The 57,671-nt window shown below is 41.5% G+C and carries 47 protein-coding genes and 1 pseudogene (2 of these 48 only partly in view); 18 read left to right on the forward strand and 30 right to left on the reverse strand.

Going from position 1 to position 57,671, the window contains the following annotated elements; translation table 11 throughout:
- The 9 genes and pseudogenes from LEP1GSC185_RS20350 to LEP1GSC185_RS15690 form a co-directional block, all read right to left on the reverse strand.
- Positions 1–776, reverse strand: partial view of a hybrid sensor histidine kinase/response regulator gene (locus LEP1GSC185_RS20350; RefSeq protein WP_008597091.1) — the beginning only. 2,938 nt of this gene lie to the left of the window's left edge; 776 of the gene's 3,714 nt are visible here — the first part of the coding sequence; its start codon is at positions 774–776; its stop codon lies off the left edge, out of view.
- 143 nt (positions 777–919) lie between these two features.
- Positions 920–1,270 carry a HAMP domain-containing protein gene (locus tag LEP1GSC185_RS20370; protein ID WP_477218309.1) on the reverse strand — a complete coding sequence of 117 codons (351 nt, stop codon included), beginning with the start codon at positions 1,268–1,270 and terminating at the stop codon, positions 920–922.
- A pseudogene (locus LEP1GSC185_RS20360) lies at positions 1,256–2,825 on the reverse strand (HAMP domain-containing protein); the annotation flags it as partial. The gene LEP1GSC185_RS20370 and the pseudogene LEP1GSC185_RS20360, both read right to left, overlap by 15 nt.
- 195 nt (positions 2,826–3,020) lie before the next feature.
- Positions 3,021–3,653, reverse strand: a complete 633-nt coding sequence (locus LEP1GSC185_RS15665) for a response regulator (RefSeq protein WP_008591263.1) — start codon at positions 3,651–3,653, stop codon at positions 3,021–3,023.
- Complete coding sequence (locus tag LEP1GSC185_RS15670) at positions 3,650–5,008, reverse strand: GAF domain-containing sensor histidine kinase (protein WP_008590157.1); 1,359 nt, start codon at positions 5,006–5,008, stop codon at positions 3,650–3,652. Before LEP1GSC185_RS15670 ends, LEP1GSC185_RS15665 begins: the two co-directional genes overlap by 4 nt.
- A gap of 122 nt (positions 5,009–5,130) precedes the next feature.
- Positions 5,131–6,306 carry a hypothetical protein gene (locus tag LEP1GSC185_RS15675; RefSeq protein WP_008591567.1) on the reverse strand — a complete coding sequence of 392 codons (1,176 nt, stop codon included), beginning with the start codon at positions 6,304–6,306 and terminating at the stop codon, positions 5,131–5,133.
- Positions 6,307–6,358: 52 nt separating this feature from the next.
- Complete coding sequence (locus LEP1GSC185_RS15680; RefSeq protein WP_008590527.1) at positions 6,359–6,751, reverse strand: OsmC family protein; 393 nt, start codon at positions 6,749–6,751, stop codon at positions 6,359–6,361.
- 41 nt (positions 6,752–6,792) lie between these two features.
- Positions 6,793–8,043: an MFS transporter gene (locus LEP1GSC185_RS15685; protein WP_008589435.1), complete on the reverse strand. Its 1,251-nt coding sequence runs from the start codon at positions 8,041–8,043 to the stop codon at positions 6,793–6,795.
- A gap of 16 nt (positions 8,044–8,059) precedes the next feature.
- Positions 8,060–8,656, reverse strand: coding sequence for an NADPH-dependent FMN reductase (locus tag LEP1GSC185_RS15690; RefSeq protein WP_008590082.1), 597 nt, complete (start codon positions 8,654–8,656; stop codon positions 8,060–8,062).
- A gap of 185 nt (positions 8,657–8,841) precedes the next feature.
- Here LEP1GSC185_RS15690 and soxR point away from each other — a divergent pair, with 185 nt between their 5' ends.
- The 4 genes from soxR to LEP1GSC185_RS15710 all read left to right on the forward strand — a co-directional run bounded on the left by soxR (position 8,842) and on the right by LEP1GSC185_RS15710 (position 11,597).
- Complete coding sequence (soxR, locus tag LEP1GSC185_RS15695; RefSeq protein WP_008590307.1) at positions 8,842–9,300, forward strand: redox-sensitive transcriptional activator SoxR; 459 nt, start codon at positions 8,842–8,844, stop codon at positions 9,298–9,300.
- A gap of 112 nt (positions 9,301–9,412) precedes the next feature.
- A complete protein-coding gene (locus LEP1GSC185_RS15700; protein WP_008591747.1) occupies positions 9,413–9,715 on the forward strand; it encodes an ArsR/SmtB family transcription factor in 303 nt (100 codons plus the stop codon).
- A 133-nt stretch (positions 9,716–9,848) separates the two neighbouring features.
- Positions 9,849–10,598: an SDR family NAD(P)-dependent oxidoreductase gene (locus tag LEP1GSC185_RS15705; RefSeq protein ID WP_008589427.1), complete on the forward strand. Its 750-nt coding sequence runs from the start codon at positions 9,849–9,851 to the stop codon at positions 10,596–10,598.
- Between the two features lie 216 nt (positions 10,599–10,814).
- Positions 10,815–11,597: an enoyl-CoA hydratase/isomerase family protein gene (locus LEP1GSC185_RS15710; RefSeq protein WP_024863985.1), complete on the forward strand. Its 783-nt coding sequence runs from the start codon at positions 10,815–10,817 to the stop codon at positions 11,595–11,597.
- Between the two features lie 13 nt (positions 11,598–11,610).
- On the opposite strand, the gene LEP1GSC185_RS15715 is transcribed toward LEP1GSC185_RS15710, so the two are convergent.
- Complete coding sequence (locus LEP1GSC185_RS15715; RefSeq protein WP_008589980.1) at positions 11,611–13,431, reverse strand: FG-GAP-like repeat-containing protein; 1,821 nt, start codon at positions 13,429–13,431, stop codon at positions 11,611–11,613.
- Positions 13,432–13,830: 399 nt separating this feature from the next.
- Here LEP1GSC185_RS15715 and LEP1GSC185_RS15720 point away from each other — a divergent pair, with 399 nt between their 5' ends.
- The 5 genes from LEP1GSC185_RS15720 (at position 13,831) to LEP1GSC185_RS15740 (ending at position 19,621) form a co-directional block, all read left to right on the forward strand.
- Positions 13,831–15,498, forward strand: coding sequence for a hypothetical protein (locus tag LEP1GSC185_RS15720; RefSeq protein ID WP_008590104.1), 1,668 nt, complete (start codon positions 13,831–13,833; stop codon positions 15,496–15,498).
- Between the two features lie 27 nt (positions 15,499–15,525).
- Complete coding sequence (locus LEP1GSC185_RS15725; protein WP_008591757.1) at positions 15,526–17,943, forward strand: hypothetical protein; 2,418 nt, start codon at positions 15,526–15,528, stop codon at positions 17,941–17,943.
- An 86-nt stretch (positions 17,944–18,029) separates the two neighbouring features.
- Complete coding sequence (locus LEP1GSC185_RS15730) at positions 18,030–18,548, forward strand: DUF1993 domain-containing protein (RefSeq protein WP_008590682.1); 519 nt, start codon at positions 18,030–18,032, stop codon at positions 18,546–18,548.
- A 250-nt stretch (positions 18,549–18,798) separates the two neighbouring features.
- Entirely contained in the window at positions 18,799–19,146 is a 348-nt protein-coding gene (locus tag LEP1GSC185_RS15735; RefSeq protein ID WP_008597094.1) for an ArsR/SmtB family transcription factor, read from the forward strand.
- A complete protein-coding gene (locus LEP1GSC185_RS15740) occupies positions 19,133–19,621 on the forward strand; it encodes an SRPBCC family protein (protein WP_008589840.1) in 489 nt (162 codons plus the stop codon). Before LEP1GSC185_RS15735 ends, LEP1GSC185_RS15740 begins: the two co-directional genes overlap by 14 nt.
- Positions 19,622–19,695: 74 nt before the next feature.
- On the opposite strand, the gene LEP1GSC185_RS15745 is transcribed toward LEP1GSC185_RS15740, so the two are convergent.
- The 7 genes from LEP1GSC185_RS15745 to LEP1GSC185_RS15775 all read right to left on the reverse strand — a co-directional run bounded on the left by LEP1GSC185_RS15745 (position 19,696) and on the right by LEP1GSC185_RS15775 (position 26,594).
- Positions 19,696–20,373, reverse strand: coding sequence for a cupin domain-containing protein (locus tag LEP1GSC185_RS15745; RefSeq protein WP_008591754.1), 678 nt, complete (start codon positions 20,371–20,373; stop codon positions 19,696–19,698).
- 81 nt (positions 20,374–20,454) lie between these two features.
- Complete coding sequence (locus tag LEP1GSC185_RS15750) at positions 20,455–21,249, reverse strand: helix-turn-helix domain-containing protein (protein WP_008590099.1); 795 nt, start codon at positions 21,247–21,249, stop codon at positions 20,455–20,457.
- A 145-nt stretch (positions 21,250–21,394) separates the two neighbouring features.
- A complete protein-coding gene (locus LEP1GSC185_RS15755; RefSeq protein ID WP_008590529.1) occupies positions 21,395–21,862 on the reverse strand; it encodes a hypothetical protein in 468 nt (155 codons plus the stop codon).
- 58 nt (positions 21,863–21,920) lie between these two features.
- Positions 21,921–23,699, reverse strand: coding sequence for a nitric oxide reductase activation protein NorD (locus LEP1GSC185_RS15760; protein WP_008591695.1), 1,779 nt, complete (start codon positions 23,697–23,699; stop codon positions 21,921–21,923).
- A gap of 1 nt (position 23,700) precedes the next feature.
- Entirely contained in the window at positions 23,701–24,522 is an 822-nt protein-coding gene (locus LEP1GSC185_RS15765) for a CbbQ/NirQ/NorQ/GpvN family protein (RefSeq protein ID WP_008590715.1), read from the reverse strand.
- Positions 24,506–25,876: a cbb3-type cytochrome c oxidase subunit I gene (locus LEP1GSC185_RS15770; protein WP_008597116.1), complete on the reverse strand. Its 1,371-nt coding sequence runs from the start codon at positions 25,874–25,876 to the stop codon at positions 24,506–24,508. The genes LEP1GSC185_RS15765 and LEP1GSC185_RS15770 overlap by 17 nt, the downstream gene beginning before the upstream one ends.
- Positions 25,877–25,907: 31 nt before the next feature.
- The gene (locus LEP1GSC185_RS15775) at positions 25,908–26,594 is read right to left on the reverse strand and encodes a c-type cytochrome (RefSeq protein WP_008589629.1); all 687 of its coding nucleotides are present in this window, start codon (positions 26,592–26,594) and stop codon (positions 25,908–25,910) included.
- Positions 26,595–26,776: 182 nt separating this feature from the next.
- Here LEP1GSC185_RS15775 and LEP1GSC185_RS15780 point away from each other — a divergent pair, with 182 nt between their 5' ends.
- From LEP1GSC185_RS15780 to LEP1GSC185_RS15790, 3 genes are all read left to right on the forward strand, one after another.
- Positions 26,777–27,454, forward strand: coding sequence for a Crp/Fnr family transcriptional regulator (locus tag LEP1GSC185_RS15780; protein WP_008590122.1), 678 nt, complete (start codon positions 26,777–26,779; stop codon positions 27,452–27,454).
- A gap of 71 nt (positions 27,455–27,525) precedes the next feature.
- Positions 27,526–27,996: a MarR family winged helix-turn-helix transcriptional regulator gene (locus LEP1GSC185_RS15785; protein ID WP_008589417.1), complete on the forward strand. Its 471-nt coding sequence runs from the start codon at positions 27,526–27,528 to the stop codon at positions 27,994–27,996.
- A 66-nt stretch (positions 27,997–28,062) separates the two neighbouring features.
- Positions 28,063–29,244: a thiolase family protein gene (locus tag LEP1GSC185_RS15790; protein WP_008590833.1), complete on the forward strand. Its 1,182-nt coding sequence runs from the start codon at positions 28,063–28,065 to the stop codon at positions 29,242–29,244.
- 27 nt (positions 29,245–29,271) lie between these two features.
- Here LEP1GSC185_RS15790 and LEP1GSC185_RS15795 read toward each other — a convergent pair whose 3' ends face one another.
- The 10 genes from LEP1GSC185_RS15795 to LEP1GSC185_RS15840 all read right to left on the reverse strand — a co-directional run bounded on the left by LEP1GSC185_RS15795 (position 29,272) and on the right by LEP1GSC185_RS15840 (position 44,405).
- Positions 29,272–30,894: a glycerol-3-phosphate dehydrogenase/oxidase gene (locus tag LEP1GSC185_RS15795; protein ID WP_008591603.1), complete on the reverse strand. Its 1,623-nt coding sequence runs from the start codon at positions 30,892–30,894 to the stop codon at positions 29,272–29,274.
- The gene (locus LEP1GSC185_RS15800) at positions 30,891–31,739 is read right to left on the reverse strand and encodes a phosphotransferase family protein (protein WP_008590502.1); all 849 of its coding nucleotides are present in this window, start codon (positions 31,737–31,739) and stop codon (positions 30,891–30,893) included. The genes LEP1GSC185_RS15795 and LEP1GSC185_RS15800 overlap by 4 nt, the downstream gene beginning before the upstream one ends.
- Before the next feature lie 105 nt (positions 31,740–31,844).
- Complete coding sequence (locus LEP1GSC185_RS15805) at positions 31,845–32,195, reverse strand: DUF3147 family protein (protein ID WP_008591403.1); 351 nt, start codon at positions 32,193–32,195, stop codon at positions 31,845–31,847.
- Between the two features lie 69 nt (positions 32,196–32,264).
- Positions 32,265–34,400, reverse strand: a complete 2,136-nt coding sequence (amt, locus tag LEP1GSC185_RS15810) for an ammonium transporter (protein WP_008590381.1) — start codon at positions 34,398–34,400, stop codon at positions 32,265–32,267.
- Between the two features lie 124 nt (positions 34,401–34,524).
- Positions 34,525–34,908, reverse strand: a complete 384-nt coding sequence (locus LEP1GSC185_RS15815; RefSeq protein ID WP_024863982.1) for a DUF302 domain-containing protein — start codon at positions 34,906–34,908, stop codon at positions 34,525–34,527.
- Positions 34,909–35,028: 120 nt separating this feature from the next.
- On the reverse strand, positions 35,029–37,515 hold the full coding sequence (locus LEP1GSC185_RS15820; RefSeq protein ID WP_008591608.1) for a glycogen/starch/alpha-glucan phosphorylase: 2,487 nt from the start codon (positions 37,513–37,515) through the stop codon (positions 35,029–35,031).
- A gap of 4 nt (positions 37,516–37,519) precedes the next feature.
- Entirely contained in the window at positions 37,520–39,622 is a 2,103-nt protein-coding gene (gene malQ, locus LEP1GSC185_RS15825) for a 4-alpha-glucanotransferase (RefSeq protein WP_232298404.1), read from the reverse strand.
- A 9-nt stretch (positions 39,623–39,631) separates the two neighbouring features.
- Positions 39,632–41,779 (reverse strand): glycogen debranching protein GlgX, encoded by a 2,148-nt coding sequence (gene glgX / locus LEP1GSC185_RS15830; RefSeq protein WP_008590414.1) that lies wholly within the window; start codon positions 41,777–41,779, stop codon positions 39,632–39,634.
- 62 nt (positions 41,780–41,841) lie between these two features.
- Positions 41,842–43,083 carry a glycoside hydrolase family 57 protein gene (locus LEP1GSC185_RS15835; protein ID WP_008591485.1) on the reverse strand — a complete coding sequence of 414 codons (1,242 nt, stop codon included), beginning with the start codon at positions 43,081–43,083 and terminating at the stop codon, positions 41,842–41,844.
- Complete coding sequence (locus LEP1GSC185_RS15840) at positions 43,080–44,405, reverse strand: glycosyltransferase family 4 protein (protein ID WP_010514163.1); 1,326 nt, start codon at positions 44,403–44,405, stop codon at positions 43,080–43,082. Before LEP1GSC185_RS15840 ends, LEP1GSC185_RS15835 begins: the two co-directional genes overlap by 4 nt.
- Before the next feature lie 472 nt (positions 44,406–44,877).
- On the opposite strand from LEP1GSC185_RS15840, the gene LEP1GSC185_RS15845 reads away from it, so the two are divergent.
- Both LEP1GSC185_RS15845 and LEP1GSC185_RS15850 read left to right on the forward strand, forming a co-directional pair.
- On the forward strand, positions 44,878–45,579 hold the full coding sequence (locus LEP1GSC185_RS15845; RefSeq protein ID WP_008589676.1) for a lysozyme inhibitor LprI family protein: 702 nt from the start codon (positions 44,878–44,880) through the stop codon (positions 45,577–45,579).
- A gap of 285 nt (positions 45,580–45,864) precedes the next feature.
- Positions 45,865–46,827, forward strand: a complete 963-nt coding sequence (locus LEP1GSC185_RS15850; RefSeq protein WP_008589715.1) for a lipin/Ned1/Smp2 family protein — start codon at positions 45,865–45,867, stop codon at positions 46,825–46,827.
- Between the two features lie 236 nt (positions 46,828–47,063).
- Here LEP1GSC185_RS15850 and LEP1GSC185_RS15855 read toward each other — a convergent pair whose 3' ends face one another.
- The 3 genes from LEP1GSC185_RS15855 to LEP1GSC185_RS15865 all read right to left on the reverse strand — a co-directional run bounded on the left by LEP1GSC185_RS15855 (position 47,064) and on the right by LEP1GSC185_RS15865 (position 50,671).
- On the reverse strand, positions 47,064–47,984 hold the full coding sequence (locus LEP1GSC185_RS15855) for a helix-turn-helix domain-containing protein (protein ID WP_008597095.1): 921 nt from the start codon (positions 47,982–47,984) through the stop codon (positions 47,064–47,066).
- A 9-nt stretch (positions 47,985–47,993) separates the two neighbouring features.
- Positions 47,994–48,899 (reverse strand): NmrA family NAD(P)-binding protein, encoded by a 906-nt coding sequence (locus LEP1GSC185_RS15860; protein WP_008590585.1) that lies wholly within the window; start codon positions 48,897–48,899, stop codon positions 47,994–47,996.
- Between the two features lie 206 nt (positions 48,900–49,105).
- On the reverse strand, positions 49,106–50,671 hold the full coding sequence (locus LEP1GSC185_RS15865) for a helix-turn-helix domain-containing protein (RefSeq protein WP_008591724.1): 1,566 nt from the start codon (positions 50,669–50,671) through the stop codon (positions 49,106–49,108).
- An 85-nt stretch (positions 50,672–50,756) separates the two neighbouring features.
- On the opposite strand from LEP1GSC185_RS15865, the gene LEP1GSC185_RS15870 reads away from it, so the two are divergent.
- From LEP1GSC185_RS15870 to LEP1GSC185_RS15885, 4 genes are all read left to right on the forward strand, one after another.
- Positions 50,757–54,005, forward strand: a complete 3,249-nt coding sequence (locus LEP1GSC185_RS15870) for an efflux RND transporter permease subunit (RefSeq protein ID WP_008597083.1) — start codon at positions 50,757–50,759, stop codon at positions 54,003–54,005.
- Positions 54,002–55,216, forward strand: a complete 1,215-nt coding sequence (locus LEP1GSC185_RS15875) for an efflux RND transporter periplasmic adaptor subunit (RefSeq protein ID WP_008590013.1) — start codon at positions 54,002–54,004, stop codon at positions 55,214–55,216. Before LEP1GSC185_RS15870 ends, LEP1GSC185_RS15875 begins: the two co-directional genes overlap by 4 nt.
- The gene (locus tag LEP1GSC185_RS15880) at positions 55,213–56,829 is read left to right on the forward strand and encodes an efflux transporter outer membrane subunit (protein WP_008590119.1); all 1,617 of its coding nucleotides are present in this window, start codon (positions 55,213–55,215) and stop codon (positions 56,827–56,829) included. The genes LEP1GSC185_RS15875 and LEP1GSC185_RS15880 overlap by 4 nt, the downstream gene beginning before the upstream one ends.
- 186 nt (positions 56,830–57,015) lie before the next feature.
- Positions 57,016–57,671, forward strand: partial view of a phospholipase C/P1 nuclease family protein gene (locus LEP1GSC185_RS15885; RefSeq protein ID WP_008591778.1) — the 5' portion only. Its footprint extends 523 nt past the window's final position; the window shows 656 of its 1,179 coding nt (coding positions 1–656); its start codon is at positions 57,016–57,018; the stop codon falls past the right edge of the window.

Below are 57,671 nucleotides of genomic sequence, written 5' to 3' on the forward strand. Positions count from 1 at the left end.
ATCGCTCTTACCTGAGTGGTCAAGTTAGAAGCAAGCTGGTTTACGTTATCCGTAAGATTCCTCCAAAGTCCTGCGGCACCCGGAACACTTGCCTGGCCTCCTAATCTTCCTTCGATACCTACCTCTTTTGCAACTGTGGTCACCTGGTCTCCGAAAAGTCCCAGGGTGTCGATCATATCGTTGATTGTATCCGAGAGTTCTGCGATCTCTCCTTTTGCTTCTAAATATAATTTTTTCTTCAAGTCCCCATTTGCGACAGAGGTTACTACTTTAGCAATGCCCCTTACCTGAGTGGTGAGGTTATTCGCCATGAAGTTCACACTATCCGTAAGATCTTTCCAGATACCTGCAACCCCTTGCACATTCGCCTGTCCACCCAGTTTACCTTCCGTTCCCACCTCTCTTGCCACACGAGTCACCTCGGAGGCGAATGAGTTCAACTGGTCCACCATCGTGTTGATGGTATCTTTTAACTCTAAGATCTCTCCCTTAACATCCACAGTAATCTTCTTGGATAAGTCACCTCGAGCTACCGCTGTAGTAACTTCGGCAATATTTCTCACCTGACCGGTCAGGTTGGATGCCATAGAGTTCACACTGTCGGTAAGGTCTTTCCAAGTTCCCGCAACTCCTCGAACATTCGCCTGTCCACCCAGTTTACCTTCGGTTCCCACCTCTCTTGCCACCCGAGTTACCTCGGAAGCGAACGAGTTCAACTGGTCCACCATCGTGTTAATGGTATCTTTTAACTCTAAGATCTCTCCCTTAACATCCACAGTGATCTTCTTGGATAAGTCACCGCACGCTGTAGTAACTTCGGCAATATTTCCACCTGACCGGTAAGGTTGGATGCCATAGAGTTCACACTATCGTTAAGTCTTTCCAAGTTCCCGCAACACCCTGCACGTCTGCTGTCCGCCTAACTCTCCTTCGGTTCCCACCTCTCTTGCCACACGAGTACCTCGGAAGCGAATGAGTTCAACTGGTCCACCATCGTGTTGATGGTATCTTTTAACTCTAAGATCTCTCCCTTAACATCCACAGTGATCTTCTTGGATAAGTCACCTCGAGCTACCGCTGTAGTAACTTCGGCAATATTTCTCACCTGGCCGGTAAGGTTGGATGCCATCGAGTTCACACTATCTGTTAAGTCTTTCCAAGTTCCTGCGACTCCTCGAACGTCTGCTTGTCCACCCAGTTTACCTTCTGTTCCCACTTCTTTTGCAACCCGAGTTACCTCGGAGGCGAATGAGTTCAACTGGTCCACCATCGTGTTGATCGTATTCTTAAGTTCTAAGATCTCTCCCTTAACATCCACAGTGATCTTTTTAGATAAGTCACCGGTCGCAACCGCCTTGGTAACTTCCGCGATGTCACGGACCTGACCGGTCAAGTTCCCCGCCATAAAGTTCACGCTGTCGGTAAGGTCTTTCCAGGTTCCTGCAACTCCTCGAACGTCCGCTTGTCCACCCAGTTTACCTTCTGCACCTACCTCTCTTGCAACCCGAGTTACCTCTGATGCGAATGAGTTCAACTGGTCCACCATAGTGTTGATCGTATTCTTGAGTTCCAAGATCTCTCCTTTAACATCCACTGTGATCTTTTTGGATAAGTCACCGGTCGCAACAGCTGTAGTAACTTCGGCAATATTACGCACCTGACCGGTAAGGTTGGATGCCATAGAGTTCACACTATCCGTTAAGTCTTTCCAAGTTCCTGCAACACCCTGCACATCTGCTTGTCCGCCTAACTCTCCTTCGGTTCCCACCTCTCTTGCAACCCGAGTCACCTCGGAAGCGAATGAGTTCAACTGGTCCACCATCGTGTTGATGGTCACTTTCAACTCAAGGATCTCTCCCTTAACATCCACAGTGATCTTTTTGGATAAGTCACCTCGAGCTACCGCTGTAGTAACTTCGGCAATATTTCTCACCTGACCGGTAGGTTGGATGCCATGAGTTCACACTATCCGTTAAGTCTTTCCAAGTTCCCGCAACTCCTCGAACGTCCGCTTGTCCACCCAGTTTGCCTTCTGTTCCCACTTCTTTTGCAACCCGAGTTACCTCAGAAGCGAAAGAGTTCAACTGGTCCACCATCGTGTTGATCGTATTCTTAAGTTCTAAGATCTCTCCCTTAACATCCACCGTGATCTTTTTGGATAAGTCACCGGTCGCAACCGCCTTGGTAACTTCCGCGATGTCACGGACCTGACCAGTCAAATTAGACGCCATCGAGTTCACGCTGTCGGTAAGGTCTTTCCAAGTTCCCGCAACTCCTCGAACGTCCGCTTGTCCACCCAGTTTACCTTCTGTTCCAACTTCTTTCGCAACCCGAGTCACCTCTGATGCGAATGAGTTCAACTGGTCCACCATGATGTTTACGATCTTTGCAGTTCTAAAAAATTCTCCTTTGAGAGGTCTTCCGTCGATTTCCAAAGACATGTTCTGAGAAAGGTCGCCGCCTGCCACGGCTCCGATCACCCTCATCACTTCCGTATTCGGTTGCACAAGATTTCCGATCAGTGAGTTGATGGAGTTCATACAAGAACCCCAAGAACCTATAGAAGAAATACCGCTTACCCTTTGGGAAATTTTACCTTCTTGTCCTACTTCATTACTGATCCTTTCGAACTCTTTGACCATTCTATCGTTTTGGTCCATGATATCGTTTAATAAGTCTGAAATTTTACCGGCGATCCCAACCTGATCCAATGGCATTCGTTTAGAGAAATCGCCTCTTTTAAATGCAGTAAGAACTTCTAATAATTGTTTTGGATTTAGAGAATCTTTATCTTGTTTGGGATCTATTGTCGGGGCATTCTTCATGGCTGGACCTAAACCTATAAAAAAAGGTTAATGAGCACGAAGGAGAATGATGACGTAAAATGAAGGGAATAACAACAAAAATTATTTCATAAATACATCGTACGGATTAAGTTAAACGAAGAATTTTTCTGTCACTAAAAATGTGACAGAATGGAAAATACATTACAAAAACAAATTTTTCTTAAGTTTCTAAATTTACTCTAGGAGTTTATGATCGTAAGCGTAACGAACGAGTTCCTGCGTAGATTTCAAACTCATCTTTTCGAAGATCCTTGCTCTATACGTATTTACTGTATTCACGCTCAAACCAAGGTCCTCCGAAATAGATCGAACATTTTTGCCCTTCACCAAAAGCATAAGTATCTGAAATTCTCTCTCGGAAAGAGTTTCATGAGGAAGTCGATCTGAGGGTTTAGAAAGTTCTCTCACTAACATCTCAGTCGCTTCCGGACTAATATATCTTGCGCCTTCTATCACCTTACGAACTGCAGAGATCAATTCATCTCCCGCGCTTGCCTTAGTGATATAACCGGATGCTCCGGCCTTCAACGCACGAACGGCAAATCTGTCTTCCGGATACATACTTAAGATCAGGACTCTAGTATCAGGGGAAAGTTTATGAACATATTTTAATATATCCAAACCGCTCATCATCGGCATATTGATGTCCAAGATGAGAACTTGTACGGATTGGCTTGCAAGATAATCCAAAACCTGCTGTCCGTTTTCCGCCTCGTAAACGATCTCTATATCTTCCTCCTCCGAAAGGATCTTTCTTAAACCTTCTCGGATCAATAAATGATCATCCGCGATCAATGTGGAAATCATAGGAAATCCTCCTTATATCTACTTGAGATTGGTATTTTTACGATCACACTCGTACCTTTTTCGGATCCGGCGGTGATGGAGACTTCTCCGCCTAGGACCACAGCCCTTTCTCTCATCCCGATCAATCCGAGAGACTTAGATTGGTTCATCTTTTTTGGATCTATTCCGATCCCGTTGTCTTGGATTTTCAGAATGAGAAATTGCCCTTCTTCCAAGCAGGAAACCTGGATAGAATCCGCCTTGGAATGTCTCGCTGCGTTAGTCAACGCTTCTTGAAAAATGCGAAATAATGCGATGGATGGGTCTTTTTCTAAGGATAGAATTCCTACAGGGATCTTGATCTCGCAACGAATTCCTGTTCTTTTTTCGAAATCTTTAGCATACCATTCAATTCCTTCCAATAATCCCAAATCCTCTAAGATCAATGGCCTAAGCTCTGTTGCGATCCTCTGCACCGATTCGATGCCAGAGTCGGCCACCTTGATCATAGAAAGAAGTTCGGAAACCAACTTGGAATCCGAACCCTTGGACTTTTGAAAATTATTTTTTAATAATGTAAGATCTATCTTAAGAACGGTCAATAATTGCCCCAACTCGTCGTGAACCTCTCTTGCAACTAAGAGTCTCTCTTCTTCCCGAACTTCCTGAAGTCTGGCGGACAATGCTCTCAACTGTTCTCCCGACGTTTTAAGATGGTTTTCCGCTTCCCTTCTTTCGAATACCCTCCCTATTTGAGAGCTGATATGAGAGACCGCCTCGAAAAAAGAAGGGTCCGCGGATTTATTTCCGGAATAAAATTCCAAAACACCTACTAGATTTCCTTTCACAAAAATAGGAATCCCGATTGCAGCTTCGATCCCGGCTTTGATAGAAAGTTCTTTTAATTCTCCTTTCAAATAAGAAGGAAAGTTTTCGAGTAGGATAGGTTTTCGGCCGCTCCTAACTCTTTCGGAAAGGATTGATTCCTCTTTTTTGGACCTAGTCCTTAATAAATTCCTAAACTCTTTCAGGAACGTTTCTTCTCTAGAGAAGGAGATGGAAGAATATTCAGGTCTCTCCGATTCTTCCAATACTAAACATACAAGGCCTAATTTCCAGTCCGCAATCAAACATATCCGATCGACGGAAAATTGAAGCACAGATTCCACATCGTTTGCTTCGTTTGCAGCAGTAGCAACTTGTTGAAGAAGATTTAAAACGGAGATCTTTTTTAAGAGTTCGTCTTTTGTATTTTGCTCTTCTCGATTAGATCTATCAATAGGATCTTCTTTAGAAAATGCTTCGGATTCGCGAGGGAAAGGTTCGGAGAAGGAACCGTAACTCGGCTCTTGGTCGATATTCGAAAAGCCTTGCACCCCGCGATTATCTAATTAAAATTTTCATCTTTCAATCCGTTTTTTCGCCTAACAGCAAAGAAAAAGAAAATAGTAATGCGTTAGATCGAATATTGTAGCGAGATAGATATAATGAAATATTCTTATTTTTTAAAGAATAAATGAATGTACGAGGGCTTTATCTCTTTCTGAGAAAACTCTAGACCGAAATCTTCTTTTCTTTCTCTAAACTTCTGATATAGAGCACCGCCATTATATAACGCTTCTATCTCTAAAATAATCCCCTTATTCCGATCGGAACCTGAGCTTTCGCTAACCCGATTAACTCCTTGGATATTTCTAATAATACCTCTTACATCCTTATCCAAATAATCGTCATAGCTTAAGCCCTCTATTTTGATACGGATCAGATTTCCAGGTTTCCATTTATTGGCGATCTGCTCTTTGATCTTAGGGTAAGCTTTTTCTACCGACCTTTTTATGGATTCCTGGATGCCGGTATTCGGATTAATATGAGGAGAAACCCCGGAAGAATTATCCGCTGCGATGATCCGAGCGGTATTTACGTCGAAAATTTTGAATCTAAGAACGGACTGGTAAGAATGAAGTCCTGTATCCTCTATCCTTCCCAGATCTGTAACCTCTGTTTGACCCACAAGCAAGATCTGAGCCTCCGACTCTCCCGCCAAAGCTAATATTTTATCTTCAAAGGAATATTCCGAAAGAACAGTTCGATCCTTATTACCTTCCTTAAAAAGAACACGATAGAATTGTTTTTTATCTAAAAAGTCGAAGTCCGAAAAAGTTTTTACGATCTCATTTTCGGTGATCCCCACCTTCTCTTTTATATTTTGTTTTCCTAATATTCTTTCTTCTATGAATACTAAAAACTTGGGTTTACCTATATCTTTGTATCTTTCTTGGAGAGCATCCCGGACTTCCTTTCGGTTTACTTTTCCTTTTGCGTCTATTTCCAAAAGCCCCGTTGGCAATTTTCGTGTAGGACCAACTTTAGAATATTCCGACACAAATCCTTCTACGGAAGAATTTACTATAGTTTCCTTCAATTTACCGCTTATGACCTGGGAAGATCCTTGGACCAATTCTCCCAGCCCATTCTCTATAATTTTTCGTTTAGCGTTTAACTCTAATTCTTCTTCGTTCTTTCCCTGGATATTTTGTACATATACAAATTCGTCCTTTGGGTCCTTTACGGAACGAAGGCAAGAAATTAGGAATATAAGGTTTAAAAAAAGGAAGTAAGAGATAAATTTAGAGAAGGTAGATTGCATACGATCGAAAGTATCTCTTCGATCCATTGGACCCGATACTCGGCATCTTCGTTTCCCAATGGTTCGGAAAAACCTTATTTTATCCCAGTTTGGTCTCTATCTGTATCGGATGGGTCAGAGTTTTGTGGACAGGGCAAGCATTCGCAACTTGCAAAAGTCTCTCTCTTTCCTGCTCGCTTAAATTACCTTCTATCTTTACGATCCTTTGTATCTCAGTATGATCCGTCCATCTAGTAAGATTTAGTTGGACTGTTACTTCTTTTAGATCCATCTTTTTTCTTTGGGCATACATTCGAATTGTGATGTCCGTGCACGCCCCCAAGGAAAGAAGAAGATATTCATGTGGAGAAGGTCCAAGATCCCCTCCTCCGTCTTCTTTTGATTCGTCCGCGATCACTTCGTGGTTCTTACTACGAAGGATCGTTTTATAATTTTCTGGAGTGCTCAGTACAGTTACTTCGATATCGCTCATAAAGTAAGAAGGATTAGAACTCCATTTTTAAATGCAATCCTTTAAGTTTCCGAAACTAATCCTGTGTCTGGGCTTTTTACAGGCGCAGGTTGTTTGGATAAAACGTATTCGTTCACTTTATACATGATCGTAACTGTGATCAAAATAGCTACAATCACTACATACCCCAAGTTAGGGTAACCTTGGATATAGCCGCTCGGGGTCTGAACAACGATCAATCCGGCTGCGTAAGAAGCGATCCCTCCGGATAACTGCTGCAAAGAAGAGCTAATCGCCATATATGCTCCTCTATCTCTCAGTTCAGGCATAGCCGAATTTAAAGCGTTAGCCGAAATAACCCTACCTGTGATCACCACGAATAATGCGGAGTTGATCAGTATTACAAACCAAAGCGGAGTAATCCCCATCGCAGTATAATAGAAAAGGATCCCGCAAGCGATCAAGGAAGAGATAAGAAAAACCGAATACTTTCCGAATTTGTCTGCCGCTCTACCGATTAAAGGCCCGGCAATCATACTCACGATCCCGGTAACGAAATAAACTAACGGAAGATCTTCTAGGGTAATGCCTAAATTATGGACACTAAACGCGGAACCGAAAGGCATAAGCATATATCCGCCGGTCGCGAGGAGCATTGTCGCAAAAAATCCGGGAAAATAGTTCGTATTTCCTGCAGTTAGAACCAGGTGTTTGATCGCACTATGCTCTGTCTTTTTGCTCAGGTGCGAAACGAGAGGTTTCAGATAAAAAACGGCAGCAATTCCCACAAGACCGCTTATTATCGCGATCATCCAAAAAGGAGATTTCCATCCCCAAAGGTTGGAAAAGAACACTCCGATAGGAAGTCCGAAAACTTGGCTGGCAGCAAATGCAGTCATCACAAGCCCCATCACCCTTCCTCTAACTTCCAAAGGAAATAGGTCCGCAATGATCGCAAAGCTGATCGAGGCGATTACCCCGCCGAAAATACCGGTCACTATCCTTGCAAATAGTAGAAATTCGTAATTCGGCGCGATCCCACAAAGAACGGTCCCCAAAACGAATCCGCTATAGAAGAATAGCAGCATCTTTTTACGGTCGAATTGGTCCGCAAACCCCGCAGCAAGGATCCCGGAAATACCCGCGCTAAACGCATAAGCGGAAACTACTAGGCCAAACTTTGTGGTGGATATCTTTAGTTGGTTCATGACTTGGACTCCCAATGGAGATAAAATCATAAAATCTAGTACCACTGTGAATTGGATAAATGCCAATAAGGCTATTACAAAGATTTGATATTTATTAAACTTCATATTTATTCCTTAAAAATCAGGATCTCAGAACGGATCGTGGGAAATTCATCCTAGCTTGTTTCAAAACGTTTCCCCACCAATACAATTCATTCAATAATCTCTCAGCCGAAGATGTATAACGAAATTCCTCCGTGGGTCTTCCATTATGAAATCTAGCGTGAGCCCAATGAAAACTAACACAGTCTCGGATGGTAGTCATTCTTAATTCCGCAAATACATTGCGAAGTTGTTCCACCGCTCTTAAACCGCCGGAACTTCCTCCATAGGAAACGAATCCAACAGGTTTCGCATTCCATTCTTCATGAAGTGAGTCAATTGCCAACTTTAAATAAGCAGGATATCCGTGGTTATACTCCGGTGTAATTACTACAAAAACATCCGCCTCGGCTATTTTGTCCGAGAATAAAGGAAGATCCGAGTCCATATCCTTCGACATGTCCCACGGAAGAGAAAATTCGGAAAGATCGATTAAATCCGTCTCAAATCTGTAATCCTGTTTAGCGATCTCTTCGAACCAATTTGCGACTGTTTCCCCGAACCTTCCCTTCCGTGTACTACCTAATATAATCCCTAATCTTAGGCTTGTGCCAGTACTGATCTTTTCTAATAACATTATAGAACACCCTTCTTCATTTATATGAGAAATATTCTACAAGTTAAAGTGAACTTTAAGTAAAGAGCTACGGATCTTTTTTTAGCGATTTTTCCGGAAAAAATCCGAAAACGTTTGTGCCTGAAGCCTGCCTTGGATAAAATCCAAATCTAAAGTTTACTTTAAGTTTTAATTTGGGGAATGTAGTGGATAAGGACGAATTTTTAAGCATCGGACAAGTATCCAAAAGAAGCGGGGTCGCATCCTCGGCATTACGTTTTTATGAAGAAAGAGGACTGATCCGGTCGGTAAGAGCAGGTTCCGGTCATAGACAATATCCAAGGCATGTCTTAAGAAGGATAGCGTTCATAGTATTCGCACAAAGAGTAGGACTTTCCTTAGACGAGATCGCCGCCGAAATCGCAAAACTTCCGGAAGATCATACTCCTAACGGGCAAGACTGGTCCAAACTTTCCAAGACCTGGAGTTTACGTATCGAGGAAAAAATCGCGGAACTTCATAGATTAAAGAACGGACTCTCAGTTTGTATTGGTTGCGGTTGCCTTTCTCTTCTTACTTGTAAACTGGCGAATCCTCAAGACAAATTAGCGAGATACGGAAGCGGACCGTTACGCTGGATGGGTAAATCCAAGAAACAAAATTAGATTTCTTCGATCTTTAGTATGTTCAAATATTCGATCTTAAACCCCGCAACGTCCGTTTTTAAGATATTTAATGCTGAATTTATTTTAGACAGAAGCGTCTAAAGATTCAAATATGGAGAGAGTGGCGAACCCAAAACCTATCAAACTTACGGAAAAGGAATTTACTAAAATTTCTAGGGCCCTTGCCGAACCTAGGAGATTTCAACTACTGCAATGTATCGGCTCAACCGAAGAGCCTACCGCCTGCAGCGCTTTAAACAAATCTCAAGATATCAGCCCTGCCACTCTATCTCATCATATTAAAGAATTGGAAAATGCAGGCCTAATAGAGACTTCTAAAGAAGGTAAATTCGTTAATATCACCCTGAGAAGGGACGTATTCAAAGCATATTTAGATAAACTTTCCCAAATTTGACCCTCCCGACCGACGCTCATTCTAGTTTCGTTAATTTTATAATTATCGAAATATCAAAATATTTTCAGAACTTTCATTTCGATACTTGTCTAACTATAAAATTATTTTGATCCTAATATTCAGGAGAGATCTTATGAGTAAGTTAAAAGGTAAAGTTGCAGTGGTAACAGGAGCTTCCAAGGGAATCGGAGCAAGTATCGCTAAAACATTAGGCTCCGCGGGCGCATCCGTCGTTGTTAATTATTCCTCCAGTAAGGAAGGAGCGGATAAAGTCGTTGCGGAGATTGAAAAACAGGGAGGAAAAGCGATCGCAGTACAAGGCGACATGTCCAAGTCTTCCGACGTCAAACGTTTGTTTTCAGAGACTAAAAAAGCTTTCGGCTCCGTTAATATCCTAGTGAATAATGCGGGAGTATTCGAGTTCGCCCCGTTGGAAGCGGTTACGGAAGATGAATTCCACAGACAAATGAATACGAATGTTTTAGGTCCTATTCTTGCCACTCAGGAATCCCTAAATCATTTCGCTCCGGAAGGCGGCTCGGTGATCAATATCAGTTCCATCGTGAGCGATATCCCTGTTCCGAATTCCGTTGTATATGCATCCACTAAAGGTGCGTTAGATACCGTTTCACAAGTATTGGCCTTGGAGCTAAGCTCCAAAAAGATAAGAGTGAATACGATCGCACCGGGCGGCGTAGAAACGGAAGGAGCTCATAGGCTCGGAATGATAGGAAGTGATATGGAAAAGATGATCGTTTCGAAAACCCCATTAGGAAGATTAGGGCAGCCTGAAGATATCGCCAAGGTTGCATTGTTCCTGGCTTCGGAAGATTCTTATTGGCTTACAGGAGAAAGAATCAGTGCATCCGGTGGTTTTAGATAAGATCTCGGACTGAAACGCGCCAGGGATAGAAGCGGGGGACGCGGACTTTATTCTTTATTCATTTTTTATAATATTTCGAATGAATTTAAAGTTCGCGGACCGTAGCGAATAGCCCGGTCCCGCCATTAGGCGGGAGGCGCCCTCACCTTTGGTTTGAATCTAAAACCAAAAAATTCGACTGGATTCAGAAAAGGTTCTCTCTTAGTTTCGGTCCGTATGAACTATTTGCGGGAACCTATCCAACTAAAGAACGGCAGAGCCGAATGTATCAAAATCCAAACTAACGATCAGAATTCTTTGACCAGGGAGAATATGATAGAACTAGAAAATATCCTGGCTGAGATCGATAAGGACGATAATATCCGTGCCGTCCTTATCAGTTCCGATAATCCTAAATTTTTTTCCAACGGTATAGATGCGGAGAATATACTAAATACTCCGAGGGAAAAACTCACCGCTGAGATGGGCCAGATCGTGATATTATTCGGCAAACTGTTGAGCTTTGGAAAACCTCTTATAGCGGAGGTAACGGGTTATGCGATGGGAGGCGGCGCGGTCATCACTCTATCTTGCGATTTCAAATTTATGTTAGAAGGTAAGGCAAGGATCGCCTTTACGGAAGTTTTGGTTGGACTTCCTCTTCCGATCAGTTTTATCGATAAGCTAAAGATTACGGTTAAGCAGGAATACTTGAACGAGGTTTGTCTTTTAGGGACCGCTTATAAGGCAGGAGAAGCAAAAGAGATCTCTTTGATCAACGAAACCGCGGAGAATAAGGAAGATCTACGCAAACTAGTTCTGAAAAAATTAGATGAGGTTATGGCAATCGCACCAAGCGCATACAGAAGGACCAAAGCAGCTATCAACAAAGAGATCAACGACAAATTCGAATCCCAATTGGAATTCACCAAAAGTAGTTTCGAAGATCCTAAAGTAGTAGCGAATCTTTTGGAAGCGATGAGCGCTTTAAAGGAAAAAAGAAGACCTAAACTGACGTAAATATTCGGTTTTTTTAAATTTGGATCTTATAATTTTCTAAACTTTCGAAGGACCAAACTCCTAAAAATTTTGGGTATAAGTCCTTCGGAATATTTGTATCCACCAAATTGCTTCCGAATTCGCTTCCTGTGAAACCTGAAATGATAGTGTTGGCTGAACCTGCGCTTACGGCCGCATATCCGGAACCTACACTATGAAAAACATAAACTCTTCCGGATAAGGCCACCCCATCCGGATAAGCATATGCGCCCGCTATTAAGTCCCCCCTGCCGTCCCCATTTATATCCGAGATCCTAAGAGTATTTCCGAAGCCTTGGTTTGCAGATTCGCCTAATATTAGATTTATGGAACCTGTGGAAATCTGGGATCCATCGCTTAAATTCACATAAACTCTTCCCTGACTAGTGGAATAACCTGGAGCTCCCGTGGCAAAATCATCGTACCCGTCCCCGTTTATATCGCCTAGTACGATCCCGAAGCCTACTGAACTCAAAACAAAACCGGTAGCAACAGCATTCGCACTTGTAGCTGCGGAAGCAATGATCCCGCTCGTAGTTCCCGTGCTATTGAATACGTAAGCTCTTCCAAAAAAGCCGTTATATTGGGGAGCCGCTACTGCAAGGTCAGAGTATCCGTCCCCATTCACATCTCCGGTATAAACAAGTATCCCCAAATTACTAGTAGTCTCTCCGACTATATTCGTATTTGCTAATGTATATGAATTTACTGTAATTCCCGCAGACCCGGTACTATGGAAGATCCAAACTCCTCCTGCTGCGGAAGAATATGCGTTTCCACCCACGATCAGATCCGAAAATCCGTCTCCATTAATATCTCCAAGACCTAACCCGCAGGCGAAGTTACTACCACCCGGACCTGAAATGGTCGTTCCGGCAACGGAAGAGATCCCTCCCGCTCCAGTGCTATAGTAGATGAATGCGAGTCCCGAAAATCCACCTACACGATATGCGCCATTGGCAAGATCGTCGTAACCGTCCCCATTCACATCTCCTACTGCAACCGAATAGCCGAATTCATTCGAACCTGTATAATTTAAGATAAGATCCGCACTAGCGGCTGTGGTAGTTGTAATACCGGAAGTACTTCCATGAAAGATATAAGTGATCCCTTGTAATCCCGCATAATCGGAAGCTCCAATCACAAGATCCCCAAAACCGTCCCCGTTCACATCTCCCATTGCGGAAGTGTAACCCATTCTTCCTTGTCCAGTGATGGAATGATCTGCCATGGTAGAGTTTGTTGCGGAAACCCCGGAAGATCCTCCGTAAAAAATATATGCTACTCCCATTCCGGAAGCATCTCCCGGCGCCATTGCGACTATGTCCGCATAGCCATCCCCATTTAAGTCTCTATTATAACCTTTTCTAATATTCAAACTTAGAACTGAGGAAATATTCCCACTAGAGTCGATACTTCTGATATTTATAGAATGTAAAGAACCATGCCTCCAAGTAGAGGACCCACTCGGCAAGGCAAAACTCCAGCTAGTAGTACCTGTCACGGCAGTATAAGTTCCTCCATCGATCCTGATCTCAACGGAAGAAACCAAGGTATTATCGGAAGAAGTCCCGTAAAAAAATCCAGTTTCCACGGTCGGTTTTCCGGAAGTGGGAAGATTTGTGATAGTGACTGTAGGAGGAGTAACATCTCCTACGGGAGTGGTGCTTGCATCCACGCAGGTATCTCCTGTAACAATACAGGCGATCTGCGCCTCGAGCATCGCTTCGAATGCGAGATTCATGGATTTGAGAGAGCAAGATCCTAAAAAGAAAAGAAGGAACGTTGCCTTTATACCGTAAGAAAATTTTCGCATCCGAATATATTTACATTCGATCGCAAACCCGATTACAACCCAAGTATAAAAATTTGAGAAACAAATCGGAATTTAAGAAAAAAAATCCAATCCCTCGTTCGAGGGATATTTTCTAAATTTCTAATTCTAATTTTTTCGTTATCGGATTCCCTTCTCAAAAATCCAAAAGCATAAGAGAAACAATTTCAGCCCTCACGAATTTTTAATAGAATGGAACGGAAATTTTAAGGGCCAAAAATCGGGACGATTTCTTACTCAAACTTCCATTCCGAAATCAGTAGTGTTCATTCCAAACTTGTCTCCAAACCGGCTTTTCCCTTCAAATTAAACGAAACGACTTGTCTGTCTTTTTAGAAACAAACCCTAAAACAAACGAGAGTAATTCGAGGGAGTTAAGACATGCAAAAATTTCTGAAAGACGAGGAAGTCCAGGATATTCTCCTGAAAGCTGCACTATTTGTGACCGTCTTACTCTTGATCGTTCTTCTTTTTACAGGATGTAATAACGCAAAAGCAGTGAGCATTGACGCAAGCTCTTCTGCGATAGGCGCGATTGCGTTCGACGGAAACCTGGGAGTTTTCGGTAGCAATACCTCCGGACCTTCTCTTGTTAAAGTAAACGTTATCGGTTACTTGAATAAGTCCGGAAAGGAGATGAATCTTACACTGACAAATACGGATACATCCGAAACCCAAACACTGCAGATTGGTGATAACGGAACCTTCTCCTTTCCGGAAGCTCTGGATCTCGGGACAAATTTTACGATCGATCTTGGAACGTACACCGGAGGGCAAAACTGCACTCTCACCGGAGATTCCGGAAAAGCCGGTTTAGTCTCCGCTTCTAAAATCGACTGTGAAAGGAACTTAGCTGTTTTCGGGACCTGGTTTACCGGCAGCATTCCGGTAATGAATCTTTTTCAGGTAAATCAGAAAACTTCCACAGTCGTAGGAACTCCTATGATCTTTAGTACTAGTGCCGGAATACCAATGCTGGATCTAGTCTGGTCGGGTAGTAAATATCTGGCAGTTTGGACCACAAATGGTAGTACGATCAAAGCTCGACTGCTGGATATAGAACAGATTGCTATCGGTTCGGATATTACTGTGGCAGGAGTCGTTTCCACTGCCCCTGGCGCTAAGATTAGCACGTTATCTTCCGCTTATAATCCGAATTTGGATGAATTCGTAGTCGTATTTGTAGAATTTGGAGGGAGTACTTCTTTTCCAAACTTAGTAAGATATGTTCGCCTCCATCCGGATGGAACTCTGATCGGAATTCCCACAACCATCAAATCGATTGACGGAACCATAGGAACAACATTCGGATACTCCGATGTCGTCTGGGATGGAAGTAAATATGTTACCGCCTTCGAAGAGCATGATAATAATACGGATGATCTTCCTAATAATTATTTAACGGTATATCGTTTTACGACCGGCACGGCAACTCCTGTCAATCAACTGTTCTTATCTTCCGGAACCGGTTCCGTCGGAGCAATCTTCCCAGTAACTTCTGCAGGCGCAGCGTATCCAAAATTTGTGAGAACCTCTTCCGATACATGGCTTTTTTATAATAGATCCAATATGGGAATTTCGGACAACACAATCGATTCCAGCTTAATGGAATGGAGAAATTTATCCGGCACTCCTACTCAGATCAGAAGGGACACAACTCCGAACGGTTGTAACCCAAGCGGTACAGGATTCCAAACCTATGTGCCTTCTCCCGGAAATATAGGCTCAAGAATTTTGTTGGGTTATGATCTAAGATGTACCCAAAGCGGTTCCTCATTCTTTGACGTATACCATGGACCTTTGAACTCTAGTAGCGGAACATTCGGAACAGTTACGAACTATTCGGGGACCACTCTTGGATTAAACTTTACAATGGGCAGTTCCACAACTTGTAGAACTACCAGATGTTACACTAGCGCAGGTGCCTTGGGGGACGGGATGTATATTTTCGATCCTAATTTTGACGGAAGCACTCACACGTTCTATTCGATCAAACTCTCTTCTCCTGGAAGTTCTGTGGATTTTCCAGTCCAAACTTCCATTCAGTAAACTTTAACCGGACCCTAGTTAAGAAAAATGAAATATTATTCTTACAGGGTCCTTTTTTTTCTTCTTTTACTTTTATCAAATATTTATTGTTATAAGCCTCCTCAAGCATCCACACTTTTAGATCTTTTCAGTCTAAAAACCGATCTGGATGCGTTCAATACTCCGATCAAAGTTTTTGTACAAGTTTCCGGTTTAAGTTCAGGAACACTTACCGTTTCCAATCATATGGGAGAGACATTGTCGTTCCCTTCAAATGGGACACAACAATTCCCTACTCTGGTCAAAATGAGCGACCAATATTCAGTTTCTATAATAGGCATTTCAGGAGCCTCTTCCCAGCAAGAATGTAAGATCAGCAACCCGGATGGACCGATTATATATCCAAGAACCGTGATCTATATCAGCTGTGGGAAAATATTCTACGATCTATCCGTCAAAGTAATCGGTTTGGATCCATCTATTTCAGGCACCAGTCCTTTAGTTTTGCAAAATATGTCGGACAAGATTACCTTTACTGCGGACGGAGCAAAAACATTTGCTCATAAGGTTGGAGATTCTGCGAATTATTCCGTTAGTTTTATATCTATTCCGACAGGCCATACTTGTCATTTTATTCCGAACGGTTCCGGAACCGGGACCATGTCCGGAGCTCCGCTCACATTACTCTTGGATTGTATTTCCGTTTTGGAAATTTTTCCTAAGTCCAAGATACTTACTCCGAATGGAAAGGTTTCTATCAGACTTTCCTTTCATGGAGTGGACCCGGGAAGTTGCAGTCTCGATCCGATTATTATCGCGGGAAAAAACAATGTGGCTTCTCTAACAAATCCGCCAAGCATCACTTATCCTTCCGCACCGGACGATCATACGATCGTGATCACTCCTAATTCCCCCGACAAATGGGGGCCTCCCGGAAATTCATTCTTTGAATTAATCGGTTGTACTGCCAAAAGTTTGCCCATCCAAAATGGAAATCCGATCCATTACGATTTTATAACATCTTCCAATATTCGTTTGGTGGATGAAGGTAATGGAATAGACGATCCAGGATGTGGAACAGGTTTCGGGCCTAGTGCTTTCTGCAAAAGTATAGAAAAAGGAGTCCAAGAATGCGATTTAAGCGGATCCGTTTGTTCCGTATTCGTATCGGAAGGAAGTTATACTCCGGCCTCTCAGATTTTTTTAGGAGGGACCACTTCCCTAATCGGAGGTTTCGCTTCCGGTTTTCCAGATCTGGATTCAGATCCAAGTATTCATCCTACAAGAATTGTAGACGATACACTCTCCAGTTGTGGGACTTCCTTCGCAAATTTCTGCAATGCTATTTTGATCTCTACTACTTCTTTAAACTTACCTAGTACAAATCTTTCCGTAATCGGATTTCAAATACAAATGAACCTAATAGGAGATTATTCTACCGGGATCCAAGTTTTAAATTCCAGGACAAATCTAGGACAGATCATCATCTCTAAAAATATGATTTTCGGAAGCGAAACAAATTCCAACGGTTTCGGGATCCGCACAGGATTACTCCTCAATCAATCGGACAATGTAATAATAACTGAAAATTGGTTGAGAGGCGGTTCCGGAAGATCTCATTCCATTGGAGCAATGTTAGAAGGATCCGGCGCATTTGACCAACCTATCATACTTTCCAGAAATATCTTAGATGGACTGGTGAGTATAGAACCGGCAGGATTCAGCGCAGGTCTTTGGATAGAAACGGGGAATTTTGAAGGAGTGATCGTATCAGAAAATAAAATCAATGCGTACCAATATCTAAATCCGGGATTGGTTTCAGAAACTTCTTACGGGATAATTTTCACTGACGCGGCGGACTCCAGCAATATTATAAATAACGATATTTATATCGGAAACTCTCAAAATACCTCCTTAGGAAAATCGACAGGGATATTTGTTCAGGCAGGATTCGGAATTCATAGAATCCTAAATAACCAGATTTTCTCCAGAGATCAATTCTCCAATAGCGCAGGTATCAATTTTGCAACTCCTCCGGATACAAATTCCGTTATAAGAGGAAATAATTATTTCGTAAGTGTGCCGGTAGTCACGGGATTAGACCAATATATTTTCTGCGGAACCGAACTAAACCAAGAAGATTGTGCTCATCCGATCTCAGGACAATTCATCGGAAATTATTCCAATAGTTACGGTGCAGATCCTAAGTTTGCGAACACGATTGACATCGAAAAGATCTGGAATTTCAATCTTCCCGTTGGAATTCCTACATCAACAAACTCACCTTGTTCCTCTTTATATGGTGGAGTAGACCTAAGTACGATCACACTTCCGATCACTGCGATCCCTTTTATACAAACGGATTTTTATGGAAGTCCAAGAACAAATTCTGCCAGCCCATTCACTCCTTTCGGAGCCGGTTCCATTTCGATCGGTGCAATAGAATCGGATACAAATTGTTTCTGAAAACTTATACCGAAGACCAATAAATACGAGATAACCTGACCGGATTTAAGACTTGATAGATCCTAATTGACTCTTTCCATGGAAGTATGTCAGACATTTCGATTTACGAGATCACAGTAACACAAGTAATCAAAAACTTAGAGCACTTAAAACGATTTATCGATAAAGGCAAAAGTTTTGCCGAATCCAAAAAGATCGATATGGATATTTTATTGAATTCGAGACTCGCACCTGACCAATACAATTTTATCCGCCAAATCCAGTTAGCTTGTGATACGGCAAAATTAGGAGCGGCACGTTTAACTGGAAAACAATTCCAAACACATGAAGATACGGAAAAGACACTGGCAGAAGTGATCGAAAGGATCGATTCAGTCATCGGTATATTGAAAGGCCTGAAACCGGAAGATTATAAAGATGCTTCCGAGAATAAAATTTCTTTGCCTCGTTGGGAAGGTAAATCGTTAACCGGAAAAGAATACGCTCTGCATCATATGATCCCGAACTTCTTCTTTCATATAGTAACAGCCTACGATATTCTCAGACATAACGGAGTCGAACTGGGAAAGAAGGACTATCTGGGAGACTTCCCTTTTAAATCTTAAGATTCTGGGCGCCTGCCGTTTCACGGCACCGGACTCTCCGCTCCAATCAGCGGTCCACCGTAAACGGTGCACCGCCGGATTTCCGCTTCGATTCCTGGCGCGGGCTGCAAAATCACACAGGAACCCTGCCGAGACGTAAAATAATTTGAAATGTAGTCACTTCGACAACCCCGAACTTTTTTCCCAAAATCCTCACTTTTTTAAAACTTAGGTATTTACCTAAGTTTCTTTCTATGCTATAGTTAGGTAAGTGCCTAAGTATAGTAACAGTCTGGATAACCTGTTTCATGCTCTTGGGGACCCCACAAGAAGGTCCATCTTAGAGCGTTTGAGTATGGGCCCGGCGACAGTGGGAGAATTGGCGGAGCCGTTCAAAATGGCCCTTCCTTCCTTGATGCAACATCTAAGCGTGTTGGAAGATTCTTCTCTGGTTCGTTCCGAAAAAGTGGGTAGAGTAAGGACTTATAAACTTACCCAAGACACCATGCAAGCGGGAGAAGACTGGTTCGTTAGACAACGCACCCTCTGGGACAGAAGGCTTGATCAACTGGACAGTTACTTACTTGAAATGAAGGAGAAAGAAAATGGCAAAAACTAACTATTACCAACCGGACCCTAAAACAGATCTAGTTCTTGAGCGGATCGTAGACGTTCCTACAGAACTCGTTTGGAAAGCATGGACCACCCCGGAACATATCCTAAAATGGTTTACCCCTGCCCCTTGGAAGACTATCGATTGCGAAATTGATCTTCGTCCGGGCGGGATCTTCCGCACGACTATGTTGTCTCCGGAAGGACAAGAGTTCCCGAATAACGGTTGTTTTCTGGATATAGTCGAAAATGAAAAACTTGTATTCACTGATATTTTCGAGCCGGGTTTTAAACCTACCCCAAGCGGCGGATTTTTTACCGCGATACTTACATTAGAAAAACATGGTAATGGGACCAGGTATCAAGTCCTAGCACGTCACAAAGACGAAGAGAGCAGAAAAAGACACGAAGAAATGGGTTTCCACGAGGGTTGGAATGCTGCTCTGGACCAATTAGTAGAGCTTATGAAAGCAGTTCGTTAAGAATCGCTAATACGGACGATCATCTAAAATCGGGAATTCGCTCCTCCGGTTTTAGATGACCTTTTTATTATATTCTAATTTTCAGAGATCCCCTGCTCTTTTCTCCATTTCATAGAGTATTCTCTTTTCCAACTTCTAAAACCGAGTAACCTCGCAGTAGGAGAAATCAAAAAAGAAAGTATCTTCTGAACGGATACGGGAGGACTAGCCAAATACGTATCATCGTAATATCCTGTGACTAACATAGCTTGTAAAAAAAATGAGAAATCATTTCGAGGAGTTTCTTTCTCCGTAAAAAATCCATGGATCTGAGTGAGGAAAAGCGCCCATTTTCCGGACGGTTTCACTCTTACGATCGCATTTAATTCCAGAAAACCATGATTAAACGGTTGGTGAGTGGTTCCTTTCGGGATAGTAAAAGATTCTCCCGGTTTTAATTCGTAAGTTTTACCGTCGCATACAACAGTCAATTCTCCCTTCTTAACGATAAAGGTCTCATCGTAATTAGGATGGATATGAGGTTTTGGTATCGCACCACCAGGCTTCAAAAAAAGCTCTGCCTCCGAAAATTCCGCCGAATCCGTTTTTAAAAAGGTCACTTTTTCGGAAGCGAAATTATTTATGATCGTATCTCCCTGCATAGGATATAGATCTGAAGGTGGAGAAGGCTCGGGGAAAATCATATGATGTAATAGACTCCCCAGAAATATATAGGCAAGGATACCGTATAATAGAAGTTTAATTTGTTTCACTCTTTTCTCCGAATTTACTTATAATAAGAGATATAAAATCTCTTATTGTAAAAAATTAACATCTTCGGATCAAAAACTCAATTACCAGGAGGTAATATTATCCATTTTAGTAGGCGCAGTTGAAAACTTGATGGCAAGCTGTTTGGACCTCTCTATAAATCGTTCCATCGAAGAGTAAGTCTTTTCATCGGAAGGGATCATATAATAACAACGGATAGACGCAGAATTGATATCAAAAGGATGCCCGATTACGGTTTCCAATAAATCAAAGGATAGTATTCCTTCATATCTTAAGCGAATTTTCGGAAGTTTTTTCAGATCATTTTTTCGTATTTCAATTTTTTTATTAGAATTTTGGTCAATCACCAACTCTTCGAATGTATTACAATTACTCATCCGGTCTTGAAAGACCTCATAGTCCAACAAATAAGGTCCAAAACCATTTTCACTTAAAATAAGTTCATTACGACTCATTCCTTCTAAGGATAAACATGTTTCGTTCAATTCCGAGATAAGACAGCGCATCCCCATATTGCTTACGATGATCTTTCCATTTAGATCCACTGCACAAGCAGGGTTTGGATCTTGGCTTAAGATCATTTTTTTTAAAACTTCATTTTCGGCGTATTGTTCTACCTGAAAGGAAGATAGGTCGGAAGAAAATCCCGCCGCAGCAAACAAAATATTACGATAGGGAGAAGAAATCCCCAAAGCTTCGGTTAATTTACGGACAATCTCTCTTCCAGGTTTTGCCCTACCTGATTCCAAAAAACTAAGATGTTTAGATGAAATACCCGCATCCAAAGCCAGATCCAACTGGCTTTTCCGTTTACTATCTCTTAAAATTCTCAAGACCTTTCCGAAGGAATTGAACATATTATTTCCCCTATTACGATATAGTTCGGTTAGATCCATATCTTGGGAGATTTAATGAGAGAATATTCTATTCGGAAAGTTCAGAACAAACATTACACTTTCAGGAATAGGATACGTAAAAAACCTTTCAGGTCTTTATTATATTCTAGAATGCAATCTTATACGTTGCGTGACATCGAACACAATTTTGAGTGAGTTTATCCAATTCTTTCAGGATAATTTTAGGTTCTTTCTTTTGTCTTAGATCTTCCGCGATCTTATCGAATTGGGCGTGAGTTCCGAATCCTAGTTGTTTGAATTCGATGGGTAATTTCAAAAGGATCGTCTTTTCTTCATCTTCCAATTTTTTTACCATACCCATTCCGCTGGCAGAGGCAGCCAATTCCGCTTTTTTATAATCGTCGTCGGCTAATGCGGCGACAATACCGTTCACGGATGTAAGTAATCCCCTCATCTCCGTTAAGACTAAATTTTTCTCCTGCGGATTCAAATGAATTGCGGTCCTTCCGTCTATCGATTCGGATACATTTCCGGAAAAGAAAAAATACAGGAAAACGGAAGCAGAGATCGCCCATAACACCAAAGAAATCAATCCTAAGGGAATTTTTTTCACAATTTACTCCATGCTAATAAAATAATATTTAAATAATATAATTTCCATTTTTACATCTTTATCGCACAAGCTTGATAAAAAAATCAGTCAAAGCTTCCGGTAATTCTTTGGGATTCGGCAAGATCCTATAAGATTCCTTTCCAAGCATTGCGGGAAGATATTGTTTCGCACTTTTATCTATTGCAAGTGCGAAAACTCCTACATTAGATCTCTCACATTCGTTGATCGCCTTCTTCACATCTTCAATTCCATATTTCCCTTCATAACGATCGTAATCGTTCGGTTTTCCGTCCGTCAAAAGAAGGATCCAACGCTTCTGGCTTTTTTCTTTTTGGATCAAAGAGAGAGAATGACGGATAGCAGGACCTATCCTAGTGTATCCTTTTGCTTCCATAAGTCCGATCCGGTCTCTGGATCTTTCCCATGGTTCATCAAAACTTTTTATATTAGAATAATCGCAATGATTTCTAGTATTGGAATAAAACGAATCTATCCTAAAACGGTCCCCAAATTCAGCGCAAATTTGTCCGAATAATACAAGGGATGCTTTTTCCACATCCAAGATCCGCTGATTGTTCACATAAGAATCAGTAGATAGACTCATATCCGCAAGTAAAAGTATGGAAACTTCTCTAAGTCTATTTCTATCCGACAAATACACATTTTCGGTAGGAGTTTGTCCGCAGTAAAGGTCCGAAAAATACTGTAAAGCCGCATCCAGATCTAAGTCTTCTCCATAAGCCTGTCTTTTCAGAGAAGTTTTAAGATTAAAAAAACGATTCATTCTTGATCTGAGTGAATTTAAGACACTATGGTTCTCGTGAAAGATCTTTTGGGCGAATCCATGATCTCCGTCAGGAAATATTTTAGGAAAGACCTTACAATGATCCTTTCTATATTTCCTTTTTTTAAAGTCCCATTCATCATACGAGATCGGATTTTCGCCCGAACGATCACTCTCCACTTCTCCAGCAAATAATCCCGAGAAAAAATCGGTCCTAAAAATGGAATGTGTAGGCTCGTTGGAACGAACAGTTTGCCTAAGATCCAGTTCTCTGATAGCTTCTTCTTGTTCCGATAAGTTATCCGATCCGTCAAAATCCCGCCAATTTCCTTGGAATTCTTCTGCAGTTTCCACCTTTTCGAATTGGTGCATCAAAGTGTAATCTTCTTGTGCTTTGAGATCCGCTTGGATCACTTCAATCCTTTCCCGAGGAAGGCCTTCCAATTCGGTCTCGATCTTATCATTTTCGGATTTTTGAGAAAGTAATTCCTGAGAAGAGACCCGATTTTCCATTTCCGAACCGGAAGAAGACATCCAAACCCCGTACAACAAGGAAAGATCTTCGGGAACATTCTTATTCTTTAATATGGATCTCTGATAGACCCGTTCCACGTTTTCCACAGATCCGAAGAGAGATATTGCTTCAGGGAATTTAGTCTGTAAACTCAAGAGTACCCGAGGATAGGTTTCCGCTGCCGCTTTCAAGGATTCGTTCCTACTTCTATTTTCTCCTTTTTTCCAATGAAACCCTAACCTTCTTTGCTCGGAAATATAAAGAATCCTGAATATATAAAATTGAAGATTAGAGAATGTATCCGGACCATGAGAATAGGATTGTGGTAAAAAGTAGACCCGGTCTTGGAATCCTCCTTCTTTTTCCGCGGGAAATATCTCTATATTTTCTCCGGTCAAAGACTTGGCCAGGATCGAAAGCCTTGGCTTAAGTTCGGAGAGCTTTGCTATTTTAGCTTCCGAGAATGGCTCTTTTTCGGAAGAAAAGATCTCTCTGACGGTGTTATAACTTTTTTTGAATATGAATTCTTCCCAACCCATATCAGATCATCAAAGATACTAGATCTTTTAATGAATGGATCGTATCCGGATCGTCGCTCAAAGGTTGGACTATGGCTACTTCACAGGATAAACGAGAAGGCAAACCTGTAGAGATCAATTTTGCGGCATCCACGAGTAGACGCGTGGAACATGATTCCAATAAACCCAATTCGGTAAGATTTCGGATCTTTTCCGCAAGTTTCACGAGCTTAGAAGAAACGGAAGAAGAAATTCCGGTCTCATTACTCAATATTTCCGCTTCCGTTTCCTTATCGGGATAATCAAACTGGATGGATATAAATCTCTGTCTTGTAGAAGGTTTTAATTCCTTCCAACCTCTCTGGTAACCTGGATTATAAGAAGCTACTAAAACGAAAGAATCAGGGGCTTTCAAATTTTCATTTTTTCTATCTATAAAAATTTCCCTTCTGTGGTCCGTCAAAGGATGGATAGAAACGATTGTATCTGGCCTTGCTTCGGCTATTTCATCTATATATAATATTCCGCCCGATCGAACACTTCTGGTCAAAGGCCCGTCCTGCCAAACCGTTTCAGAACCTTGGATCAAAAACCTTCCGAGTAGATCCACTGCAGAAGTCTCCTCATGACAAGATACGCTTGTCATGGGAAGACCTAATTTAGAGGCCATAAATTCCACAAACCTGGTTTTACCACAGCCGGTAGGTCCCTTGAGTAAAATAGGCAGCTTATTCTTATAAGCGTGTTCGAATATTTCTATTTCTTGGCCTATCGGCTTATAATATGGGACTCCGGCCTCAGCTAACATTCCATTTTTATCATCTGTTTTAGGATCTACGGGCAAGAGAAATATCTCCGGAAGCCTGTTCCGCTCCTAAGGCCTCATCCGTAGGAGTTCCAAAACGTATGAAGTTAATAATGAATGCAATGATCCCCGAAGTAAACACAAGTGCTGCAAGAACCAAACCTAAGAAGTGAACTTGGATCTCCTTTTGAACGGTCAAAAAGTCCAATCCGAGTTTTCTTTCCAAGTAAACCTGCGCTATACCTGCTACGGCAAACGCTCCTGTCATTCCCAACATTCCAATATTGGAAGCCCAGAATGCAAAAAGTCCCGTCGGATTATTCCAAAGTTTTCTTCCGGTAAGTAAAGGCATCGCATAAGTTAAGATCGCAAACACGATCATTGCATACGCTCCCCAAAATGCAAGGTGACCGTGCATCGCAGTGATCAAAGTCCCATGAGTGTATAAATTCACTTGAGGAAGAGTATGAGCAAATCCTAAGAACCCCGCTCCCACAAAAGACATGACCGCACTTCCGATCGTCCAGAAAAGAGCGATCGTATTGGGATGGTTTCTACCACTTTTTCGATACATGGAAATTGCGAACATTGCCATCGCGAGAAATGCAAGAGGCTCCAACATGGAGAAAAATCCACCTACCCATTTCCAATATTCAGGAACTCCAATATAGTAATAATGGTGGCCTGTCCCTAAAATTCCGGATAAAAAAGTCAATCCTACAATAATATAGAGCCACTTTTCTATGACTTCACGGTCCACACCGGTGAGTTTAATGAGAAGGAAGGAAAGAATACCTCCCATGATCAATTCCCAAACGCCTTCCACCCAAAGATGGACAACCCACCAACGGAAATAAGAGTCCACTGTTTGGCTATTGAACTGGATCATTCCCGGAAGGTATAAAAGCGCGGCGGAAAAAAGACCGAAATATAGAACCAAAGCGGTTGTAGTGTATCTTTTCCCTTTCCAGACAGTCATTCCTATATTAAAAAGGAATAATAGAACGTTGACCACTACCAGGTAATCCAAAGGACGAGGGATCTCTAAAAACTTTCTCCCTTCCCAAAAATTCAGGTGGAATCCTATGATGGATACCACTCCCACCAAGATGAGCGATATCAGCTGAATATAAGCGAGTTTTTCCGAATAGATCTCTCTATCGGATTCGTCGGGAATAATATAGTGCGCGGCGCCCATAAATCCTGTAAGAAGCCAAACCACCAATAAATTCGTATGAGTTGCTCTGGCGGCGTTGAATGGTATCCAATCATGCAAACCATCGAATCCCATTCGGGCGAATCCCATCACGAATCCGTAAATTATTTGTAAGGACAATAAGAGCATGCAGGTGGCAAAAAACCAATATGCAATTTTTTGAGATTTATACTTCATAAAGAAACCGTTATATTCTAATCCTATTTGTTTATTTCAACTGAGAAAGATAAGAGGACAGATCCTTGATCTCGCTTTCGCTAAGCGGAAGTTTAGGCATCGCAGTACCCGGCTTGACCTTTTGCGGATCTTTTAGCCAATTTTGTAGATATGCGATATCGTATTTTTTTCCGACGGAATCCAACGCGGGCCCCACATTTCCTCCCGAACCGGCAACAGAATGACATGCGGTGCAGATCTGTTTAAACTTTTCGGGCTGAGCGACTGCGGCGGACTCCGCATTTACAAGTTGAGTGGAAGATTTATATTCCGGCTTAGGAGGAAAACCTTTTAGATCCAACTCTCCATTCCATTTCAAGAATGCGATGATATCCGAGATCTCAGATTCCGAAAAATCGTATTTTACCATTTTTCTTTCTCCGGGATACATTGCCTGCGGATCCTTCAGAAAAACCCGGATCCATTCAGGACCTCTTCTTTCGTACACCTTGGTCAATTCAGGCGCATAATATGCTCCTTCTCCCAAGATCGTATGACATCCCATACAATTATTCTTTTCCCAAAGCTCTTTGCCTCGGATAACTTCTTCACTTAAAGTTTTAGAAGAAGGAGAAGAATAAACATACTTTAAAGAATCGTAAGTAAGTAATAGGAAAACTGCGGAGAATAAAAAAGTCCCGACCAGGAAAAATAATTTCGCCTGAAATTTTGTAAGCATACCCTCTTCCTTATCTTAAAAAAAACGCGAGCTCGCGCAAAACAGTGATTTAGAAATCGGGAGACATTTTGGCTGATTGTTTTAAAAATATCCTTGATGTAGATCAAGAATATTAAGAAAATTTGGCAATCTTTTGACTTGAATTATTCCAAAAAGTGAACATAAAACGTGTTATGGATAAAATGTTAAGCGTTCAAACAAGCGATCATTGGTCTGAGATCCAAGGAGAATTTGCAAACGAACTCTCATCGATTGGTATTCCAAAAAAAATCCTAAAAGGAGAAGTCGTTTTTGGAGAAAGAGATCCTTACGATGGATTTTTCGAGATCATATCAGGTATTTTTAAAGTATATTCCCTATCTCAGGACGGAAAAGAAGCCATTTTAAAAGTATTTTATCCGGGAGAATTGATTGCTTCCCATCCGATCTTTCAGCCGCAAGAACCTTGTTTTTATCCTGCATTCTGCGAAGCGCTAAAAGACGGAGAATTGATGTATTATCCGAAAAGGGAATTTACATCCTTTTTATTCGAAAATACCAAAGCGCTTTATTTATTTTCAGCGGTTACTATCCAACACCTGAACTATTTCAGAAAAAAATTAGTGGAGAATCTACATCTCTCCGTAAAGGAAAGGATCTTAAATTTTTTGAAAGAATGCGGAGCCTCTCAAAAATCCATCACACTTCCGATCACCAAAAATCAATTAGCGTCATTAATTGGGACCACTCCCGAATCGGTCAGTCGGGCTTTCAGATCTCTGCTAGACGAATGTATTCTAGAAGAAAAAAATTCTAATTATCGAATAATCAAAGAAAATACATCCAACCAGACCAATGAATATCCCTCATTAAGACAATGACCTTCGGTTATAATGACCATTTTTTAAGCTTGACCCTAATATAGTGCATACACACCATCAGTTTAGAATACATGAAAAATAAACCTTCCTCTTCCGAACTCAAAAAAATAGGATTATCCTGTCTAAACGTAAGTTTAAGAAGAACCGCAAGATTAGTTACTTCCTATTATGATTCGATTCTCAAACCTTCCGGGCTTAGGATCACACAATTCAGCATTTTAGTCGGAATAGGATACGAAGAAGAATGTAGCATAACGGATCTTTCCAGGCTCACTGATATTGACAGAACCACCTTACAAAGAAGTTTAGAGATCTTAAAACGGGACGGCTTGATCCGGATCGAAAAAAAAGAAGCAGGAAATATAAGGAACCTTTCCCTCACAAAAAAGGGAGAATCCAAATTAGCGGACGCTATCTTACTTTGGGAAGACGCACAGAGCGAACTTACTAAATCTTTAGGAAAATCTAAATTCCAGGAAACCTTAAGGGTCCTTTCTGAAGTAAGAAAAATCCCCGTATTAGAAACCCAAAATCAGGTCTAATAAACATGCGGAGTTCGTAGGTTTTCAGCAATCATATAGTGTATATACATCATATAAGGAGACAAAATGGTAGTCTTGATAGACGGGGCAAGGACCCCTTTCGGAAAATTCGGAGGAGGATTAAAGGACTATAGTTCCTCCGACTTGGCGGTAATCACAGCTAAAGAAACAGTTCGTAAGATAGGTATAGATCCGTTAAAGATCGAAGAATCCATTTATGGAAATGTAATACAGGACGATAAGGACTCGGCCTATCTTGCGAGACATATATCTCTGAGGTCAGGACTATCCGAAAAGTCCAGTGCACTTACCGTAAATAGGTTATGCGGTTCCGGGCTTGAAAGTATCCTTATAGGCGCTAGAAAAATCCTCTCCAAAGAAAACGATCTAATCCTTGCCGGCGGGACCGAATCCATGAGCAATGCACCCTTCGTATTAAAGGGGGCCAGATGGGGAAATAAGTATGGAGATACGATCGCGGAAGATAGATTGGCACAAAGCCTTACGGATTGTTTTGCGGATCTGACTATGGGAATGACTGCGGAAAATATCTCTCGACATTTCAAAATTTCCAGATCGGAACAAGACGAATGGGCCGGAATTTCACAAGTAAGAGCGGAGAATGCAACAAAGAACGGGGCCTTCTCCTCCGAAATGATCCCCGTTCAAACAGGAGGTAAAAAATCGATCTTATTAGACAAAGACGAACAGATAAGAGGAGAAGAATGTTTACCTCAATTAAAAAATCTGCCTACTGCATTCTTAAAAGATGGGACCGTCACAGCAGGAAATGCTTCCGGGATCAATGATGGAGCAGCCTCCGTTCTACTCGCTTCAGAAGATTGGGCAAAAAGTAACGGAACAAGTCCTTTGGCTTACATATTAGGATATTCGAATATTGGTTGTGATCCCAGAATGATGGGTTTAGGTCCCGTATTCGCGATCCCTAAGGCTCTGCAAAATTCAGGATTAAGTTTAAAAGATATAAACCTATTCGAGATCAATGAGGCCTACGCTTCTCAAACTTTGGCTGTGATCTCTAATTTGGGATTAGATCCTGAAAAAACGAATGTTAACGGAGGAGCGATCGCAATAGGTCATCCGCTCGGAGCCAGTGGAACCAGAGTGACCTTGGCATTGGCTTACGAGCTCAAACGTAGAGATCTTAGATACGGCGTAGCCTCTCTTTGTATAGGAGGAGGACAAGGGATTGCAATCGTATTAGAAAATTACGATAGAAGAAAATAGCCCGCTTTCGATCGGAGAGATCCTAAATTAAAAGGAAACGGGTAGTTTAAGCCTTCCTTTTAATTTCTCGATCTCTTCCGATTTTTTTTCAGCAGACCAATTCCATTCTTTTCCTGCGATCTCAACCGCTTTGGCGAGCACCTCGTCGGATGGAAGTCCGACAGTTCCAAGACCGGTTCGTCTTAGGAAAATATCCTGCAAATTCATTGCCATTTCGAAACGAATTGCATATAGGACTTGGGCCGCTAATTCGCCATCCTCGTCCAATATTTCAGACAATTGTGCAGAAGAATCCGCCAATTGCAGAACTTCCTCGTATTCGGTCCCGTAATGACGGACTAGATATTCTATCGTTTTTTTAGAAGTATCAGGATGAGAGATTTTAGCATTTTCTAAATAAGATTCTATATTAGGAATTTCGCATCCTTTTAGGAATTTTTTCTCGGAAATACCCGGTCCCGTTTTTTTATTGGATTTTTTCCGGATAAGCCGGAATATTTTCCTCGCAAAGTGACGGCTAGTGGTGTATTTTCCACCCACCGCACTGATCAACCCTTCTATTCCTTCTTCAGAATGGTCTTGCAATTCGGATTTTCTGGATGCTGAATACGTTTCCTTTTCTTCTCCTCCGGTTTCCGCAAGAGGCCTAAGTCCACCGTAAGCATATTCAATATCTTTCAACTCTAATTTTTCGGAAAGTAAACCGGATGAGTTGATATATTCCAAGAATTCCAAAATACTTTCCGGAGAGAGTTTCCAATCTTCCACAGAACCGTAATATGCCTTTTCAGTAGGGCCGATCATATTCTTCCCTCTCCAAGGAGCGAAACTAAAATGCCCTTTTTTACCTACGTGAAGCACCATTGTATCGAAGTATTTCTTTGTGATCAGATAAATCCCTTCGGATCTTTTTTTAGGAACGGGAACTTTTATCCTTCCGGTTCCGTTCAAAATATCCTGACTCCACGGCCCTGAAGCATTCACGACCACCGAGGCTCTTAATTTTACGTTTTTATTATAAATAGTGTCTTTGACTAAGGCTCCGATTACACGGTTTCCTTCGAAGAGCAATTCTTCCGTCTTTGTATAATTGGAAACGGAAGCGCCCTCTTGGACCGCCGATTTTAGAAATGCCAAAGTTAACCTTTCGGGACATGGCATGATACAATCATAGAAGTAGATTGCGGAGTCCATGTTCAAACCGCGACTTCGGATTTCCTCTTTAGAAAGTATTTTATGAGCAGGGATATTTTTAGATCTATCCCAAGTCCAATTCCTATCGAAAGAAAGTAAATCGTATACGAATAGACCGATCCTTTCCAAAAGGCCGGGATTTGGGAGTATCATCGGAAAAGGATAGACTAGATTTGGAGCAATATTGGATAAGATCCTTCTTTCTTTTAACGCTTCTCTGACTAAAGATAGATCAAAACGTTTTAAATATCTTAAACCGCCATGGATCAGTTTTCCGGTGGCAGATGATGTTGCTCCGCCAAAATCCTCTTTTTCTACCAAGGCAACCGAAAGTCCCCTGCTCGCCACCTCATATGCCAAGGAAGAGCCTGTAATCCCCCCGCCTATGATCAATACATCAAAGTAAGTCTCATCGCCTACTTTTTCGATAAAACGTTCCAATTTTTGGGAGCTCATTTACCTTCCTTTGAAATAGAAATGATCTCCCTGATCTCTTTTTGTAGCGCGGACCTTTCACTTTCTATATTCCAAAGTCCTAAACGAAAAATTAATATTGGGAGCCTCCATTTTTCCACTTCCTTCCAATCCATTCCCGAAACGGAAAGATATCTTTTTAAATATCCTTTTAAAATGAACTTTCGAACCAGAGTATAAAATAAAACTTTCAAAAATGGAGTTCCTGGCCAAAGCTCAGCATCTTGGAATAGAAAAACTGTAGAAGCGACATCCGCTGCAGCGTCGCCTTTCAAAGCAGTCATCCAATCTATGATCACGAAAGAATCCTTGGTTACGACCACATTTTCGGGATGAAAATCCAGATGTAGAACTGAGGAGCCTTCCGGTAAATTTTCTATAAATTGTTTTGCGATCTTCTTTTCTTCTTTACTCAAAAAAGAAAGCGGTTCTTTAGAAAGGACTTTAATCGCTTCGGATCTGACATCCTTCAGCTTTTTGGTTTGTTTATTATGTAGATCGAGATGAAGGTCTGCGAGTATTTTGGAAAGACTAAAAATAGCTAGAGGTCTTTTGTCAGGAAGTTTAGTAAGGGAAATCCCCTCCAGTCTATCAAAGATTAGTCCATGTCTATCATCGATCTTAATCTTCTCATAACATTTCATGGAAGTAGCGCCTGCAGAAAATGCGATTACGGAATTAGAATATTCCGTATCCACCTCAGAGGTCGGGAATTCTTTAAAAAAAAGTTTTAGGATCTTATTCGGTCCGTATTCCGAAATTTCGGCGGATCTACCTATCGCGAGTGAATTTCCAGGACTTGGTCGTTTTGTTTTTTTAGCGGGCATGATTTTTTTCTCTAAACTTGAGCAAAACTGATTCTATACTGATACATGCACGAGCAAGAAGTAATTTCTGAATTCCGTAATCTTATATAGGACTGGAACGGGTTCTTAAATAAGTTTGATACCGAATTTTTCAAGAACGTAATTGAAAGAAATAAAAAGTAAAACAGTCAATAATACACAGACACCAAGTGCGAACCAAAAACCGAATGCGGAATACAATCTAGGAAATGCTAAAAACATTGGTAAAGTGGGGATCACAAACCAAAAAGTATAATATGCATGATTGGAGATCTTTTCTGGATCCGTCTTTTCAAACTGCAGCCAAAGCAACGTAAGAATGGTAACCAAAGGAAGAGAAGCGATCAAGGCTCCTAGACGGTCGTTCCTGCGGGCGACCTCAGAGATCAGAACCACCAAAGCGGAAGTCACTGCGTATTTAAATATAAGATATAACATTGGATCTCAGAAATTATAAAGTAATAATTTAAAGATCCGATAAAAGTATACAAGTTAAAAAATGGAGTATTACTTTTTACTTTTTCGACTGATCCCCAAAACGGAAATATCATCTTGTTTAGGAGATCCTGCAAGGAATTCATCCAACTTTTTTAATATTTGATCGATCCCTTCGCTTATCGGAATTCCCTTTAGATTTCCTACGATCGCCTCTACTCTTTTTTCTCCGAATTCCTCTTTATTAGAGTTCCATTGTTCAAAAAGACCGTCCGTAAAAAGTATTAATTTAGAATCCTGAGCGAATTCTATCTCATTAGACGTATATTTAGTATTCGGAATCACGCCCATGATCCTTCCGGTTTTTTCCAAAGAGTGGATCTCCTGACCTTGTATTAAATACTGGGGCACATGGCCTGCGGAGGAATATCTGATCAAATTTAGGTTTGTGTCGATATCGACTACGATACAAGTAAAGAATTGATTCAAATTTTTGAATGTATGCAGGAATTCATTGTTTAAGTGATATAAAATTTCGGTAACACTATATATCCCACGTTTTAAGGATTCATAAATCGCTTTGATTGCCATGGTCAACAGAGCCGCTTGCACTCCATGTCCGGTAGCATCCGCAAGGAACACTCGAGTTAATCCGGGGCGAAGTTCCATTATATCAAAAAAATCCCCTCCTACTTCCGTAAGAGGAAGATATCTTACGGTAATTTCTAGATCTCCTGTGAGCTTATCTTCCTGTGAAATTATACCGGATTGGATCTTTCTAGCAGTTGATAGATCGCTCTGGAGTAAACTCAAATTATGCTCCAACTCTACCGCTAAAGTTTCCTTTTCCTTAATATTAGTTCTGATCTTATCCAACACCAAGTTATATCTTTCTGCGATCTGCCCTACTTCCGTAAACGGTTCTATCGAAAGATCTTGGCTTAGATCCCCTGTCCGTTTCTGGTATTCCATTTCCATAAATAGATCTATAAGTTCGGTAGTGGCTCTATGTTCCGTATAATTCAAGCCTTGGTATTCGTTTTGAGGAGAAACTCTTAGGCTATAAAAACGATGTATAATATAAAGAAGAGGATAACTTATTCCAAAAGAAAGGACCGCGCAGGATAACACTCCTAATAACTGCACAAGGATTTGAGTAATTCTGTCTAATCCTGTGCCTAACATAGAAAGATCCCCGAAAAAACCCACCGCCAAAGTACCCCAGATCCCGGACACAAGATGAACCGGAATAGCTCCTACAGCGTCATCCAGCTTTAATTTATCCAGCAGGACTCCTGCTTCGAACATTAAAATTCCTGCAACTAATCCGATCAAAAGAGATTCGATGGAATTGACCGCGTTGCATGGAGCAGTGATTGCCACAAGCCCTGCCAAGGTACCGTTTAAAGGTAAAGTAGCTTCTGCATATTTTAAACGGATCCAGCCATATATCAAACTGGAAGCCATTCCACCGGAAGCTGCAAACATAGTATTTGTGATAATCTTTGGAACTTCGGAAGTGAAGGCAAGGGTGCTTCCCCCATTAAACCCGATCCAACCAAACCAGAGGATCAATGTTCCAAGCATCGCAAGAGGTAAATTATGCCCAGTGATCTTTCGGACCGACCCGTCCTTACCGTATTTTCCGGTTCGATTTCCAATAAGTATCATCGCGGAAAGTCCTACCCATCCTCCTACACTATGAACCGCAGTGGATCCCGCAAAATCCATAAAGCCGAGATGAGCAAGCCAACCTGTAAATTGATCCCAATCTTGGAGATCCCTTCCCCATACCCAGTGACCGAAAATCGGATAGATCAAAGAAGAAATAATGGCAGTAACGATGATATAGGCGCCGAATTTCATTCTTTCGGCAACTGCACCAGAAACGATAGTCGCAGCTGTTCCGCAGAACATGAGTTGGAATAAAAAGAAAACCGAAGTTTCAGGACTTGTTTTTGAAAAATCAGGAAAAAACATATCTTTTCCGATCAAACCATTATAGGTTGTGCCGAACATAAGTCCGAATCCGATAGAATAGAAAACGAGAGTAGCAATTCCAAAATCCGTAATATTTTTGATCGCTACGTTAATCGAGTTCTTTGTCCTGGTAAGGCCGGATTCTAAACATAAAAATCCGGCCTGCATGAAGAACACCAATCCGGAAGAAAGAATGATCCATAGGATATCAAAACTCGTTTTATGCATCTAATTTCTTATTTCAGAAAATGATAAGCGAATTGGCAAGAATAGTTTATCTTTACTTGTCTTTAATAGAATAATACTCCTTAAGTGATGTTACTTTGCAGGCTAACGTTCCTATCCGGCGGTTTTATTTACTAGCCTCTATGATCCGGATTAGATCGTATTCGACTTCCTTTGCCTCTTGCGCCAGAATTTTGGAATCGGACAAGGTCCGTAAAAGAGGTTCCGGTCTAATCATACCGATCTTGGTCTTTCCATGATCTGTATACACGGAGATCCTGCAAGGTAGTGCAAAATTCATTTCCATATCTTCGCTCAACACTTTACTAGCGCGAACTGGATTGCAAACTTCGAAAATCCTACATTCTTCCGGAAATTCGACCCCTTTCTTTTTCATCGTTTCCTTAAGGTCATGGATATGCAGTACTCCGTATTTTGCTTCTGCTACATTCTTTTCCAGATCCGAGGATGCTTGCTCTACACTTTTTTCCGATTCAACGATGTATTTCATTAGTTCTTCTCCCCTTTTTGCCAACTTATTCGGCTCTTTCTCTTAGACTACTCAAAAGGTAATAATACCCCATGGGGTATATAGTATATTGTATTTTTGAATTATTTTTCGGAATTTTCACTATACGGGATCATGATTTTTCAACCTCCATATCCGTTGTACGTATTCCGAAACGGTCCGATCGGAAGAAAAATTTCCGGCCCTTGCAGCGTTTATTATCGTACGCCTTGTCCAATCTTCCGAATTTAAGTAGTCCGTTGAAATTCTATCTTGCACGTTTATGTAAGAATGAAAGTCCGCGAGTAAAAAGTAAGAATCTCCTCGTAAGAGAAGTTCGTCTACGAGATCCTTAAAAAGTTCTTTGGCTTCCTTTAGAAAAAAACCCTTTCTTACGGCGTTTAGTACGTCCATGATTGCAGGGTCCCTATTCGCAATAGAAGTGGGATCGTAGCCGGACCTTCTGAGTTCTTTTAATTGATCCACGGTATTTCCGAAGGCATAGATATTCTCATCCTTCACACTCTCTATAATTTCCACGTTTGCCCCATCCAAAGTACATACCGTAAGGGCTCCGTTCAGCATGAATTTCATGTTTCCTGTTCCGGAGGCCTCCGTTCCCGGACAGGATATCTGTTCGGACAAATCCGCTGCCGGAATAATTTTTTCCGCTAGACCGACATTAAAGTTAGGAAGAAACACCACTTTCAAATGCCGATTCACTTTCGGATCCGAATTCACGATATTTCCCACAGAATGAATTAGTTTGATGATCAGTTTTGCCTTTCTGTATCCCGGAGCCGCTTTGCCGGAAAAGAAGACAGTACGAGGAGTATAAGAAACGGAAGGATTTTCTTTAATTTTTTGGTAATCGTATACGATCCGTAAAACGTTTAATAATTGTCGTTTATATTCATGTATCCGTTTGATCTGTACATCGAATATGGAATTCGGATCGACCCTTATACCCAAATTATTGTAAGTAAAATTAGAAAGAAATTCCTTATTTTCTTGTTTGATCTTACTCCATTCCCTTCTAAATCCTTTGTCTTCCGAATACTCTTCCAGATCGGATATATTTGAAAGATCGTTTTGCCAACTATCTCCGATCTTATGAGTAATTAAATCCGAAAGTTTTGGGTTTGCGGTAAGAAGCCAGCGTCTATGCGCGACTCCATTAGTTATATTGTGGAACTTTTGAGGAAACAGAGCATAGAATTCCGGAAATATACTAGTCTTCAAAATTTCGGTGTGAAGCTTAGCGACCCCGTTCACACTTTTGGATGCCACCACAGCTAAATGTGACATCCTGATCCTTTTCGGACTTCCTTCCTCTATAATGGATACCTTTCGCACAATGTCCTCGGAAACTCTCTCCTTTCTGAGCTCCTGCAGAAAATTGAAATTGATCTCATAGATTATTTGTAGATGTCTAGGTAGCACGTTCTCCATCAAATCCACAGACCAAGTTTCCAAAGCTTCCGGCATGATCGTATGATTTGTGTATGCAAAACATTTAGTCGTGTAGTCCCAGGCCTGCCCCCAAGGCAAGGAATATCCGTCCACCAACAAACGCATAAACTCAGGAATTGCCAAGGTAGGATGAGTGTCGTTTAAATGAAAAATCATCCTACGCGGAAGACTCTCCCATTTCAATCCCTCTTCCGAAATGAATTGCGCCAGTGCGTCCTGTAAAGTTGCGCTTACCAGAAAATATTCCTGTTTTAATCTTAGCTCCCTTCCTTGTTCTATGGCGTCGTTAGGATATAGTACCTTCGAAATATTCTCCGATTTTTGTTTGTCTTCGATTGCCCTTAAATAATCCCCGTGGTTGAAATAATCCAGATTGAATTCCCTACTCGATTTGGCCTTCCAAAGCCTGAGATTGGTCACCGTATTCGTCTTAAATCCAGGGATGAACACGTCATACGCTTCTGCAAGTACCACTTCTTTGGGATCCCAGATACAAAACGAACAACCCTTATGATCGATATCCGTTTTAGTTTGTCCGTAAAACTGGACAGGATATACAAGATCCATTCTTGCTATCTCCCAAGGATTATCCTGATTCAGCCAGTTTTCAGGATATTCTCTCTGGAAACCGTTACGGATCTCTTGCCTAAAAATTCCATACTCATAACGGATCCCGGCAGCCTGAGCAGGAAAATTCAAGGTAGCAAGTGAATCTAAAAAACAAGCAGCAAGTCTTCCTAAACCCCCATTCCCCAAAGCGGCGTCCGGTTCGTTTTCGGCAACTTCCGAAAGTTCATATCCTATATTCTGTAAGGCTTTTTCGGCAACTCCCATCATTTGGAGATTGGCCAAATTCGTTTTTAATAATGTACCGAGAAGATATTCAATAGAAAGATAATATACTTTTCTGACTTTTTTCAATCGATACTGCTCTTGGATCTCGTTCCATCTACTGATGAGAATATCTCGTAGACTCATTGCCAAAGCACGGTAAATATCTTCTTTATAGGTGTTGTTCTTATATTTTCCGAGCTCATACTCTAGTTTTTTAACGATGGTGGAACCCAAAGAGTCCACTCCCATTTTGACATCCCGTTCAAACAGATCCAAAATTTTCCGACGTTCAGCAGTTTCCATATCCTTACACTCCTAAATTCGTAGTATCCGTGGGATATCCCCAGTATAAATCCAGTTCTTTAAGATCCTTGGAATAACGGATCTTCCAATTCGGATATTCGTCACTAGTTCCCGGAAAATTAGTCTGCTCTTCATCCATTAGAATATCATGAAGTGAAAATATGGAATATTCCGAAGAGGTCCTCTCCAAAAGTTCGAACATTCCGTTCCTTAGAGAAACTATGAAGTCCTTCCCGTTCTCTTCCTCGACAAAGATCTTTTCGTTTTTTAAAAGGTTCAAAATTTCCCTTTTTTCCTTTTCTCTACCTGATGAATACGCACGAGAAGTCTCTTCATCCCAAAGAGATGTTCTTTTTCTGAATTCGATATCGAACCCGTCCCAATATCCTTTTAAGGTAGGAAGATCGTGCGTATTGTGCACCGAAACCGACCTGGGCGGATAACGGTGGGGAGGTATAAAGCCTTCTCCGTGACGTTGTTCGAAATATAGGACTCGAAAGGAATATAACCCGAAATCCATTAGTTTTTCCTTAATTTCGGTAGGGACGTTACCCAAGTCTTCTGCTACTAAAACGCAACGTTTTCTCTGACTTTCGAGGGCAAGTATCTTCAATAAATATTCAGATGGATAAGATATATATCCACCTTTCGATCCTTGGGGGATCCAATATAGACGGAACAATCCGAGAGCATGATCTATCCTTAACATACCGTCCTCAATCATGTTGTTTCGTACCAATTGTATAAAATGCTCGAAACCGGTCTCTACCATCCGGCGAGGTATCGAAGGTGGGATTCCCCAGTTTTGTCCGGCAGGCGAAAATAAGTCCGAAGGAGCTCCCACTCGTGCGGAAGAAGCAAAATCCATGGAAAAACTTCTAACCTCCGGCCCGTTCGGATCGGACCCAACAGCCAAATCGCCAAACAAGATCAAGTTTCTCTCTTTAAAATATTCCAATACTCTATCCCACTGAACTTCGGTAATCCATGCGAGAAAGTATATAAAGTTTCTATAATCTTTCTTTTTAGAGGCCCTTTCGGTATTTTCCGATTTTATATTCGATTGTATCGACTTTCTTTCGTAAAATCGATCGGCAGACAACTTTTCCGTCCAATATGCATGGGATAAAAGCGACTCTCCTTTCTCCGAAACGAAAAGTAAAAATTCTCTCATATTTCTTTTCGCCGTCGGAGCGTTAGAAGAGATGAATTCCGAGTAAGCTCGATACAAATAGCCTAATTTGAATTCATGAACCGATTCGAAGTTAATATATTTTCCGGAGGTTTCCTTTTTATGAAATTTATCTCTCTCCGCAAAATATCTTTTCGAAGTTTCCGGAAGACTTAGATCTTTGAAAACCCAGGGTAAATGTACGTATAAATAATCCTTAAAGAACCGATTCCATGAAAAATACGGACTAAAATCCGGATTCGGAATCGGATATGGAAAATGTAAAGGATTGATAGAAAGCACTCTATATCCGGATTTGTAACAATAATTCGCCAAAGCTTGCAGATCCCGAAAATCCCCTATACCGTCATTCAATTCCGATCGGACCGCATACAACTGAACTGAAACGCCTAACTTCTTCTTCTGCTCCTGCGTGGAATAACATTTTTCCGGATGAATCACTAAAACGGAAGAAACTCCCTCAAATCTCCCAGGAACATTATGCAATGATAATTTATGATATCCTAAATCGATCGGATCTTCGATTCTTATTTTATACCTGAATCTTCGATGAGAACATTCCTCTCTTAATTTATCCGGTTTCGACAAACCTAAAGGAATCTCGATACATATTCCCTGTTCCGTCTCTATCTTTAAAAAACAATCCTCCGGGAAATTCAAATACGGCCAACGAAATCGGATCCATTTCTCCTTCTCCTCTCCCTTTAAAAAATAAATATGATCCAAAAGACGGGCGGAATCCGAAAGGCGGATCATTGCTATAAGTTTTTTCGGATCTTCAGCTTCCTCTTCCTCCCACCCCATCGCAACGAGCAAAGCTAATGCGGATTTTTCATCCAACTCGTGGAGATTTCCGTCAAGATCGTAATACTTAGGTAAAAGTCCAAGCTCGGTCCAAATTTTTTCCCGATCCATTTCCATAGTTCACCCATGCATAGTCGACCCCAGTTCCTCGAAGAGGACCAAAGATCTTGGCGGAATTGTGCAAGAAGTAAGAAGAACCTCCTTTATTTCCAAGGGATGATTTTTTACGGAAGTATCTAAGACCTTACAAAGAGGAGAACCGGAAAATGACTCGGGAAAAACGAACTTCACTTCCCTGTGAGTAGGATTCAAGAGAAGAATAAAACCGATCTCAGAATCCCATTCAGGTGCTGTATTCTTATGATCGGTCTTTCTAAAACGAGCGCACCAGGAAATCGGAAAAGTACCACTTCCCGTAAAAGAAGGTTTCGAAACTTCCACTCCGTACTCGTCGCTTACAATCGATTTCCATAAAAGGGATTTTTCATCGGAGAGTAACGTTTCGATCTTTCCGAATACCTGACTGGATTTTCTATATCTTATCAGAAAATCTACGAATTCGAGGAAGTCCCGCTTTTCCGGATACTGTCCCCAATCGTAAAAATTTATTTCGTTATCCTGACAATATGCGTTATTATTTCCTTCCTGGGTCCTGGATAATTCGTCTCCTCCCGAGATCATCGGGACGCAAGAAGAAAGAAAAAGAGTAGCGATTAAATTTCTTTTTTGCCTTTCCCTTAAAGAGACTACATCCTCATTCAGACAGTATCCTTCTACCCCGCAGTTCCAAGAATAATTTCGATCTGTACCGTCCCTATTATTTTCCCCGTTCTTTTCATTATGCTTAACGTTATATGAAACAAGATCTTGAAGCGTAAAGCCGTCGTGACATGTGATATAATTCAACTTTTCGAAAGGAAGATCTTTCGCGGATTCTTCCGTAAACCTTTTCTGACCCAAATGGTGCAAAAACTGCCGCGAATCAACATTATCCGAAATCCAAAATTTTCGAGAGGAATCCCTGAATCCTTCGTTCCATTCCCTCCAGGGAGAAGGGAAACAATCATGCAAATTCCCTTTCAGGTCCCAAGGCTCCGCTATCAGCTTGAGTTCGGAAAGAAGAGGATCCCTTTTTAAAGCCGCAAGGAAAGAGGGAAAGGCTTCCGGAGCTCCGTCATTTCCTCGAATAAGACTTGCGGCTAAATCAAACCGAAAACCGTCAACATGCATTTCTGTCGCCCAATATCGTAGACTATTGAGGATCAAGTCCAAAACGACAGGTTTAGATATGTCCAGAGTATTTCCGCATCCGGAGTAGTTCTTATACATCATCTTTTTATGATCTTCCAATCGATAATAAGAACGATTGCATAATCCGCGAAAATGTAGATTCGGACCGAAATGATCTTCTTCGCAGGTATGATTATATACCACGTCAAGTATGATCTCTATACCTTCTCGATGAAACTTTTTTACCATCGTCTTGAAATCACGTATTACTTCGGATTCGGCTCCCTTTCTAGCATAACGTAAGTCAGGCAAAAAAAAGCCTAAAGTGTTATAACCCCAGTAATCGATTAACCCGGAGGTTTGTAGTCTAACACTGGAATACGCTTGGTGAATCGGTAAAAGTTCAATGGAAGTGATCCCCATCTTTTTAAAATGTTTCAGGATCGGTTCGGAGCAGAATCCTAAAAATGTTCCCTTTAAATCTTTTGGAATATCAGGATGTCCGAAAGTCATACTTTTAATATGAGCTTCATATAGGATTGTATCTTGCCAGGAATGTGATGGTCTAACATCGTTAGACCAATCGAAATTTTCATCACTCACTCTAGAAAGCGAACAAAACGCAGCGTTATCCGTTTCGCTCATCAGAGAAATCTCTGTTTCTTCCGGAATTTTTTCCAAACTTTCCCTTCGGTATGCATATAAAGAAAGATCCAAAACGGGAAGACGAGCGATAGACCTAGCATAAGGATCCAAAAGGACTTTGTTAGGATTAAACCAATGACCTTCTCTGGGTTCATAGGGTCCGTGAACTCTATAACCGTACACAGTTCCAGGCTTCAGTTCGGACAAGTATCCGTGCCATACCGGACCGGATTTTGAGTCCAGACTGACACGATACTTTTCTTTCGGAGAATCCGAGCCGGAAAAAATGCATACTTCCACCTTGGTTGCATATTCAGAATAAACTGCGAAATTCACTCCTTTTCCATCCCAACTTGCTCCCAATGGATATGGTTTTCCAGGAGCTAAACTCATCCCTATTTCCCTACCGGGAATTTCACTTTTCATGCGGACTGGATTCATAAAAGAATCTTGATCTATATCGCTGGAACAAGATCAGAAGGAGAAACTTCTATAGACTGTATTGCACGTATTTTAGGAGGCGTTATCCTTTGTTTGAAGTCTTGAAGAACATTCATAAAATATACGTAAGCTTCGTAAGGAGATCCGTACGGGCTGAAATATTTATGAACATCTCCGTCGTTAAAATATTTCGTACACATATAATAGAAATGATCGGATGTTTGTAATTTCCCGAACGTTTCCAAAATCTCTTCGTCTCCCATAGCATGTACCCTATTTTCCAACGCGTATAACGCTTCCACGGCCTGCTTTTGCATAGAATTGCCTAACCAAGCCGAAAGATCCCTTTCCATATCTGCCCAGGATACCGGATCGTCGGTGTCTATCTCTCCAAGACTATGATTTCGTTCCGCAGCACAAGAAACCGTCCTAAATTTAAAATCCGGATGTTTGTTTATCGCAGAAGGAAGATGCTTAAGGAATTCAAAAACACCCGATTCGGCCCATTGGTGTTCTCCGAAAGTCTCAAAGTCCATAAACAAGTTCACAAAAGTTCCGCTACCTGCAAGAGAATGTACCCAATTAGAAAACTTGTCCGCGCTGAGAGGAAAATCGGACCATGTCTTTTCAGAAAAACGGAAAGCGATATCGTCACTAAGTCTGTAATTTTTAGTAAGAAGCTTCAGACCGGGCTCAGATTTGGATTGGTACATAAAATTCGGACTTCTCCATCCCAAAAGTCGATCGACTCCTTCCATAAGCATAAGTGTATAACCCATTTTCCGTACCAGATGCGCTATCTGATTGGAATAGATCAGTTCTGTGTTTCTAAAAGTTTGAGGAAGAATTCCCAATTCCTTTCGTATCGTTTTTCGATGTTTTAATACCTGGCGAGCAAACTCCTTTTCCGAATAAAGGCTAGATAAGGAATGATAGTAGGTCTCTGAAAGGAATTCTACACATCCCGTATCCGCTAATTTCTTAAACTGATCCAAAACTTCGGGATACCATAATTTAAATTGCTCAATTGCGGTCCCTGAAATGGAAAAACTTACTTGGAAATCCTCCTTAAATTCTCGAATCAAGTCCAAAAGCAGATTCGTGGTCGGAATATAACATTTATCTGATACTTTTCTGAGAACTTGTCTATTTTTCTCATCATCGAAATAGGAATGATCCTTTCCTATCCTGAAAAAATCGTAAGGTTTTAGACGGAAAGGTTGATGGACTTCGAAATAAAAACATACTGAGATCATAAAAAGCTCCTATACACATTGGCGATTTTTTTCGCGGTAGCCGTCCAATTGATCCTCTCGGATTCCGCTCTGGCTTGATTCCCTATTTCTTCCCGCAAAGGACCGTATTTCAAGATCGAGATCGTTTTTTCGGCCAAACTATCCGTATCCCAAAAATCGAATTTTAAACATTGATTCACGATCTCGCTCACACCCGACTGTTTAGATAGAACTACAGGTCGCTTGTGGGACATCGCTTCTAACGCGGTTAAACCGAAGGGCTCGGATACGGACGGCATGATGAACACTGAACACATGTTATAAAGACGGTGCGTCTTTTCTTCGTTTAAATATCCGGTATAATGGAAGTAACCTCCAAGACCGAGATCCGCAGCCAACTCGATCATTCTATTTTGAAGGTCCCCACTGCCCGCCATCACGAATTTCACATCCGGGATCTCTCGAACGATCTTGGCTGCCGCCCTTATGAAATAATCGGGGCCTTTTTGATGGGTAATCCTCCCTAAAAACAATACGATCGGGTCAGTAATGTTATTCTCCTGACTGTTCTCCTCTTCTTTTTCCAAAGACGATATACCGTTATGTGCCACATAGATCTTATTCTCGTCGATCCCATATCTCTCTCTTATGATACTCTTGGTATACTCGCTTACTGAAACTATACGATCCGCCGACTCGAAACCTTCCCTTTCTATCCGTTTAATTTCATCGTTCCCGTTCTCTCCGCACCGATCAAACTCGGTCGCATGAACGTGAAGTATTATGGGGATATTTCGTCTCTGCTTTAATTCATTAGCCGCTATAAATGTCATCCAATCGTGGGCATGAATAAGGTCCGGTCTTAGTTTTTCGCCCAATAAGGAAATGATCTTAGCAAATTTTCGAATATCGTAAAATAGATCGGGACCGTATCCTCCTGAGATTTCCGGAATTTGTTCTGACAATTCCGGAACTTCGACTCCTTCTTCCGTATATATCGAAGATCGAGTGATACGCTTACTCCATCCTTCCGTTTTTCCAGGTGAAAAATAAGGAGAGAACATGAGCCTTTCCGGGAGACTTTCTAAAATCATTTCGTTCTCTCGGATTAACTCTTCTTTTTCGTCGATTCCTAACAGGTCCCAACCCTTTCGAATGTCTAAAAGTCGAATACCATCAATTTCTTCCTCATTTCCATGAAGCCTAGGAACGATAAAATCAACCTTATATCCCATGGAGGCGATGTTTCGTGCTATTTCCTTACATGCCACACCAAGCCCTCCTGTGATATTCGGGGGATATTCCCAACCAATCATGAGTATTTTTGCATCTCTCACAATCATTCCCTCCTAATACCCTAATTCCTGTGACAGAGGATCATATAATTACTTTATACAAAGGTCAACACCTTCGAGGCTGAACAACGTAAGAAACAGGTGAACGACAAATCCACAGGGAATCCAAGAGCGACAGTTCGATTAACACAAAAAAACGATCAAGCATGTAGTGCTATATGATAAAAACATCTTTCTCTCTCAAGCAGCAGAGCCTGAAGATTGCTAACAAACCCTTACCTGATGTAAGTAATTGGAAAATTACATACCATCTCACAAAAACCGTCGAAAAAATCAGAATCAAAGAGAAAACAAACGATACAAATAAATACGTTAAGCGTCACACACACTTAAACATGATAACAAAACTCATTTACTCTGAAAAATTATGTCCTATGATCTCGGAAACTTTCGAAACGAACCAAAGGACTATGACAAGAAAAAATCATTGTCTCCGGCATTCACAAACGAAAACTCTACTATGCATTTTCGAACTCTTCTCACGCTCTTCATTTTATTTACATTTTCTATTTTTCCAAAAACCTCAGAGCCTTCCGACGTTTGCTCAAAGATAAAAAAGCAAGATGATCGCAAAAAATGTCGCTCTAAAGAATACCAGGCTGCTGACAAAGAACTGAACGCGACTTACAAAAAGATAAGAGAAGGCCTATCCGATCCAGAAAAAGAAGAATTAAAAAAACTGCAAGTTCTTTGGATCGGTTATAGAGATGGAGTTTGTGAAGGCCCTATGTATTCTTCCGACGAGTCCGGCATAGAAACGATCGTTTGCAAAACAGGAACCACGACGGAAAGAACTGAATATTTGAAACATGTCTGGAAGTTCGGTACTGCGTCTAAAGATGGATTAGGTGCATATACGGACGGCTTCGGAGGTAACCTGAAACTTTTCCGAGATAAATCCAGTAAGAGTATCCAATTTTCATTCGAAGTAGTTCGAGGCCCAACGGCCCATCTAGGGGAAGTAAGCGGAACTTGGACTCCTGCCAAAGAAGGCAAATGGATCTGGACCTCGACTGAAGGTTGCAAGTCGGATGACCCTGATTGTTGCCTACTGGAATTCCAATACTTCCAAAATAGGATCGAAGTAGATGAAGTTTCTTGTTCCGCATACCACGGAGCCAGAGCTTATTTTGGCGGAAGTTACAGATACGAATTCAAATAAAATGCCTAACCAGTCTCAATTTAAACCAAAACAGTTGATCCTTCCGCATTCTTTAAATATTTCTTATATATCAATTATATATTAGTTATTTATAACAGTTTGATCTCATACGATCATACATTTGCATTTTATAATTCTACATACTGTCGCAGGCATATTTTTGGTTTCTTCTTGCGTCACCTATACAGCTCCAATATATTCGCCGCTGTTTGCAAAATTTTTGTAATCCGTTTACAAAAATTTTTCAGATGAACTTTCAGATGAAAAAAATATTTGGAGATCCCTATGCGATTCTTTTTGTTAGCCTTGTGCTTAAGTGCGTTCTCGGTCGGACTTTGGGCAGATTGTCCGGACTACACTATCCCTTCTAACCCTCCCAGCTTTTCGAAACCTACCAAAAGAAATTTCCGAAATTTTGGAAATACGATTTTGGCCGGCCTATACGTTCCATATCATATGGTTTACGATACGATAGTCAAATCCGGAACGAATGCGACCATGGTTGGTAAGTTCGATTATGATGCGGTCTTCCATAAGGATTTGGAAGGCGAATACGTTCATGTTTATATCTATGGAACTGCAATGAGCGGTTGGACCTACGTTGGTCGTTATACTACGAATGGTGACGGAAAGATCACTGCGAACTTGGGAGTTCGTGCAACTGGCGATTATATAGTCCGTATGGTTGTAGAAGGTGATCTTTCTAGCGCGGACGGTTATCTGACCGTAGCGGATCCAGGTCGCCAGACTGTTCTATTCGATGTGGATGGAACCTTAACTACGAATGATTTCGAGGCTCTCGCAGATTATTCTGGGATCAAAATTGCGGATGCTTACTATTATGCTCCGGAAACCGTGAATGCATATCGCAATAAAGGATATCAGATCATTTATTTAACAGGTCGTCCTTATTGGAATACAAAAGATACTCGTGAGTGGTTCCCTATCAAAGGAATGAGATCTTGGCATTACCATCCGAGTTCGGATTATTGGGGAGCAAATGTGCAAGCATACAAAACCGATTATATCAACTATTTGCGTAATATAGTCGGTTTGGATATCATTCGCGCTTACGGAAATGCAACTACCGACATTGCTGCATATGCTGCCGGCGGTATTCCTAAATCTGACACTTGGATCATAGGAGAAAATGCAGGTAAAGAAGGAACCCAGTCCATAACAGGAAATTATTCCCTTCATTACAATACAGTAGTAGCGAGCACCCCCCAAGCTTCCTCCTGCTACTAAATAACTTTCGTCTCTATCTTTTGAAGAATGTCTCCCTCGAACGAGGGAACATTCTTATCTTTACATTCGGGGAATCTAATTAATCTTCCGTTGTTGTATTAAATAATCCGAATGGTGGATTTTTAGAAACTACTTCTTACGATGAGGCGAATCCAGTCATTTCAGGAACTACCGGCTTTGGCGGAGCACTCTAACAATAGAAAAATACATACATTAAATCTCTGACCTAATAAGACTTAATTAAAAGAACGTCTAAACTCCTGAGGGGAAAGATTCGTTTTACTTTTGAATAGTTTGCTAAAGGACTGGGAATGTTCAAAACCCAATTCGTATGCTATGGCAGTAATCGGAAGATCCGTTGTGGATAATTTTTCCTTTGCTTCCTCGATCAACTTATTATGAATATGTTGCTGAGTACTTTGCCCCGTTAAAACCTTAAGCAACCCGCTTAGATAATTCGGAGAAACACCGATCACATCCGCAACGTATTGAACGGAAGGAAGTCCCTTTTGTTTCAGATCTCCCTCTTTAAAATATTCCGCCAACACTACCTCCAATCTATCCAGGATCCTGTGATTCGTGATTTTTCTAGTAATGAACTGCCGATGATAAAATCTTTCGGAATAATTGAGTAAGGTTTCGATTTGTGAGATGATGATATCCTGACTGAATTTATCGATGTTAGAATGATACTCCTGCCGGATATTTTGAATGATATTATTGGCTATCGCTTCCTCTTTCTCGGAAACAAACAAGGCTTCATTCACAGAATAATCGAAGTATTCGTATTTCCGAATATTCTTCGCTAAAGAAGTATTCCAAATAAAGTCCGGATGGACAAGCAAGATCCATCCGGAATGTTCGACTCGAGCCTCGCCGTTTACTTCGATCCTGAACACCTGGCCCGGGGCCATAAAGAATAGGATCCCCTCGTCGAAATCATACTCCTGCTGTCCGTATTTCATTTTAACGGCGGAATTTCTCTTTAGGGATATCGAGTAAAAATCCAAAGTCCAACTCGTAACGTTGAATTCGGGAGAATGTTTGATCGATGCATAATCCACTACGCTGATCAACGGGTGCTCAGGTTTCGGCAAACCTCTCAGTTGATGGAATTCACTGATCGTTCTTATTCTGTACGGCTGATTATTTATCATTCGACGTATCTATCTATTTTGATCGTAAACCTTCGCGAATTCTATTGCAAAGTCTTTCAGTTTGATTTTTCCTAAGATCGGCCGATTGCGATAGTAGTCTTCGTACAATACGCCGCCCCTTCTAGAGGCGTTCATCTCCGTAAAACCTTTTGCAGTTTTAGGATTCATTCCGGCTGCAATCATTCCGCTTAATAGCTGGTCGTCCGAAATTGCCGCCCATTTTAGATCGGACTTTCCGATCGCTTCTCCCAGCAGTTTTGCAACTTCATTGGGAGAAGCTTCATCACTGGCGATGTACCGAATACTTCTGCCATTAAAAGGTTTATCGATCTCTTCCGATATCACTGCAGCAATATCCAAAGGAGATACCCACGGTTCCTTTTCATCTCCTTCGTAATTCGAAATAATAGCGCCCTGGGTCTTGATCGTTTGTATAAACGAGAACATATTATAATAAAATCCGACCGGGCGCATGAATTTAATGGAAACATTCTGTGGCAACTGCTTCAAGATATTTTCCGCAATATAATGGAACGCAAGAATGCCGTTTCCGGAATCTGTGTGAGCTCCAATACTACTCAGATGGACCACTTTTTCTATTCCGGATCGTTGGATTGCATCCTTGTAACTAAGTGCGATCCCACGAATCGTTTCCATCACATCTAAATTTTGATCGAAAAAGCTATTATATCCGATCGCCTCCATCGCATATACTATATCCGCACCTTGGAAAGTATGAAACAAGAAATCGCCATCCTGCATATTTCCGATTGCTGCTATTGCTCCTAACGCTTCTATTTCCTTCTTCCTTTCGGGACTACTGCTTACGACAGTAACCGAATGTCCCTTTCCAACTAGATTTTCCGTAAGAGGCTTACTGATATGTCCTAACGAACCTGTAACTACGATCCTCATGAATTTTTCTCCTCAATTAGAGATCCTTGTATAAGCTGTATTTGATATTCTGATCGATTTAGAAAACCGGAAGTTCATTTAGGTAGGATTATTATAGTAGCCGAATCTAATGCATATGTAGTCATTTATAAGGTTTTATAGAAATATAATGTATTCATTGACCTTTAGTCGAGGTCGGAGCTTATCTTTCCGAAGTTCAAAACGAACTATTCTTGGGAAGAACCGGGTGAAACTGATTTTTTGAATTCCTGAGGAGTGAGTCCGGTATACTTTTTAAAAGAATCGTAAAAGGAAGACTTGGATTGAAAACCCACGGAAAATGCCAGGTCCAATATATTTGCGGAAGGATCATTTAAAATAATCCGTTTTGCCTCTTCTATCCGATACTTTTTAAGCAGATCAGGAAATGAAATGTTCAATACCTGGTTCAAAAGTTCGGAAACTTGATGCACAGATAAACCTAAGACTGCAGCCAGATCGCCAATCCTTAACTCTTCCTCTAAATAGATCTTATCCTCATCCAAAAGTTTATTCAATCTAGCCAAAGTATCTTCCACGTTGATCCCTACAATGGTGGATTTTTTCTTTGCTGATCCGTCCGAAGACGACTTATCGCTATGGAAATTCCGGAGCTCCTCCCTTCTTAGAACAATCTCATGCTCTAATTCTCTAATCCGAGTCCTAACGGAGCGGCTGGTCAGGAATATATTCACAGGAACGAAGAATGCGAGAAAGAATAAGAAACTTTTCCCGTCGAAGGAAAAGAACGCCTTATAAGAAATAATATTTAACAGTTCTATTGCAAGTAAGGAGAACATTCCGAACACAAACCAACGAGTTTGGATAGTCTTTCGTTTTGTGGCAACCAGACTGAGAACGATCGCTGTTACGGTTACTGTTAAGTAAAAAATAGTAAATGAGCGAGAAACGAACTGTCTGGGAAATTTAGTAAAACTTAAAGCGATCATGATTGCAGTCAAAACGTTCACTACATTGTAAAAATACCAGACCGGTTTAAAATTTTGCCTGATCTTTAGAAAATGAGACACCCAAAGAGAACCGGAAATGATCAAATAACCTATCATGATCTTTTTTCCTAACGAGAGAGGAAACCCGAACCCCGGGAAAATATATCTAGAACCTATACCGGAAACGAATAGGAATGTTAGGCCAATGCCGAAAGAGAATAGGATCTGATACAAAATCCATTTGGAACGAAGGCGAATATAGGAATTGATCAGATAAGCAATTTGGACAATTACAAGAGCGAGAAGTGAGAATACGATCCCGGAATAGACCGTAGAGATAGAATATAACTCTTCTGCGCTTACTAAACGTACTTCAGAAAGTATATAATTCCTAGACTGGATCCTAATATTGATCTCAGAGCTATTCTCCAGAAACTTTCGGAGAGGGAAAACAGGAAATATTCCAGGGATCAGCCATTCATTGACCGGATGAATAAAACCTGCCTGCAGACAATCTCCTTTTAGATCGCAAACCTGCACGGAATCCAAAAGACTCCAAGGAAAGATCAAAAATTCGGTCTTGGATTCTTCCGGTAAATTACCGATCCGAAAGCGTAAATCGATCGGTTCCGGATAAAATCCCCAGTCCAGTAATACGGAAAAATCGTCTATCTGCTTCCAGTGAGCTTGGTCTGAGCCCTGGATACGAAGATGACCTACGCTCTTATCATCCCCTTGGGAATAGACTTGAGTAGAGATCCCCAATATCAGGGTATAAATCAAAATTACTTTTATTCTAGACATATTGATCATCCAAGAACTCAGTCCAAACTTATAAACCGGGACGATTTTCTCCAGCTTAAATGCTACTAATATATGAGGAAATCAAATGAATGAAATCGTTCTCATTGCTCTAAAAAGGCCCTACACCTTCGTGGTCCTCGCTATTCTAATTCTGTTCTTCGGGATACAATCTATTTTCAAGGCCCCCACGGATGTTTTTCCAAACATCAAGATACCTGTCATTTCGGTAGTTTGGGGTTACCAAGGTATGCTTCCTGAAGATGTTGCGGGAAGGATCACTTATTTTTTTGAAAGAGCATTAACTAGTACTGTAGAGGGGATCAAAAGTATTAATAGCAGATCCTACTACGGAAGTAGCATCATCAATATTGAATTGCAACCTCATACAGATCTTGCAGGCGCAGAAGCGGAGGTGGCTGCGATCTCGCAGACAGTAGTCACTTCATTGCCTCCGGATATTTCCCCTCCTATGATTATGCGTCTGGAGGCGTCATCCGTTCCGGTTGCGATGCTCCAAGTCACATCCGAGAAGATGACTCCCGCAGAACTTTATAACCTCGCATTCATGAGGATCCGTTCTCTACTCGTCACTATTCCTGGTGCGATCATTCCTCAGCCATATGGCGGGACCCCGATGCAATTATTGGTCTCGTTAGATAAGCAAAAACTTTTATCTAGGAACCTATCGCCTATGGATGTATTCAAGGCGTTTAACGAGCAGAGCGCAGTGTTACCTGCGGGGGACCAGAAGATCGGCAAAACCGATTGGATGGTAATGACAAACGCAATCCCTATCCAAGTAGAAGATTTTAATAATATTCCGATCAAGAGAGTCGGGAATAGCACATTCTTCATGAGGGATGTTGCGAGTGTTGCATTAGGCGGCCCTCCCCAATTGAACTCGGTCCTCGTGGATGGAAAACAATCCGTCTTGATCGTAGTAATGAAGAGTGGCGATGCATCCACTCTTGATGTGGTAGACGGAATTCGTAAGACCATGCCTAGGATCAAAGAAATTTCTCCGGACGACGTGGAGATCAAACTATTAAACGACGCTTCTATCTTCGTTAAGGACTCTATAGAGAATGTAGTTCATGAAATGGTATTGGCTGCCGGTCTTACCGGACTTGTAGTGTTACTATTTTTAGGTTCTTGGAGAGCGACTACGATCATCGCCACTTCCATCCCGCTTTCTCTTTTAAGCTCCATCATAGGTCTTCATTTGATCGGAGAATCCATCAACGTAATGACCTTAGGTGGTTTGGCATTAGCAGTGGGTATCCTCGTGGACGATGCCACGGTTATGATAGAGAATATAGATACTCATATTGAAATGGGAAAACCATTGGAGAAGGCGATCATCGATGCTGCGAATGAGATCGTAATTCCTACATTCGTAGCAACTCTTGCGATCGTTATCGTTTGGTTCCCTCTTTTTCAATTGAGCGGAGTCTCCGGTTGGTTATTCAAACCGATGGCCGAAGCGGTCGCTCTCGCAATGATCGCGTCCTTCATTCTTTCGAGAACTCTTGTTCCAACCATGGCAAAATATTTGCTAACTGCTCACCATTCTCCGGAAGCTCACAAACATGGTTCCGGTCCTAAATCTGCAGCGAAAAATCATACAACTCCTACTTCCGTTAAAAAAACGAACTCCCGTTTCGCTTTTATTATGGAATGGGTCGATTTTTTAATACGTTTTCAAAAAGGATTCGAACGCAACTTCACCGAATTTAGGGAACGTTATTATATTCTTCTCCAACAAGTCGTGGGGAATCGCAAAAAGTTCGTGCTCGTATTCTTAGGGATAGCGACAGGTTCCCTTCTTCTATTCTATTTGAACGGTAGGGACTTCTTTCCTGAGATCAAGGCAGGAACCTTGCAGATGCATATGCGTGCTCCTCTAGGAACCAGGATAGAAGTGTCGGGAAGGATCGCCACCTTGGTTTCGGAAGATATTAAAAAACTACTTCCAGGTAAGGTTGAAAGTGTTCTGAGTAACTGCGGTCTTCCGGTAGGACCTCATAACCTTGCGTTCATCCCTACTCCTACGATCGGTTCGCAAGATTGCGACTTAACGATTTCCTTAAAAGATGAAGAATCTCCCGTATGGGATTACAGACAAACTTTGAGAAAAGGATTAAGCGAACTTTATCCAGGTACTGTATTCACATTCCAACCTGCAGACTTGACTGCAAAGATCCTGAACTTCGGCTCACCTTCTCCAATCGATATTCAGATCAACGGAATGGATCTGGAGAAAAATTTCGAATTCGCTCAGAAACTTCAAGGTAAACTAAGAACCATTCCGGGTTCGGCGGATGTAGTGATCCAACAAACAATGAGCACACCTACTTTGCTTGTGGATGGAAATAGAAGTTTAGGAATTAATCTTGATCTGCCTATGAAATCGGTCGCGGAGAATATGTTACTCGCAACTTCGGGAAGCCAACAGATAGACCAAGAGTATTGGATGGACCGCAAAACAGGTCTTTCTTACCAGATCAATATCTATGTGCCTCAGCCTCAAATGAGAAGGACGGAAGACTTACTCACTGTTCCTGTCAATCGAGGCGACCTACAGGATAATTCAGAAAATGGAATACAACTCTTAGGGAACGTAGCCAATATCACTCCAACTGGAACTCCCGGTTTGGTAACTCACCAAAACCTTTTACCTCTTATCGACGTATATGTTTCTGCAGAAGGCAGGGACTTAGGAGGAGTTTTGAGCGACGCTCAAAAGATCATGGAATCCATGAAGAGAGAACTTCCTAGGGGAGCTGCAATTGAGATCCTTGGCCAAGCGGAGACAATGAGAAGCGCCTATATAGAACTCATTGGCGGACTATTTGTGGCAATTCTTCTGGTTTATCTTTTGATCGTAGTGAACTTCCAATCCTGGACAGATCCGTTCATTATTATCACCGCATTGCCTGGCGCCTTAGCTGGAATTGCCTGGTCCCTGTTTCTCACACGCACATATATTTCGGTACCTGCCTTAACCGGAGCGATCATGTGTATGGGAACTGCTACTGCAAACTCTATATTAGTAGTTTCTTATGCAAGGGACCGTCTAGCAGTTCATGGAGACGCGGTAAGAGCCGCTATCGAAGCGGGATATTCACGGATCAGACCGGTACTTATGACCGCATCCGCAATGATCATCGGAATGGTGCCTATGTCCGTAAGTAATTCCCAAAATGCTCCTTTGGGTAGAGCAGTGATCGGAGGATTAGCTGTTGCGACGTTCGCTACTCTATTCTTCGTTCCTTGTATCTACGCGATCATCTATAACAACCGTGCAAAAATTCAAAAGGAAAATTCCAAATGATACCATCATTACCTAAAAAGAAACTTGTAACACTATCCTCGATTTCATTCGGAGTTATATTTCTGTGCTATATATTCTACCAACAGATACATAGTGCGGAAGAATTCCGAAAAGAAGCCTTAGAAGCGTCCATTCCGAACGTTTCCGTAGTAAGTCCTACGCCTCCCAACCCTTTGGAGACGATCACTCTTCCGGGAACGGTTCGTGCATGGTATGAAGCGGTTATCTATGCTCAAGTCCCAGGTTACGTAAAAATGTGGTATAAAGACTACGGAGCGGAAGTGAAAGAAGGAGACGTACTTGCAAGGATCAAGGTACCCGCTCTGGATGCGGAATATGCACAAGCAGAAGCGGACCTAGATTCCCAAAGAGCAAAATACAAACTAGCGGCAGTAACTGCGGACAGATATCTAGCATTAAGAAGTTCTCATGCTGTTTCAGAACAGTCCATTTCCGTAGCGGTTGCCGACAAAAATTCGGAAGAAGCAAAATTGAAATCCGCGGAAAAGAACGTGGATAAGTACAAAGCAAAGATCAATTTCAAAACGATAGTCGCTCCTTTTAACGGTGTAGTGATCCAAAGGAATATAAACGTTGGGGATTACGTTACTCAAGAAGGAAATATCGACGATAGTAAAACTCCTTCCAACCTATTTACCGTAGCGGATATTCATAAAATGAGATTATTCGTTTCGGTTCCGGGAACTTTTGCTTACTTATTGAAACCAGGTTTAACTGCGGAACTTACCGTTCAACAATTCCCGAATCGGAAATTTGTAGCGAACTTTCTTACTATCTCTAAAGGTTTCGATCTGAACATGAGAACCGTAATTGCGGAATTCACAATAGATAATAAGGACAAATCCTTATGGCCGGGTTCTTATGCACAAGTTACCCTTACGGCGCCCGTTAAAAAAGATCTTTTGACAATCCCGTCCAGTTCTTTGGTATTCGATGAAAACGGCACCCAAGTCGCAACCGTCACACAGGACAATAAAGTTCACTTTAAGCCGATCACCGTGAACAAGATCATAGATTCTGTCATAGAAGTAAGAGATGGAGTTAGCACAGATGATCGTATAGTCAATAACCCTTCCGCATCTTTGCTGGAAGGAGATCAAGTAAGAGTGGTAGAGCCAAGAACCGGATATTCTGATATGAATTTCTCTAAGAAAGAAGGTTCAAAATTAGTACCGGTAGCTTCCAAATGAACCAATCTCAAAAAATGTATAAAACAAAGAAGAGAAGCGCCGGCTTAGTACGAGTAGTTTCTCTCCTTTCTTTGGCTGTCTTATTGGTTTCTTGTTTGAACGGTCCCGCATTTGATCTTGCTCCTAAATATTTAAGTCCAGACTATGTCGTGCCGGATTCTTGGAGCGGATCGGGTCCTTTTGTGAAAGCAAATCCTTCCGAAGGAGAAGCTATACAAGCGGATTGGTGGAAACTTTTTAATGATCCTGTATTGAATAAATTAGAAGAGCAAGCGATCACTGCGAATCCGGATCTGCAAGCTGCCGCAGAAAGATTTATACAAGCAAGGGATGCGATGCTTAAGGTCCGTTCCCAATTGATACCTCACCTAGGAGTGGGTTTAAGCGGATCGAATAACAAACAATCCGATAACCGACTATTTAGAGGAGCAGGAGAAGCGACACAAGAAGGAACCGCGTCTTTAGGAGGTATTGCTTCATGGGAACCTGACTTTTGGTCTTCTATCAGAAATTCTACAAGAGCACAAATTTATAATGCACAATCTGTGGCCGCCGATTATGCACTTGCTCGATTGAGCTTACAAGCGGAACTTGCAGCCGATTATTTTACATTCAGAGGTCTGAACGCTCAGGACACAACGTACCGTCAATCGATAGAATTTTACGAACAATCTTTAAATCTTGTAAATGAAAGATACAAAGGTGGTATAGCTCCGGAACTGGACGTTCAGAGAGCACAATATCTTTTATCCAGTACCCAGGCAAAACGTTTAGACATACAATCAAAGATGAGAGTAACGGAGAATGCGATCGCAATCCTACTCAATAGAGCGCCTTCTGGATTCAAGATCCCCCCTGTGGAAGAAGTCCACGTTGTTGCGTTCAAGGTTCCTGCTACCCTACCTTCTACACTATTGGAACGTAGGCCTGATATTGCTTCTATGGAACGTAAAATGGCAATAGCAAATCGTAATATAGGTATAGCACGCGCGGCATTCTTTCCCAATATTTCGTTTAGTGCCGGAGGTGGATTTGAAGGAGGAGTCAACTTAGTTCAACTCGCGAATAGTTTCTGGTCTTATGGTTCCACGGTTTCTCTTCCTATTTTCCAAGGGGGGTATCGTAGAGCTCAATTGCAACAAGCCTGGTCTGCCTATCGGGAAACGGAAGACAATTATCGTTCCACTGTCTTAAACGCATTTAGAGAAGTGGAGAACGGACTTACGGAAACCACCTTTATGTCGGAACAATCCCAACGCCAGGACCAAGCAGTAGAAGCGGCATCACAAGTACAGAATATGACAATGGCTCTGTATAAAGGAGGCTTAAGTAACAGTTTGGAATTGATCTATGCTCAGGTAAATACCCTGGATGCCCGAATAGATGCAATTTTAGTTAAAACCGAATTAAATAGAGCCTCCGTTCGATTGATAAGGGCGTTGGGTGGTGGCTGGAAAAATACCAAATTGCCTGCCGACGATGAGATCCAACCTTTTAATATATTCGATTTTTCTAATTCTACAAAACCTGATTCTGCGGGAGGAATCGATGTAGACGTTGAGGAAAATAACTCTAAGAATAAGGACTTAACAGCGCCAAGTTTAGATAAATAATCGCGGTCTTGTAGTTTCCTATTCGTCAGGTTTGTGTTGACTTATCTTGCTAATCTAAAATTCTTTGGTGTGCTCAAATTCAAATATTATTCTAGTCTAATCTGTATTTTCTCGCTTATTTTATTTACTACGCCGGCAGACGCATGGTGGAATCACTTTCTATTCAACCGACCGGCGCTCGAAGCTATGCCAGAGTTAGTATCTGCACCTAAGGTAAAAGTTGAATCTTTAGAAGACTTCCTACTTAAAGAACAAGATAAACTTATCCCTCTTATGAGGGATATGGAGAAGGAAGCGAATCTCAATTACGACAAAAGCGCTCCTCTTCCGGAAACATTATCGTTTAAAGGTGGAGATAGAAAGACGATCCGAAATCATTTTCTTAGGGCGCTAAGGCTGAATACCGGAACACCGTTAGGTTATTTTTTACAACATCTTCCAGGACACCCTCCGCTCGGCAAAAGATCGGACCCAATGACAGTAAGTATCTATGGGGAGAAGGACCTAAAACAAGATTACGAATTTTATGATATTCGAATGGGAGAACTTGTAAGCCCGTTGGAAGTGCTTGCTACTGCAGGAGACGAACCCGATTTCGGATTAGATCTAAACCTATTCGAAGACAACGGAGAAATTTTCGGAAAAGATTACGCTTTCGGAATACAATCCTTCGGAGATCCTAAGGTCTACTATGCGACCCAAGTGCCGTTTCATATCGGCTATTATCATGAATCTCCGATCATCTTTGCCGCTGCGGAGTTCCTTACCCGGACATATCCTCAGTACAGAGTTTTTCAATTCATGACACTTTCTCGTTATGCTTTTCAAAGTGGACATCCATA

This window comes from Leptospira licerasiae serovar Varillal str. VAR 010 (assembly GCF_000244755.1).
GTDB lineage: Bacteria > Spirochaetota > Leptospiria > Leptospirales > Leptospiraceae > Leptospira_B > Leptospira_B licerasiae.

Excerpts from the sequence above, each read along its gene's own strand:
- LEP1GSC185_RS15700 (WP_008591747.1), top strand. The coding sequence starts at position 9,413 with ATGGAGAGAGTGGCGAACCCAAAACCTATCAAACTTACGGAAAAGGAA.
- LEP1GSC185_RS15835 (WP_008591485.1), bottom strand. The coding sequence starts at position 43,083 with ATGATCTCAGTATGTTTTTATTTCGAAGTCCATCAACCTTTCCGTCTA.
- LEP1GSC185_RS15710 (WP_024863985.1), top strand. The coding sequence starts at position 10,815 with ATGAACTATTTGCGGGAACCTATCCAACTAAAGAACGGCAGAGCCGAA.
- LEP1GSC185_RS15875 (WP_008590013.1), top strand. The coding sequence starts at position 54,002 with ATGATACCATCATTACCTAAAAAGAAACTTGTAACACTATCCTCGATT.
- LEP1GSC185_RS15845 (WP_008589676.1), top strand. The coding sequence starts at position 44,878 with ATGCATTTTCGAACTCTTCTCACGCTCTTCATTTTATTTACATTTTCT.
- LEP1GSC185_RS15855 (WP_008597095.1), bottom strand. The coding sequence starts at position 47,984 with ATGATAAATAATCAGCCGTACAGAATAAGAACGATCAGTGAATTCCAT.
- LEP1GSC185_RS15795 (WP_008591603.1), bottom strand. The coding sequence starts at position 30,894 with ATGAGCTCCCAAAAATTGGAACGTTTTATCGAAAAAGTAGGCGATGAG.
- LEP1GSC185_RS15725 (WP_008591757.1), top strand. The coding sequence starts at position 15,526 with ATGAAATATTATTCTTACAGGGTCCTTTTTTTTCTTCTTTTACTTTTA.
- LEP1GSC185_RS15750 (WP_008590099.1), bottom strand. The coding sequence starts at position 21,249 with ATGTTCAATTCCTTCGGAAAGGTCTTGAGAATTTTAAGAGATAGTAAA.
- LEP1GSC185_RS15790 (WP_008590833.1), top strand. The coding sequence starts at position 28,063 with ATGGTAGTCTTGATAGACGGGGCAAGGACCCCTTTCGGAAAATTCGGA.
- LEP1GSC185_RS15840 (WP_010514163.1), bottom strand. The coding sequence starts at position 44,405 with ATGATTGTGAGAGATGCAAAAATACTCATGATTGGTTGGGAATATCCC.
- LEP1GSC185_RS15860 (WP_008590585.1), bottom strand. The coding sequence starts at position 48,899 with ATGAGGATCGTAGTTACAGGTTCGTTAGGACATATCAGTAAGCCTCTT.
- LEP1GSC185_RS15715 (WP_008589980.1), bottom strand. The coding sequence starts at position 13,431 with ATGCGAAAATTTTCTTACGGTATAAAGGCAACGTTCCTTCTTTTCTTT.
- LEP1GSC185_RS15760 (WP_008591695.1), bottom strand. The coding sequence starts at position 23,699 with ATGGGTTGGGAAGAATTCATATTCAAAAAAAGTTATAACACCGTCAGA.
- LEP1GSC185_RS15850 (WP_008589715.1), top strand. The coding sequence starts at position 45,865 with ATGCGATTCTTTTTGTTAGCCTTGTGCTTAAGTGCGTTCTCGGTCGGA.
- amt (WP_008590381.1), bottom strand. The coding sequence starts at position 34,400 with ATGCATAAAACGAGTTTTGATATCCTATGGATCATTCTTTCTTCCGGA.
- LEP1GSC185_RS15665 (WP_008591263.1), bottom strand. The coding sequence starts at position 3,653 with ATGATTTCCACATTGATCGCGGATGATCATTTATTGATCCGAGAAGGT.
- LEP1GSC185_RS15770 (WP_008597116.1), bottom strand. The coding sequence starts at position 25,876 with ATGAAGTATAAATCTCAAAAAATTGCATATTGGTTTTTTGCCACCTGC.
- LEP1GSC185_RS15720 (WP_008590104.1), top strand. The coding sequence starts at position 13,831 with ATGCAAAAATTTCTGAAAGACGAGGAAGTCCAGGATATTCTCCTGAAA.
- LEP1GSC185_RS15870 (WP_008597083.1), top strand. The coding sequence starts at position 50,757 with ATGAATGAAATCGTTCTCATTGCTCTAAAAAGGCCCTACACCTTCGTG.
- LEP1GSC185_RS15865 (WP_008591724.1), bottom strand. The coding sequence starts at position 50,671 with ATGTCTAGAATAAAAGTAATTTTGATTTATACCCTGATATTGGGGATC.
- LEP1GSC185_RS15780 (WP_008590122.1), top strand. The coding sequence starts at position 26,777 with ATGTTAAGCGTTCAAACAAGCGATCATTGGTCTGAGATCCAAGGAGAA.
- LEP1GSC185_RS15690 (WP_008590082.1), bottom strand. The coding sequence starts at position 8,656 with ATGTTATTAGAAAAGATCAGTACTGGCACAAGCCTAAGATTAGGGATT.
- LEP1GSC185_RS20370 (WP_477218309.1), bottom strand. The coding sequence starts at position 1,270 with ATGGTGGACCAGTTGAACTCATTCGCCTCCGAGGTAACTCGGGTTGCA.
- LEP1GSC185_RS15805 (WP_008591403.1), bottom strand. The coding sequence starts at position 32,195 with ATGTTATATCTTATATTTAAATACGCAGTGACTTCCGCTTTGGTGGTT.
- malQ (WP_232298404.1), bottom strand. The coding sequence starts at position 39,622 with ATGGATCGGGAAAAAATTTGGACCGAGCTTGGACTTTTACCTAAGTAT.
- LEP1GSC185_RS15675 (WP_008591567.1), bottom strand. The coding sequence starts at position 6,306 with ATGGATCGAAGAGATACTTTCGATCGTATGCAATCTACCTTCTCTAAA.
- LEP1GSC185_RS15680 (WP_008590527.1), bottom strand. The coding sequence starts at position 6,751 with ATGAGCGATATCGAAGTAACTGTACTGAGCACTCCAGAAAATTATAAA.
- LEP1GSC185_RS15705 (WP_008589427.1), top strand. The coding sequence starts at position 9,849 with ATGAGTAAGTTAAAAGGTAAAGTTGCAGTGGTAACAGGAGCTTCCAAG.
- LEP1GSC185_RS15820 (WP_008591608.1), bottom strand. The coding sequence starts at position 37,515 with ATGGAAACTGCTGAACGTCGGAAAATTTTGGATCTGTTTGAACGGGAT.
- glgX (WP_008590414.1), bottom strand. The coding sequence starts at position 41,779 with ATGAGTTTAGCTCCTGGAAAACCATATCCATTGGGAGCAAGTTGGGAT.
- LEP1GSC185_RS15775 (WP_008589629.1), bottom strand. The coding sequence starts at position 26,594 with ATGCTTACAAAATTTCAGGCGAAATTATTTTTCCTGGTCGGGACTTTT.
- LEP1GSC185_RS15785 (WP_008589417.1), top strand. The coding sequence starts at position 27,526 with ATGAAAAATAAACCTTCCTCTTCCGAACTCAAAAAAATAGGATTATCC.
- LEP1GSC185_RS15800 (WP_008590502.1), bottom strand. The coding sequence starts at position 31,739 with ATGCCCGCTAAAAAAACAAAACGACCAAGTCCTGGAAATTCACTCGCG.
- LEP1GSC185_RS15740 (WP_008589840.1), top strand. The coding sequence starts at position 19,133 with ATGGCAAAAACTAACTATTACCAACCGGACCCTAAAACAGATCTAGTT.
- LEP1GSC185_RS15685 (WP_008589435.1), bottom strand. The coding sequence starts at position 8,043 with ATGAAGTTTAATAAATATCAAATCTTTGTAATAGCCTTATTGGCATTT.
- LEP1GSC185_RS15880 (WP_008590119.1), top strand. The coding sequence starts at position 55,213 with ATGAACCAATCTCAAAAAATGTATAAAACAAAGAAGAGAAGCGCCGGC.
- LEP1GSC185_RS15815 (WP_024863982.1), bottom strand. The coding sequence starts at position 34,908 with ATGAAATACATCGTTGAATCGGAAAAAAGTGTAGAGCAAGCATCCTCG.
- LEP1GSC185_RS15730 (WP_008590682.1), top strand. The coding sequence starts at position 18,030 with ATGTCAGACATTTCGATTTACGAGATCACAGTAACACAAGTAATCAAA.